This is a genomic window from Cellulomonas fengjieae (genome assembly GCF_018388465.1).
GTDB classification, from domain to species: domain Bacteria; phylum Actinomycetota; class Actinomycetes; order Actinomycetales; family Cellulomonadaceae; genus Cellulomonas; species Cellulomonas fengjieae.
Genome location: NZ_CP074404.1, coordinates 3,035,312 through 3,092,227 on the forward strand (window position 1 = coordinate 3,035,312; position 56,916 = coordinate 3,092,227).

Annotated in this window: 53 protein-coding genes (2 of these 53 only partly in view); 24 read left to right on the forward strand and 29 right to left on the reverse strand. The window is 74.3% G+C overall.

Translation table 11 applies throughout. The annotated features are described in order from the left end of the window. Positions 1 to 70, forward strand: the end of a protein-coding gene (locus KG102_RS14030; protein WP_249667330.1) for a fructosamine kinase family protein. It extends 854 nt beyond the left edge of the window; only the last 70 of its 924 coding nucleotides appear in the window; its start codon lies off the left edge, out of view; it ends in the stop codon at positions 68 to 70. Here KG102_RS14030 and KG102_RS14035 read toward each other — a convergent pair. Next, positions 23 to 1,570, reverse strand: coding sequence for a DUF7059 domain-containing protein (locus tag KG102_RS14035; protein WP_249667331.1), 1,548 nt, complete (start codon positions 1,568 to 1,570; stop codon positions 23 to 25). The genes KG102_RS14030 and KG102_RS14035 overlap by 48 nt on opposite strands. A 29-nt stretch (positions 1,571 to 1,599) precedes the next feature. Next, positions 1,600 to 2,268, reverse strand: coding sequence for an endonuclease/exonuclease/phosphatase family protein (locus KG102_RS14040; RefSeq protein WP_208212428.1), 669 nt, complete (start codon positions 2,266 to 2,268; stop codon positions 1,600 to 1,602). A 65-nt stretch (positions 2,269 to 2,333) separates the two neighbouring features. Here KG102_RS14040 and KG102_RS14045 point away from each other — a divergent pair, with 65 nt between their 5' ends. After that, positions 2,334 to 2,870, forward strand: a complete 537-nt coding sequence (locus tag KG102_RS14045) for a DUF3995 domain-containing protein (protein ID WP_208288335.1) — start codon at positions 2,334 to 2,336, stop codon at positions 2,868 to 2,870. On the opposite strand, the gene KG102_RS14050 is transcribed toward KG102_RS14045, so the two are convergent. The 3 genes from KG102_RS14050 to KG102_RS14060 are packed head-to-tail and all read right to left on the reverse strand — an operon-like array spanning position 2,807 to position 6,374. Then, positions 2,807 to 3,469 carry a ThuA domain-containing protein gene (locus KG102_RS14050; protein ID WP_208212432.1) on the reverse strand — a complete coding sequence of 221 codons (663 nt, stop codon included), beginning with the start codon at positions 3,467 to 3,469 and terminating at the stop codon, positions 2,807 to 2,809. The genes KG102_RS14045 and KG102_RS14050 overlap by 64 nt on opposite strands. Continuing rightward, positions 3,469 to 5,343 (reverse strand): DUF2264 domain-containing protein, encoded by a 1,875-nt coding sequence (locus KG102_RS14055; RefSeq protein ID WP_208288334.1) that lies wholly within the window; start codon positions 5,341 to 5,343, stop codon positions 3,469 to 3,471. Before KG102_RS14055 ends, KG102_RS14050 begins: the two co-directional genes overlap by 1 nt. Next, entirely contained in the window at positions 5,340 to 6,374 is a 1,035-nt protein-coding gene (locus KG102_RS14060; protein WP_249667332.1) for a hydroxyacid dehydrogenase, read from the reverse strand. Before KG102_RS14060 ends, KG102_RS14055 begins: the two co-directional genes overlap by 4 nt. Before the next feature lie 133 nt (positions 6,375 to 6,507). Between KG102_RS14060 and KG102_RS14065 the strand changes: the two genes are divergently transcribed. After that, positions 6,508 to 8,310 (forward strand): heparinase II/III domain-containing protein, encoded by a 1,803-nt coding sequence (locus KG102_RS14065; protein ID WP_208288333.1) that lies wholly within the window; start codon positions 6,508 to 6,510, stop codon positions 8,308 to 8,310. Further along, a complete protein-coding gene (locus KG102_RS14070) occupies positions 8,307 to 9,365 on the forward strand; it encodes a substrate-binding domain-containing protein (protein ID WP_208288332.1) in 1,059 nt (352 codons plus the stop codon). The genes KG102_RS14065 and KG102_RS14070 overlap by 4 nt, the downstream gene beginning before the upstream one ends. Positions 9,366 to 9,389: 24 nt before the next feature. Here KG102_RS14070 and KG102_RS14075 read toward each other — a convergent pair whose 3' ends face one another. Further along, positions 9,390 to 11,684: a sodium-translocating pyrophosphatase gene (locus KG102_RS14075; protein ID WP_208288331.1), complete on the reverse strand. Its 2,295-nt coding sequence runs from the start codon at positions 11,682 to 11,684 to the stop codon at positions 9,390 to 9,392. Positions 11,685 to 11,910: 226 nt separating this feature from the next. Here KG102_RS14075 and KG102_RS14080 point away from each other — a divergent pair, with 226 nt between their 5' ends. Together KG102_RS14080 and KG102_RS14085 are read left to right on the forward strand one after the other, a co-directional pair. Continuing rightward, entirely contained in the window at positions 11,911 to 12,444 is a 534-nt protein-coding gene (locus KG102_RS14080; RefSeq protein WP_208288330.1) for a sigma-70 family RNA polymerase sigma factor, read from the forward strand. Then, positions 12,441 to 13,886 (forward strand): hypothetical protein, encoded by a 1,446-nt coding sequence (locus tag KG102_RS14085; RefSeq protein ID WP_208288329.1) that lies wholly within the window; start codon positions 12,441 to 12,443, stop codon positions 13,884 to 13,886. The genes KG102_RS14080 and KG102_RS14085 overlap by 4 nt, the downstream gene beginning before the upstream one ends. 16 nt (positions 13,887 to 13,902) lie before the next feature. Here the strand turns inward: KG102_RS14085 and KG102_RS14090 are convergent, their stop codons facing one another. The 4 genes from KG102_RS14090 to pxpA form a co-directional block, all read right to left on the reverse strand. After that, complete coding sequence (locus KG102_RS14090; RefSeq protein ID WP_443623127.1) at positions 13,903 to 14,226, reverse strand: STAS domain-containing protein; 324 nt, start codon at positions 14,224 to 14,226, stop codon at positions 13,903 to 13,905. A gap of 132 nt (positions 14,227 to 14,358) precedes the next feature. Beyond that, complete coding sequence (locus KG102_RS14095) at positions 14,359 to 15,216, reverse strand: 5-oxoprolinase subunit C family protein (RefSeq protein WP_208212448.1); 858 nt, start codon at positions 15,214 to 15,216, stop codon at positions 14,359 to 14,361. Beyond that, positions 15,213 to 15,854, reverse strand: coding sequence for a 5-oxoprolinase subunit B family protein (locus KG102_RS14100; RefSeq protein WP_208288328.1), 642 nt, complete (start codon positions 15,852 to 15,854; stop codon positions 15,213 to 15,215). The genes KG102_RS14095 and KG102_RS14100 overlap by 4 nt, the downstream gene beginning before the upstream one ends. A 33-nt stretch (positions 15,855 to 15,887) precedes the next feature. Continuing rightward, entirely contained in the window at positions 15,888 to 16,646 is a 759-nt protein-coding gene (gene pxpA, locus KG102_RS14105) for a 5-oxoprolinase subunit PxpA (RefSeq protein ID WP_208288327.1), read from the reverse strand. A 113-nt stretch (positions 16,647 to 16,759) separates the two neighbouring features. Between pxpA and KG102_RS14110 the strand changes: the two genes are divergently transcribed. Beyond that, complete coding sequence (locus KG102_RS14110) at positions 16,760 to 19,273, forward strand: DEAD/DEAH box helicase (RefSeq protein WP_208288999.1); 2,514 nt, start codon at positions 16,760 to 16,762, stop codon at positions 19,271 to 19,273. Between the two features lie 73 nt (positions 19,274 to 19,346). Here the strand turns inward: KG102_RS14110 and KG102_RS14115 are convergent, their stop codons facing one another. The 7 genes from KG102_RS14115 to ssd form a co-directional block, all read right to left on the reverse strand. Beyond that, positions 19,347 to 19,694, reverse strand: a complete 348-nt coding sequence (locus KG102_RS14115) for an Rv3654c family TadE-like protein (RefSeq protein ID WP_208288326.1) — start codon at positions 19,692 to 19,694, stop codon at positions 19,347 to 19,349. A gap of 10 nt (positions 19,695 to 19,704) precedes the next feature. Beyond that, positions 19,705 to 20,049 carry a TadE family type IV pilus minor pilin gene (locus KG102_RS14120; protein WP_208288325.1) on the reverse strand — a complete coding sequence of 115 codons (345 nt, stop codon included), beginning with the start codon at positions 20,047 to 20,049 and terminating at the stop codon, positions 19,705 to 19,707. Next, entirely contained in the window at positions 20,046 to 20,267 is a 222-nt protein-coding gene (locus KG102_RS18835; protein ID WP_249667333.1) for a DUF4244 domain-containing protein, read from the reverse strand. The genes KG102_RS14120 and KG102_RS18835 overlap by 4 nt, the downstream gene beginning before the upstream one ends. A gap of 411 nt (positions 20,268 to 20,678) precedes the next feature. Continuing rightward, positions 20,679 to 21,233 carry a type II secretion system F family protein gene (locus KG102_RS14130; RefSeq protein ID WP_208288324.1) on the reverse strand — a complete coding sequence of 185 codons (555 nt, stop codon included), beginning with the start codon at positions 21,231 to 21,233 and terminating at the stop codon, positions 20,679 to 20,681. Then, positions 21,230 to 21,928: a type II secretion protein F gene (locus tag KG102_RS14135; protein ID WP_249667334.1), complete on the reverse strand. Its 699-nt coding sequence runs from the start codon at positions 21,926 to 21,928 to the stop codon at positions 21,230 to 21,232. Before KG102_RS14135 ends, KG102_RS14130 begins: the two co-directional genes overlap by 4 nt. Then, positions 21,925 to 23,124, reverse strand: coding sequence for a TadA family conjugal transfer-associated ATPase (locus KG102_RS14140; RefSeq protein ID WP_208212463.1), 1,200 nt, complete (start codon positions 23,122 to 23,124; stop codon positions 21,925 to 21,927). Before KG102_RS14140 ends, KG102_RS14135 begins: the two co-directional genes overlap by 4 nt. Beyond that, a complete protein-coding gene (ssd, locus tag KG102_RS14145) occupies positions 23,121 to 23,882 on the reverse strand; it encodes a septum site-determining protein Ssd (RefSeq protein WP_208288323.1) in 762 nt (253 codons plus the stop codon). The genes KG102_RS14140 and ssd overlap by 4 nt, the downstream gene beginning before the upstream one ends. A gap of 304 nt (positions 23,883 to 24,186) precedes the next feature. On the opposite strand from ssd, the gene KG102_RS14150 reads away from it, so the two are divergent. After that, positions 24,187 to 25,005, forward strand: coding sequence for an HAD family hydrolase (locus KG102_RS14150; RefSeq protein ID WP_208288322.1), 819 nt, complete (start codon positions 24,187 to 24,189; stop codon positions 25,003 to 25,005). A 345-nt stretch (positions 25,006 to 25,350) separates the two neighbouring features. On the opposite strand, the gene KG102_RS14155 is transcribed toward KG102_RS14150, so the two are convergent. After that, the gene (locus KG102_RS14155; RefSeq protein ID WP_249667335.1) at positions 25,351 to 26,181 is read right to left on the reverse strand and encodes a Fic family protein; all 831 of its coding nucleotides are present in this window, start codon (positions 26,179 to 26,181) and stop codon (positions 25,351 to 25,353) included. Between the two features lie 41 nt (positions 26,182 to 26,222). Between KG102_RS14155 and KG102_RS14160 the strand changes: the two genes are divergently transcribed. Then, entirely contained in the window at positions 26,223 to 27,617 is a 1,395-nt protein-coding gene (locus KG102_RS14160) for an NAD-dependent malic enzyme (RefSeq protein WP_208212469.1), read from the forward strand. Here KG102_RS14160 and KG102_RS14165 read toward each other — a convergent pair. Further along, positions 27,614 to 28,684, reverse strand: coding sequence for an NADH:flavin oxidoreductase/NADH oxidase (locus tag KG102_RS14165; protein ID WP_208212471.1), 1,071 nt, complete (start codon positions 28,682 to 28,684; stop codon positions 27,614 to 27,616). The two genes, KG102_RS14160 and KG102_RS14165, sit on opposite strands and share 4 nt — an antisense overlap. A gap of 86 nt (positions 28,685 to 28,770) precedes the next feature. Between KG102_RS14165 and KG102_RS14170 the strand changes: the two genes are divergently transcribed. The 3 genes from KG102_RS14170 (at position 28,771) to acs (ending at position 32,712) form a co-directional block, all read left to right on the forward strand. Then, positions 28,771 to 29,625 carry a formate/nitrite transporter family protein gene (locus KG102_RS14170; protein ID WP_208288321.1) on the forward strand — a complete coding sequence of 285 codons (855 nt, stop codon included), beginning with the start codon at positions 28,771 to 28,773 and terminating at the stop codon, positions 29,623 to 29,625. A 56-nt stretch (positions 29,626 to 29,681) separates the two neighbouring features. Further along, entirely contained in the window at positions 29,682 to 30,629 is a 948-nt protein-coding gene (locus KG102_RS14175) for a hypothetical protein (protein WP_208288320.1), read from the forward strand. Between the two features lie 82 nt (positions 30,630 to 30,711). Beyond that, positions 30,712 to 32,712, forward strand: a complete 2,001-nt coding sequence (gene acs / locus KG102_RS14180; protein WP_208212477.1) for an acetate--CoA ligase — start codon at positions 30,712 to 30,714, stop codon at positions 32,710 to 32,712. On the opposite strand, the gene KG102_RS14185 is transcribed toward acs, so the two are convergent. Both KG102_RS14185 and KG102_RS14190 read right to left on the reverse strand, forming a co-directional pair. Beyond that, positions 32,657 to 33,529 carry a hypothetical protein gene (locus KG102_RS14185; protein WP_208288319.1) on the reverse strand — a complete coding sequence of 291 codons (873 nt, stop codon included), beginning with the start codon at positions 33,527 to 33,529 and terminating at the stop codon, positions 32,657 to 32,659. The genes acs and KG102_RS14185 overlap by 56 nt on opposite strands. Further along, the gene (locus tag KG102_RS14190; protein WP_208288318.1) at positions 33,526 to 35,214 is read right to left on the reverse strand and encodes a bifunctional lysylphosphatidylglycerol flippase/synthetase MprF; all 1,689 of its coding nucleotides are present in this window, start codon (positions 35,212 to 35,214) and stop codon (positions 33,526 to 33,528) included. The genes KG102_RS14185 and KG102_RS14190 overlap by 4 nt, the downstream gene beginning before the upstream one ends. Before the next feature lie 212 nt (positions 35,215 to 35,426). Between KG102_RS14190 and KG102_RS14195 the strand changes: the two genes are divergently transcribed. Then, positions 35,427 to 36,821 (forward strand): cellulase family glycosylhydrolase, encoded by a 1,395-nt coding sequence (locus tag KG102_RS14195; protein ID WP_208288317.1) that lies wholly within the window; start codon positions 35,427 to 35,429, stop codon positions 36,819 to 36,821. Positions 36,822 to 36,961: 140 nt separating this feature from the next. Here the strand turns inward: KG102_RS14195 and KG102_RS14200 are convergent, their stop codons facing one another. After that, a complete protein-coding gene (locus KG102_RS14200) occupies positions 36,962 to 38,182 on the reverse strand; it encodes an NAD(P)-binding domain-containing protein (RefSeq protein WP_208212485.1) in 1,221 nt (406 codons plus the stop codon). A 69-nt stretch (positions 38,183 to 38,251) separates the two neighbouring features. Here KG102_RS14200 and mshD point away from each other — a divergent pair, with 69 nt between their 5' ends. From mshD to KG102_RS14215, 3 genes are read left to right on the forward strand one after another with little or no spacing between them, the layout of a single operon-like run. After that, entirely contained in the window at positions 38,252 to 39,223 is a 972-nt protein-coding gene (mshD, locus tag KG102_RS14205) for a mycothiol synthase (protein WP_208288316.1), read from the forward strand. Further along, positions 39,220 to 41,454 (forward strand): RNA degradosome polyphosphate kinase, encoded by a 2,235-nt coding sequence (locus tag KG102_RS14210; RefSeq protein WP_208212489.1) that lies wholly within the window; start codon positions 39,220 to 39,222, stop codon positions 41,452 to 41,454. Before mshD ends, KG102_RS14210 begins: the two co-directional genes overlap by 4 nt. After that, the gene (locus tag KG102_RS14215) at positions 41,451 to 42,428 is read left to right on the forward strand and encodes an NUDIX hydrolase (protein WP_208212491.1); all 978 of its coding nucleotides are present in this window, start codon (positions 41,451 to 41,453) and stop codon (positions 42,426 to 42,428) included. Before KG102_RS14210 ends, KG102_RS14215 begins: the two co-directional genes overlap by 4 nt. A gap of 38 nt (positions 42,429 to 42,466) precedes the next feature. Here KG102_RS14215 and KG102_RS14220 read toward each other — a convergent pair whose 3' ends face one another. From KG102_RS14220 to KG102_RS14230, 3 genes are all read right to left on the reverse strand, one after another. Next, positions 42,467 to 43,471, reverse strand: coding sequence for an inorganic phosphate transporter (locus KG102_RS14220; RefSeq protein WP_208212493.1), 1,005 nt, complete (start codon positions 43,469 to 43,471; stop codon positions 42,467 to 42,469). A gap of 5 nt (positions 43,472 to 43,476) precedes the next feature. Next, positions 43,477 to 44,097: a DUF47 domain-containing protein gene (locus tag KG102_RS14225; protein WP_208212496.1), complete on the reverse strand. Its 621-nt coding sequence runs from the start codon at positions 44,095 to 44,097 to the stop codon at positions 43,477 to 43,479. Positions 44,098 to 44,407: 310 nt separating this feature from the next. Beyond that, positions 44,408 to 45,007, reverse strand: a complete 600-nt coding sequence (locus KG102_RS14230) for a hypothetical protein (RefSeq protein ID WP_208212693.1) — start codon at positions 45,005 to 45,007, stop codon at positions 44,408 to 44,410. 151 nt (positions 45,008 to 45,158) lie between these two features. On the opposite strand from KG102_RS14230, the gene KG102_RS14235 reads away from it, so the two are divergent. The 3 genes from KG102_RS14235 to KG102_RS14245 all read left to right on the forward strand — a co-directional run bounded on the left by KG102_RS14235 (position 45,159) and on the right by KG102_RS14245 (position 48,961). Then, positions 45,159 to 46,646, forward strand: coding sequence for a sugar porter family MFS transporter (locus KG102_RS14235; RefSeq protein WP_208212498.1), 1,488 nt, complete (start codon positions 45,159 to 45,161; stop codon positions 46,644 to 46,646). Between the two features lie 130 nt (positions 46,647 to 46,776). Then, complete coding sequence (locus KG102_RS14240) at positions 46,777 to 47,244, forward strand: MarR family winged helix-turn-helix transcriptional regulator (RefSeq protein WP_208288315.1); 468 nt, start codon at positions 46,777 to 46,779, stop codon at positions 47,242 to 47,244. A 115-nt stretch (positions 47,245 to 47,359) separates the two neighbouring features. Continuing rightward, positions 47,360 to 48,961, forward strand: coding sequence for an MDR family MFS transporter (locus KG102_RS14245; protein ID WP_307802831.1), 1,602 nt, complete (start codon positions 47,360 to 47,362; stop codon positions 48,959 to 48,961). Here the strand turns inward: KG102_RS14245 and KG102_RS14250 are convergent. From KG102_RS14250 to msrB, 3 genes are all read right to left on the reverse strand, one after another. Beyond that, positions 48,936 to 49,397: a MarR family winged helix-turn-helix transcriptional regulator gene (locus tag KG102_RS14250; protein ID WP_208212504.1), complete on the reverse strand. Its 462-nt coding sequence runs from the start codon at positions 49,395 to 49,397 to the stop codon at positions 48,936 to 48,938. The genes KG102_RS14245 and KG102_RS14250 overlap by 26 nt on opposite strands. A gap of 128 nt (positions 49,398 to 49,525) precedes the next feature. Continuing rightward, positions 49,526 to 50,308: an NERD domain-containing protein gene (locus tag KG102_RS14255; protein ID WP_208212506.1), complete on the reverse strand. Its 783-nt coding sequence runs from the start codon at positions 50,306 to 50,308 to the stop codon at positions 49,526 to 49,528. 79 nt (positions 50,309 to 50,387) lie between these two features. Further along, a complete protein-coding gene (msrB, locus tag KG102_RS14260; RefSeq protein WP_208212509.1) occupies positions 50,388 to 50,789 on the reverse strand; it encodes a peptide-methionine (R)-S-oxide reductase MsrB in 402 nt (133 codons plus the stop codon). A gap of 174 nt (positions 50,790 to 50,963) precedes the next feature. Here msrB and KG102_RS14265 point away from each other — a divergent pair, with 174 nt between their 5' ends. The 4 genes from KG102_RS14265 (at position 50,964) to KG102_RS14280 (ending at position 54,777) form a co-directional block, all read left to right on the forward strand. Next, on the forward strand, positions 50,964 to 53,048 hold the full coding sequence (locus tag KG102_RS14265; protein WP_249667336.1) for a putative bifunctional diguanylate cyclase/phosphodiesterase: 2,085 nt from the start codon (positions 50,964 to 50,966) through the stop codon (positions 53,046 to 53,048). A gap of 70 nt (positions 53,049 to 53,118) precedes the next feature. After that, positions 53,119 to 53,808: a hypothetical protein gene (locus KG102_RS14270; protein WP_208212511.1), complete on the forward strand. Its 690-nt coding sequence runs from the start codon at positions 53,119 to 53,121 to the stop codon at positions 53,806 to 53,808. 5 nt (positions 53,809 to 53,813) lie between these two features. Beyond that, the gene (locus KG102_RS14275) at positions 53,814 to 54,542 is read left to right on the forward strand and encodes a signal peptidase I (RefSeq protein WP_243883892.1); all 729 of its coding nucleotides are present in this window, start codon (positions 53,814 to 53,816) and stop codon (positions 54,540 to 54,542) included. Then, positions 54,523 to 54,777 (forward strand): hypothetical protein, encoded by a 255-nt coding sequence (locus tag KG102_RS14280; RefSeq protein WP_208288313.1) that lies wholly within the window; start codon positions 54,523 to 54,525, stop codon positions 54,775 to 54,777. Before KG102_RS14275 ends, KG102_RS14280 begins: the two co-directional genes overlap by 20 nt. Before the next feature lie 9 nt (positions 54,778 to 54,786). On the opposite strand, the gene KG102_RS14285 is transcribed toward KG102_RS14280, so the two are convergent. Then, complete coding sequence (locus KG102_RS14285; protein WP_208288312.1) at positions 54,787 to 56,187, reverse strand: FAD-binding oxidoreductase; 1,401 nt, start codon at positions 56,185 to 56,187, stop codon at positions 54,787 to 54,789. 200 nt (positions 56,188 to 56,387) lie between these two features. Between KG102_RS14285 and KG102_RS14290 the strand changes: the two genes are divergently transcribed. Further along, positions 56,388 to 56,916: the beginning of an LLM class flavin-dependent oxidoreductase gene (locus tag KG102_RS14290; RefSeq protein WP_208288311.1), read on the forward strand. Its footprint extends 626 nt past the window's final position; only the first 529 of its 1,155 coding nucleotides appear in the window; the start codon lies at positions 56,388 to 56,390; its stop codon lies beyond the right edge, outside the window.

Here is a 56,916-nt window from a genome sequence, read left to right on the forward strand (position 1 = left end):
CGCGACGCTCGCGCCGTTCCGGTCAGGACGCCGGCAGCAGCAACCCGTCGCGGACCAGACCGCGGGCTGAGGGCAGCACGTCCGCGGCCACCGCGTCGGCGCCGACCTCCAGCAGGGCGCCCAGGGCGTTGACGATCTGGCCGACCGTGAGCTCGCCGTCGCACACGCCGACGAACCCGGCGAGCGCGGTCCCCGCCTGCACGGCCCGGCCGAACCCGCCGCCCTGGCGCAGCAGCACCACCTGCGGGTCGGGGTCGCCGGGGGTCAGGTACCGCTCCTCGGTGACGTCCGGCGCGACGACGAGCCGCTGGTCCGCCAGGTCGTCATCGGTCATCGCCGCGAGCCAGTCGTGCGCGGCCAACGACGCCGCGATCGCGGGACCGAGCGGCTGCCGGACCGTGCCGGTGACCTCCTCGAGCCGACGCAGCGACGGCTCACCGACGGGCCTACGCAGCGTCACGATGCCGAACCCGATGCCCTCGACGTCGCGCGAGGCGAAGTCGTCCAGCCACTGCCCGTACCGCTGCGCCCAGGCCGCGCGGTCGCGGTCCGGGGTCGTGCCGCCGTCGCGGATCCACGTCTCGGCGTACTGCGCCGGGTCCTGCAGCTCGCGCTGGACCACCCAGCCGTCCAGCCCGCTCGCGTCGAGCCACGACCCCACCCGGTCGTGCCACTGCTCGCCCCGGCGGACCTCCCAGTTGCCCAGCAGCTGCGCGACGCCACCCGGCGCCAGCACCGCGCCGACACCCTCGATCAGCTCGCGCACGATCGCGTCGCCCGCCCGGCCGCCGTCGCGGTACTCGTACGACGGCATCCCGGGGGTCCGCGGCGTGATGACGAACGGCGGGTTGCTCACGACGAGGTCGAACCGCTCCCCGGCGACGGGCTCCAGCATCGACCCCTCGCGCAGCGCGAGCCGGTCCTCGTCCAGACCGGCGAGCGCGGCGTTGAACCGCGCGAAGGCCAGCGCGCGCCGCGAGATGTCGGTGCCCACGACCCGCCGGGAGTGGCGCGACGCGTGCAGCGCCTGGATCCCACAGCCTGTGCCGAGGTCCAGGACGTGGGCCCGTTCGTCGCGCACGGTGACTTGCGCGAGCGTGGTGGAGGCCCCGCCGACGCCGAGCACGTGGTCGGTCCGCAGCGCCTGCCCGGTGGCCAGCTCGCCGAGGTCCGACGCGATCCACCAGTCGACCTCCCCGGTTCCGTCGACCGCGGTGTACGGGCGCAGGTCCACCCGAGCGCGGACCTGGTCGCCGTCGACCTCCACGAGTCCCAGCTGCTCGGCGCCGACGACCGTGAGGGTCGGCAGCGCGCGCTCCAGGGTGTGCCGCGGGGTGGTGACCCCGAGCAGGAAGGTCCGGATCAGGGCCGCGACGACGTCGTCGGCCGCGGCGGCCGTGGCCCGCAGCGCCGGCACGGGCTCCTCGCGGTGCAGCGCGTCCGCGGCGACCGCCCCGAGCACCTCCTCGACCCCGACCACCCCGTAGCCGGACGCGGACAGGTCGGTGCGGAGCGCGTCGACGAGCCGCGCATCGGTCAGGGGCGCACCGGGCGCAGGAGCAGAGGGCACGCCGCCATCATCCCCCGGCGGCTGACGCCTCACTGCGGCAGCGTCACCTCGACCAGGAGCGGGCGGTGGTCGCTCGCGTGCAGGACCTCCGGGCCGGACAGGATCGTCGCCGCGCCGGGGAGCAGGTCGGGGGTCGTCAGGACGGCGTCGATCCGGTGCTGGGGGTCGACCGCCGGGAACGTGGGGCCGCCGGCGGGGTCGGCGTCGACGAGCACGCTGGTCAATCGCGTCCAGGTGGGGCCGTCGGGCAGCTCGTTGAGGTCGCCGAGCACCACCGTGCGCGTCGCCGGCACGTGGTCGCGCAGGAGCTCGGACAGGTGGGCGGCGCGCTCGTCGCGCACGAGCGACAGGTGCACGACGACGAACCGGATGCCGTCGACGGTGGCCACCGCGACGCCGCGCTTGGTGCGGCCGGACAGGTTGGGCAGCCGCAGCGCCGAGCGCTCCGAGACGGACCGGCCGGGCGCGACCAGCAGGGCCGTCGTGCGGGCGCCACGGCCGTTGACGACCGTGCGCATGCCGACCGCACGCGCGAACCGCCACATGCGCCACCGGCCGAGCAGCCCGCGTGGGGGCTCCTGCACCCCGAGGACGTCGGGCGCGGCGGCACGGACCACCGCGATCACGTCCGGGCGGGACACGTGCAGGCCCTTGACGTTGTAGGTCATGACGCGCAGGCGGTCGAGGGGTGAGGTCACCGGGACATCCTCGCGGGGATCGGTCCCGCGGCAAGCCGGCGGCGTGGTGGCTAGCGTGGTGCACCGTGACGCGGACCGGGCAGTCGTGGGTGCCGCCGGCGTGGGTGGCGTGGGCGGCCGTCGCGGTCGCGTTCGCCTTCGCGGCGGTCAGCCTCGTGTGGGCGCTCGGGAGCACGGCCGGCCTGGACACGCTGGGCGGCACGATCGAGCGCAGGGCCCTGGACGGCGACCCCGTGCTGCGGGCCGCCAACGTGGTGGCCCTGGTGCTCAAGGTGCTCGGCGGCGTGCTGGCCCTCGCGCTCGTCCAGCCGTGGGGGCGCCGACTGCCGCGGCGCCTGCTGCTGGCCCTGGGCTGGTCCGGTGCGTCGGTCCTGGTGCTCTACGGGCTGCTGCAGACGACGGCGGTCGTGCTCGTCGCGGCGGGCGTCGTCGTCCCGGCCGAGCCGCTGTCCGACCGCGCCCTGACCTGGCGGCTGTTCCTGTGGGAGCCGTGGTTCCTGGTGTGGGGACTGCTCCTGGCGGGCGCGACGCTGCGCAGTCAGCGGCTGAGCAGCCAGCGCACCTCGCGCCGGAACAGCTCGACGCGCGACGGGGAGTCGTAGGACCGGACGTCGTGGCCGAGGGCGTCGTAGACCACCCGGCCCGGCCCGGGGGCCACCCAGACCACCGGGTGCGAGCCGCCGTCGTGGTCGGCGACGAGCAGCACGTGCGCGTCCGGGGAGACGTCCAGCGCGAGGTACCGCTCGTCCTCGGCGGTCACCTCGCCGAGCCCATCGACGAGCGGGTGCCCGGGGTCGACGACGCGGAACGACGCCGACCCGTGCGGGGGGTGCCACGACGTGCCCTCGACCCACCGGCCACCGAGCACGGAGCCCCACGACGGCGCGTCGAGGAACGTGTTGGCCGCCTGGTGCAGCGCCAGCACCGGCACGCCCCGCGCCACCAGCGATGCCAGCCGGTCGTGGAACGGCGCCCAGTCCTGGTCGGTCCCGTCGAAGTCCGGGTCCGGGCGACCCCGACCGGCGGCGACGACGACGAGGTCCGGTTCGGCGTCGTCCAGCGCGGACGGGAACGTACCGCGGACCGTGGCGTCCACGCCGTCCAGCGCGAGCAACGTCGCGAGGCGGTGCGAGACCGCGGCGGCGTCGTGCCACGGGTCCTCGTACCGGCCGTGGCCGGCGAGCACGAGCGCGTGCGACATCAGTCCTCCTGCGGGATCGGGAGTGCGGTGGTGGTGACGCGACCGTCGGCCCAGGTCACAGTGAGCTGCTCGGCAGCCGCGACGGCGACGGGCGGCGCCGACGGGTGCTGCGCGAGGCAGACGGCGCCGACCCACCAGCGGCCGACGACCGCGGGGACGCAGGCCCACGGCGTCGCGGTCCAGGGTGCGAGCGGGCCGGCGTCCTTGTCCACCCGGACCTGCGTGGTCGCGCCGTCGGCCACGAGCAACGAGGTCAGCCGGTCGCCACGCACCCCGTCGGGGAGCAGCTCGTGCTCCCCCGACAGCGGCCAGCCGGCGCTGCGCAGCGTGAGCCCCTCGTCGGCGTCGTCCACGCGCACGGCCCGCACCTCCCAGGCGCCGCGCACGACCGAGACGACCGTGAGCGTCCCGACGGGCTCCGCGGCACCCACCCGACCCGAGCCGTGCGCCTGCGCCGTCGGGTCCACCTGCAGGCGGTGCGCCACCGCGCGCGACGCCGCGACGCCGACGCCGTCGGACGCGGCGCACTCCAGGAGCGTCATCCCCGAGCGGTGCGTGGAGCGTCCGTCGGCGTCGAGCAGCACGACGGCCTGGTCGAACGGCTCGGCCCAGGCCTCGTCGTCGAGCAGCGGTGCCGTCGCGGTGGAGTACCCGAGTCGCGCGTACAGGGGCGAGTCGCCGCCCAGGGACCCCTCGAGCGCGTGGTCGGTGCCGTGGTTGACCACGCGCACGACCCCGTCGTCGTGGGTGCCGGAGACGATCCACCCGGGGGCGGCCACGGCGACCAGGTCGTCGGCCACCTCGACGGGCAGCGGCTCCTCGTCGGTGGTCCACGCCGGGTGGTCGGCCGGGAGCGCGAGCCCGAGCATGCCCTTGGCCGCCCAGTACGGGGACCCGGGCCCGGAGTAGCTCTGCACCAGCGGTCGCCACGCGCCGTGCCAGCCGAGGGTGAGCAGGCCGTCGTCGTCGGGCACGCCGTGCTGCACGAAGTGGGTGACGATGCTCGACGCGGCCCGGCGCAGCTGCCCGACAGGCGTGCTGGGCACCCCGGCGATCGCGCCGGCCCAGAACGGCGCGGCGGCGGCGAACCGGTACGTGAGGCTGCGGCCCTGGAGCAGGGGGCTGCCGTCCGCGCCGACCAGGCGGACCGCGTCCTGCAGGTAACGGTCGAGCCGGGCGACGTCCCGCGCGCGACGGTCGTCGTCGGCGAGCGTGCCCTGCATCCGGGCCCACAGCACCGGGTAGAGGTGCAGTGCCCAACCGACGTAGTGGTCGTACGAGCGCCCCTCGCCGTCGGAGAGCCAGCCGTCCGCGCGCACGAAGCTCTCGTGCAGCGCGAGGTCGTGCTCGAGGTCCTCGGCCGACCAGGGACCGCCGACCGAGCGCAGGAACGTCTCGACCACCACCCGGAACCACAGCCAGTTGGTCCGCGGGTAGCCCCGGTCACCGACGACCGAGGACAGGTAGTCCACGATGCGCTCCTGCACGCCGCCGTCGAGCGCGTCCCAGATCCACGGCCGCGTCATGTCGAGGATCAGCGCGAGGGAGGCCGCCTCGACCTTGGCCTGGCCGTGCTCCTCCGGCCGCACCCAGCGCTCGGGGGACGACGGGTCGGTGCCGGCCGCGAGACCCGCGGCGTACTGCTCCGCGAGGTTGAGCGGGTCGGCGCCGCGCTCTCCGGCCAGCCGGAACCCGGCCAGCAGGAACGTCCGCGCGAAGCCCTCGAGCCCGTCGACGGCGGTGCCGTAGCCGCCGGGCGCGCCGGGCAGCGTGATGAGGGCCTGGTGCGGCGAGGCGTACGGCCGGACCGCGACCAGCATCTCGTCGGCCAGCGCGGCCCACTGCTCCCGCGACCGGACCTCCCGCGCGCTCATGCGCCCACCACCAGGTGCTCGCGGGTGACCGGCGCCAGCACCGGCTGCCCCAGGGTCAGGCGCTCCAGCTCGTCCAGCGCGTGGTCGCTCATCCGCCGCGCCTCGGAGCCCAGCGACCCCGCGATGTGCGGCGTGATCATGACGTTCGGCAGGTCGTACAGCACGGACGTAGCCGGCAGCGGCTCGGGGTCGGTGACGTCGAGGATCGCCGACAGCCGGCCGGCGGCCGCCTCCCGCTCGAGCGCCGCGGTGTCGACGAGCGCGCCGCGCGCGGTGTTGACCAGCGTGGCGCCGTCCGGCATGAGCGCCAGCTCGGCCGCCCCGATCAGGTGGTGCGTCTCGGGCAGGGCCGGTGCGTGCAGGCTCACGATGTCGCTGCGGCGCAGGAGCTCAGCGAGGTCCACCAGCTCCGCGCCGGTGCCCGCCAGGTCCTCGGCGGTGATCGTGGGGTCGGCGACCAGGACGGCGTCGGTCTCCAGCACGTCGAGCAGCTCGACCGTGCGGCGCCCGATCCGGGACCAGCCGACGATGCCGACGGTCCGGCCCCGGTTGGTCAGGTCCTCGCGCTCGACGGCGAACGACCAGCCGCCGCGCCGGGTGCGCGCCTCGGCCGCCAGGAACGGCGCCCGCTTGCCGGCCAGGATGATCGCCGCCAGCGTGTACTCGGCGACGGGCCGCGCGTTCTCGTCGGCGGCGGACGTGACGACGATCCCGCGGTCCCAGGCCGCGTCGGGCAGCAGGCCGCGGACCGACCCGGCCGCGTGCAGCACGGCCCGCAGGCGCGGCGCGGCGTCGAGCTGTTCCAGCGTGATCGGCGGCGCTCCCCACGACGTGACCAGCACGTCCGCCTCGGCGAGCCGGGCGCGCCCCTCGTCCCCGTCCAGCGCGTCGAGCCTGACCGGGTCGCCCACCACGGCGAGCCGCCGCAGCCGGTCGAGCTGCGGCTCGCGGAACTGCAGGGCGAAGGTCGCCTCGCTCATGAGGAGCAGGACGCGGGGCCGCCCGCCCGGCGTGGTGGGGAGCTGCGTCACATCGCGTCCTTCGTCGGTGAAGAGATCAGAACCTGGGTTCGCGGGCAGTGTAGATGATCATGAACGAACATCTGCGGGCCAAGAAGCGCCGCTATACGATCACATTCGATCATCACTCCTGAGACGAGGCAGCATGCCGACGACCGTCCTGCCCGGCACCACCCGGGGCGGACTACCGCTGCGGGTCGACCGCGTGGCCTGGGCGGCCGTCGACGACCGCGGTCTCGTCGCGCGAGCGCAGGCCGAGCGCGGCACCCCGTGGCCCCAGCCGCTGGCCAGCCAGTACGCGCGCTTCCGCCGCGACGGCGACCGCGTCGAGTACGAGGACCGCGTGTTCGGCCGGGAGGACCGGCTGACGCGCGCGGTCGTCACCGCCCTGGTCACCGACGAGCCGGCCTGGCTGGACGAGGTCGCGGACGGCGTCACCCTGCTGTGCGAGCAGAGCTCGTGGTGCTGGCCCGCGCACGACGACGCGGCCCGGGCCCTGGGGGCGGTGGTCCCCGTGGTGACCGAGCCGGTGCTCGACCTGGGCGCCGGGGAGGTGGCGGCACGGCTCGCGTGGATCGACCACGCACTGGGTGACCGGCTCGACGTCCGTGTCCCCGGCGTCCGGCGCCGGCTCCGGCACGAGGTGCGGGCCCGGGTCCTGGACCCCTTCGTCGCGCGCGACGACTGGGGCTGGCTCGCCCCTCCCCTGAGCAACTGGACCGCCTGGATCCACGCGAACGTGCTGACCGCGGCGCTGGCACTCCTCGACGGGAGCGAGCGGGACGCCGTGGTCGCGCGCGCCGCCGACGGCCTCGCGGCGTACCTCGAGTCACTGCCCGCCGACGGCGCCATCGACGAGGGGTACTCCTACTGGTGGCAGGGCGCCTGCCGCGCGCTCGAGGCACTGGACCTCCTGGAGCACGCGACGGGGATCGATGCCGCCGCGCTGCCGGTCGTGCGCGCGACCGTCGGCTACCCGCACGCGATGCACCTGGGCGGCCGCTGGTACCTGGCCGTCGGGGACGGGACCGCCACGCCGCCCACCGACCTGCCGTGGCACGTGCTGCACGCGTGGGCGCTGCGCACCGGCTCGACGGCCGCCGCCGAGCACGCGGCCGCGGAGCACGTGCGGGCCGACCTGCCCGTGCGCGGCGGCATCGGGCGCACCCTGCAGGCGCTGGCCTACGACGCGTGGCCCGCGCAGACGCCGAGCGCCCCGCTGCCGGCCCGCACCTGGTTCCCGAGCACGCAGGTCGCGCTGCTGCGGCAGACCGCGGGGTCGACGCGCGGCCTGGCGGTGGCGCTCAAGGGCGGGCACAACGCCGAGTCCCACAACCACAACGACCTGGGCTCGGTCGTCGTCGCGGTCGACGGGGTGCCGGTGGTGGTCGACCCCGGCCGCCCCACGTACACCGCGCAGACGTTCGGCCCGGACCGGTACGCGCTGTGGACCATGCAGAGCTCGTGGCACTCGGTCCCGGAGGTCCGCGGCACGCCCCAGCGCGACGGCGCGCAGCACCGGGCGACCGACGCGCACGTGTCCGAGGACGGCACCCGCGCGCGGCTCGACCTCACGGCGGCGTACCCGACCGAGGAGCTGTCCCGCTGGACCCGCACCGTCACGCTGGACCGCGTCGCCTCGACGGTGCGCGTCGAGGACGACTGGGACGTCACGCCGGAGGGCTCGGGCACCGTCGTGCACTGGGTGCTCGCCGGCGAGGTGGACGCCTCGGAGCCGGGTCGCGTCGTGGTCCACCCGCTGGACGGTGCCCGGCGCACCCGCCTGACCTGGGACCCTGCCGGCGTGACCTCGTCGCTGACCGTCCGGACGCTGGACGACCCGATGCTGTCCGACGTGTGGGGCGACCACCTGACCCGGCTGGAGCTGCGGGTCGACGACGCCGCCGGGCACGGCTCGCTCACGGTCACCGTGGAGGCGGACCGATGACGACGCTGCCCGTCACCCGCCGCGACCAGCTCCTCGACATCCTCCGGCGCGAGGGCACGGTCCGGGTGAGCGACGCCGCGACCGCGCTGGGCGTCACGCCGGTGACGGTCCGCCGCGACATCACGCAGCTCGCCAACGACGGCCTGGTGCGGCGCGTGCACGGCGGCGCGACGCTGCTGGCCACCGCCGACGAGGAGCACTTCCCGACCGTCGCGACGCTCGGCATGGTGGTGCCGTCCCTCGACTACTACTGGCCCGGCGTGCTGCACGGCGCCCGCGAGGCGGCCACCCGGCTGGGCGTCCGCGTGGTCCTGCGCGGCTCGTCGTACGCGGCGCAGGACGACGTGCGGCAGGTCACCGGCCTGGTGGAGACCGTCGGCGTGGACGGCCTCCTGATCGCGCCGGCCCTGTCGGGGCCCGGCAGCGCCGAGCTGCTCGCCCTCCTGGCCGGGCTGGACATCCCGGTGGTGCTGATGGAGCGCACCGCCACCGCGCCGCCGCACCAGGCACCCCTGGAGTCCGTCGTCTCCGACCACGCGCTGGGCGCCGGCATCGCCGTGCACCACCTGGCGGGTCTCGGCCACCGCCGGCTCGGCCTCGCGTGCTCGGCGCTCAGCCCGACCGGGCCCAAGGTCCGCGCGGGGTGGCTCGCCGCGTGCGAGGAGCTCGGGCTGGAGACGGCGCTCGACCTGCAGGTGGCCAGCTACCGCGACCCGCAGTGGCGCACCGAGGTGGACCGGGTGCTGGACGCGTGCCTCGCGTCCGGGACGACCGCGCTGCTCGTGCACTCCGACCCGGAGGCGATCTCGCTGGTGGAGCGGTGCGAGGAGCGGGGCCTCCGCGTTCCCGGGCAGCTGTCCGTCGTCGCCTACGACGACGAGGTGGCCGGCCTTGCCCACCCTCCGCTGACCGCCGTCCGACCGCCCCGCCACGCGGTCGGCCGCGGCGCCGTGGAGCTCCTGGCGTCCCGGCTCGAGGAGCCCGACCGGCCCGTGCACCGCGTGACGGTCACGCCCGAGCTGATGGTCCGGGAGTCGACCGCCCCGCCGACCTGAGTCGACGGAGCGGCCGACACCGGATCAGCCCGCGAGCGCCCGCTCGGCCTCGCGGGTCAGGTCGTTGCGGTCCGCCCGCGCCGCGCGCAGCCGGGACATGACGACCGCGCCGGCCGCCACGAACGCGGCCGCGAGGGCGATCGCCAGGCGGGCCGTGTGGTCGGCGTCGGCACCCACCGAGATGGCGACGACGGCGGGAGCGATCAGCAGCGCCACGAGGTTCATGACCTTGATCAGCGGGTTGATCGCGGGACCGGCCGTGTCCTTGAACGGGTCGCCTACGGTGTCGCCGATGACCGCCGCCGCGTGGGCGTCGGACCCCTTACCACCGAAGTTGCCGTCCTCAACGATCTTCTTCGCGTTGTCCCAGGCGCCGCCGGAGTTGGCCAGGAAGACCGCCATCAGCACACCCGTGGCGATGGCGCCGCCGAGGAACCCGGCCAGCGGCCCGACGCCCAGGCCGAACCCGACCGCGATCGGCGCGAACGCGGCAAGCAGGCCGGGCGTGGCCAGCTCACGCAGCGAGTCGCGGGTGCAGATGTCGACGACCTTGCCGTACTCCGGACGCTCCTCGCCGGTCATGATCCCGGGGTGGTCCCGGAACTGGCGACGGACCTCGAACACGATGGCGCCCGCGGCCCGGGTCACGGCGTCGATCGCGAGCCCGGAGAACAGGAACACGGTCGCGCCGCCGAGGATCACCCCGACCAGCGTGATCGGGCTGATGATGTCGTAGCTCAGCATCGCCGTGGTCAGCTCGTCGCCCGCCTGGCCCGCCGTCCGCAGGGCGGACCGCACCGCCTCGGCGTACGAGCCGAACAGCGCTGTCGCCGCCAGGACGGCCGTCGCGATCGCGATGCCCTTGGTCACGGCCTTCGTCGTGTTGCCCACGGCGTCCAGGTCCGTGAGGATCTGCGCGCCCTCGGGCGTGACGTCGCCGGACATCTCCGCGATGCCCTGCGCGTTGTCGCTCACCGGGCCGAACGTGTCCATGGCGACGATGACGCCGACCGTGGTCAGCAGGCCGCAGCCGGCCAGCGCGATGAGGAACAGCGACAACGCCACCGAGCCGCCGGACAGCAGGAAGACCCCGCAGATCGCCGCCGCGATGATGCCGGCCGTGTAGACGGCGGACTCGAAGCCGACGCCGATCCCCGACAGCACCACGGTGGCCGCGCCGGTGAGCGTGGTCCGCGCGACGTGCAGGGTCGGCTTGCTCGTGGTGCCCGTGAAGTACCCGGTGACCCACAGGATGATCCCGGCCAGGACGACGCCGATGGCCACCGCGACCGACGCGATCAGCCGCGGGTCGCCGCCGTGCGTCTCCAGGCCCGCGGTGCCGCCCGTGAGGTCCGCGAACGACGACGGCAGGTAGATGAACGCGGCCACCGCGGACAGCGCGACGCCCACGAGCGCCGAGATGTAGAACCCTCGGTTGATCGCGGTCAGGCCGCTCTCCGAGCCCCGCACCCGCGTGATGAAGACGCCGAGCACCGCGACGAGCGCACCCATGGCGGTGACGACCAGCGGGAAGACCAGGCCTTCCTCACCGAACGCCGCCTTGCCCAGGATGAGCGCCGCGACGAGCGTGACGGCGTACGACTCGAACAGGTCGGCCGCCATGCCGGCGCAGTCGCCGACGTTGTCGCCGACGTTGTCCGCGATCGTCGCCGCGTTGCGCGGGTCGTCCTCCGGGATGCCCTGCTCGACCTTGCCCACCAGGTCGGCGCCCACGTCGGCCGCCTTGGTGAAGATGCCGCCGCCGACCCGCATGAACATCGCGAGCAGCGCGGCGCCGAAGCCGAAGCCCTCGAGCACCGCGGGCGCCTCGGCCCGGTAGATCAGGACCACCGACGCGGCGCCGAGCAGGCCGAGGCCCACCACGCTCATGCCGACGAACCCACCGGTCCGGAACGCAATGCGCGAACCCTCTGCACGCCCGCCCGGCTCCGACGCCGCAGCGGCCACCCGGACGTTCGCCCGCGTGGCCAGCCACATGCCCAGGTACCCGATCGCCGCCGAGAACCCGGCGCCGATCAGGAAGAAGACCGACCGGCCCACCTTGACGCCGCCGTCCCCGGGCAGCAGGAACAGCAGGGCACAGACGACGACCGCGAAGAGGGCCAGGGTGCGCAACTGCCGGCTCAGGTACGCCGACGCCCCCTCCTGGACCGCGCGCGCGATCTCGCGCATCGACTCGGTTCCCTCACCGGCCGCGAGCACCTGACGGCGCAGGACAACGGCAACGAGCAAGGACGCGACCGCAACGGCCGCGATGACACTGACGATCGTGATGCTCGTGGACCCGAGCTCGACCATGCATCCTCCTCGGACATCGGCGCGGCCCCCCTGACCGCACCTGTCCTGCAGCCCCGTTGCCGCACGACCCGGCGAGTCTAGCCAGCAGATGTGACGTGGATCGCACATCACGCCGACGGTGACGGCGCAGCCGCACGGCGGGACGATCGGATCGTCCCCAACCGTTCGGGGGGCGAGGGCGTCTGAACAGGTGAGGGCACTTCCGCACCGACCGAGAGGGACGCGCATGAGCTGGGAGGCGGATCTCGACACGCTCGTCACGGAGCGCGGCTCGGCTCTGGTCGCGTACGCGTACCTCCTCGCCGGGAACCTGGCATCGGCCGAGGACCTGGTCCAGGACGCCATCGTCCGCACCTACTCGCGCCGTCGACCCGAGGACATCACCTGGGTCGAGGCGTACGTGCGGCGCGTCATCCTGCACACCTACCTCGACGGCTACCGAGCCCGTCGCCGGTTCGCGGCGGTCACGCCCCTGCTGGCCACCGCCGACGTCGCCGACGGCGCGCAGGAGGCCGCCGGTGACCGCACCGACGTCGCGCGAGCGCTGACCTCGCTCTCGCCGCGCGAGCGAGCGTGCGTGGTCCTGCGGTTCTACGACGACCTCACCCTCCCGGAGATCGGGCTGCGGCTCGGCGTCTCCGCGGGGGCCGTGAAGCGGTACCTGTCCGACGCCCGGCGCAAGCTCGAGCCGCTGCTCGGCCCACAGCCCGGGCTCGCCACCGAGGACGTCGCGACGATCACGAAGGGAGGCTCGCGATGAATCGCGACCTCGAGTCGGCACTGGGCGAGCTCGCCTCCCACGCCGAGCAGAGCCACCGCACCGGTCGGGCACCCCTGCCCGTCGACCGCATGACGGCCGGCGCCCGCCGCCATCGCCGCACCCGTGCCGCCCTGATGCTCGGCGGCGCGGCCGCGGGTGTCGTGGTCATCGCCGGCGCGGCGTTCGCGGTGCTGCCGGACCGCTCACCCGCTCCGCCGGCGCAGACCCCGACCCCGACCGTGACGTCACCGGCACCGACTCCGACGCCCACCCCGACACCGACACCGACGCCCACACCGACCCCCACACCGACATCGGCCGCGGTCGTCCTGCCCCCCGGGGACGCCGCCCTGCCGTTCGGCACCTGCGGATCGCTCGCGGACGCGCGCCCGGCGTACCCGGTCGACGACCGGGTGCGCGCACGGCTGATGCCCGACGCGACAGCGCTGGTCGCGGGTGGCACGGTGGCGGCCGGCGGCGTGCTCGACGGCCCGCCCGACGGTGTGGCCCTCGCCCACGCGGTGCCCGACGACGGTCCGCGTGTCGCCGTGGTCAAGGACGGCGTGGTCGTCGGTACGACGGGCTTCCCCGCCACCGGCGACGTGATGGCTGCGCGCAGCGGCAACGACGGCGAGATCACGTCGTTCCGCGGTCTCCTCCAGCTCACCGTCTGCGACCCCGGCGACGGCGGACCGGTGACCTCCGGACGGCCGCTGCCTGCCGGCACCTACGAGCTCCGTCCCTGGGCGAGCGTCGTGGTGTACGACGGCCGTCAGGAGGCACCGGCCGAGCTCTACCAGGCACCGCTCACGTTCGAGCAGGCCGCCGCGCTCGGCGGCACCCGGGCGACCGCCGTCGGGGAGCCCACGACCGTCACCGTGACCGGCGAGGCCGAGAGTCAGCCGCCGCTGCCCGGGTCGGGCGTGCCGCTCGACCGCACGACGTTCGCCGCGACACCGGCCTGTGGAGGGCCGGCACCGGCCGCGCCCGTGCGCTCGGCCATGATCGACCTCCAGGTGGCACCGACGGCGACGACGTTCGCGGCGGGGTCCCCCCTGCGCGCGACGGCGAGCGTCCGCTACACCGGGCCGGGCCGGTTCCGGGCCTACGGCTACTACGCGGTCGAGTACTGGGTGGTGCGTGACGGCGTGGTCGTCGGGACGACCGTCCAGCCCAACGACGCGTTCTCCTCGATCGACCTGGGCGCCGGTGCCCCCCTCCGGTTCGCCGAGGCCGAACGGGTGCTGACGTCGTGCCGGGACGACGGCGGCTTCCCTCTGAGCAGCGACGACCCGCTGCCGGCGGGCCAGTACACCGTGTACCCGGGCTGGATCTTCAGCTCCCCGACGGTCCGGATGCCATCCGAGGTCGTCGCGCTGCAGGACCCGAGCGAGGGTTACTCCCTCACGCTCGGCACGCCGTTCGTCGTGACGCTCACCTGACCACCGACCCCTGCGCTCAGTCGCCGAGCGCGGCCTCGACCGTCTCGTGCACGGTGAACACCTGCAGCAGCGCGGTGATCCGGAACACCTTCAGCAGCCGCTCGGAGTCGATCACCAGCTGCAGCCGGCCACCGGCGAGCCGGACCTTCTTCAGGGTCCCGACGAGCAGCCCGAGACCGGTCGAGTCCATGAACCGCACCTCGCGCAGGTCGATCACGAGGTCCGTGCGGTCGCGGTCGAGCAGCTCCGTCAGCCGGTCCCGCAGGACGTCGGCCGTGGACACGTCGATCTCCCCGGCAACCTCGACGACCGTCTGCGCACCGACGTCCCGGGTGGTCACGCGCACATCCATCAGTCCGCTCCCGTCTCTGCGTGCGCATGCGGCCTGGGTACCACACGGTGCGCCTTCGACACACACTGCGCATTCAAACAGAGTGCAGTCCGTGGGCGAGCACCGGTTCACCCCACCGCGTCAGCCGCGCACGAACCGGACCGGGTCGCCGGGCCGCAGCTGCCCGAGCAGCCCGAGGGCGTGGCCCCGGACCACGGCGGCCACCGGGTAGCCGCCCGTCACCGGGTGGTCGACGCAGAACACGACGGGCTGTCCGTCCGGCGGCACCTGCACCGCGCCGACGACGAGGCCCACCGACGCGAGCTCGCGGCGGTCGAACCACGCCGCGCGGCGCAGCGGCGGCCCGGTCAGCCGGACCGCGACCCGGTTCGTCGCCGGCGTCACGTGGTACTCCTGCCCGCACAGCAGGCCCAGCGGGTCGTCGAACCACTCGGCGTGCGGACCAGGGACGACCGGCAGCACCGGGGGGACCGGTCGCACCGGCGCCACGTCGACGAGAGGCCAGTCCCGCGGGGCGGGCCCGACCGGGAGGACGTCGCCCGCCGTCAGCGGCGCCGGTCCCAGGCCGGCCAGCTGGTCCGTGCTCCGGGAGCCCAGGACCGGCGGCACGTCGATCCCGCCGCGCACGGCCACGTAGGTCCGGAGCCCCGCCGTCGCGGACCCGAGCCGCAGCTCCGCGCCGGCGGGCACCTCCAGCACCGCCGCGTGCCCCACGGGCCGACCGTCCACCCACGCGGACCCGGGCGCCCCCGTGAGCGCGACGGTCAGGTCGCCCGCCGCCCGCACGACGAGCCCGCCGAGCAGGACCTCGAGCCCGGCGGCGCCCTCGTCGTTGGCGACGAGCCGGTTGGCCAGCCGCAGCGCGCCGGGGTCGGCCGCGCCGGAACGCCCGACGCCGACGTGCGCCCAGCCGGGGCGGCCCAGGTCCTCGACGAGCGTGAGCAGGCCCGGGTCGACGACCTCCAGCGCCGCGGTCATGCGGCCGTGAACCGCACGCGGGTGCCGGGCTGCAGGAGTGCGGGCGGCTGCCGCTCGACGTCGAACAGGTCGAGGTCGCAGCGGCCCAGCAGGCGCCACCCGCCGGGCGTAGGTGCGGGATAGACCGCGGTGAACTCGTCGGCGACCGCCACCGCCCCGGCCGTCACGCGCTCCCGGGGGCTGTCCAGGCGCGGCACGTGCAGCACCGGGTCCAGGCCGGTCAGGTAGGCGAAGCCCGGCATGAACCCGCCGAACGCCACGGTGTACCGACCTGCGGTGTGCCGGGTGACCACCTCGTCGGCCGTCAGACCGGTGAGGCGCGCGACGTCGGCCAGGTCGGGGCCGTCGTACTCGACGGTCAGGACGACCTCGGCCACCGCCCGGTCGGCCGCCGGAGCGGAGCGCGCGGACCACCACCGCAGCACCGGCAGCTCCCGCGGGTCGGCACCGGCGCGCACCCGGAGCAGGAGCGTGCGCGCGGCGGGCACCTGGTCGACGATGGCCGCAGCCTGCGGGTCGGTCGCCCGTGCGGCGCGGACCGCGTCGTCGAGGGCGCGGACCTCGGTCAGCCCGGAGAGCTCCACGAGGACGGCGTCGTCGCCGAAGGGCACCACCCGGACGTCACCGCCATCCACCATGGGGCGATCCTGCCCGACGACCCGCAGCCGCCGTCAGACGAACGACCGGACGCTCACGCCCGACGCGAGGAGGGCCGCGCGGACCGCGGCCGCCAGCTGCACGGCCCCCACGGTGTCGGAGTGCACGCACACCGACTCCGCCTCGACCGCGACGTCCGTGCCGTCGACGGACCGGATCACTCCCTCGCCGGCCAACCTCACCACGCGCGCGGCCACCTCACCGGCGTCCGCGACCAGCGCCCCGGGCTCCGCGCGGGGCACGAGCGTCCCGTCGGCGCGGTAGCCGCGGTCGGCGAACGCCTCGGTGACCGCGCGCAGCCCGGCGGCGGTGGCCGCCGCGAGCACCGCGGACCGGGGCAGCCCCAGGACCGGCAGCTCCCCGACGGCCCTCACGACGGCCCCGGCGTGCCCCTCGTGGTGCACGACCGCGTTGTAGAGCGCCCCGTGCGGCTTCACGTAGGCGACCCGCGTGCCCTCGGCCGACGCGATCGCCTGCAGCGTCTCGACCTGCTTCCTCACCTGGGCGCGCAGCACGTCCGGCGGCACGTCGACGAACCGACGGCCGAAGCCCGCCCGGTCGAGGTAGGACACGTGCGCACCGACCGCGACCCCCCGCGCGGCCGCCACCCGGCACACCGCCGCCATCGTGCGCGCGTCGCCGGCGTGGAAGCCGCACGCGACGTTCGCGCTGGTCATGAGAGCGAGCAGCTGCGTGTCCACGCCGTCCACGCCGGGCTCCCAGGCGTCGAGCTCCTCGCCCAGGTCGCAGTTGAGGTCGATCCGGTCCGTCATGCCTCGATCCTGCCCGACCCGTGCCTGCTCGTCCCCGGTGGGAGGATGGGCGGGTGGTGGAACCCGGCGTGCTGCTCGACGTGCTGCTCGCCGGCGGACGCCGCTCGGACCGCATGACCCACGTCCGGCACCTCCCGTCGCGGCCGGGCGCGCAGGCGGACTGGCCCGCGTGGGCCGACCCCGACCTGGTGCAGGGATACCGCTCGCTCGGCGTGGACCGACCCTGGACGCACCAGGCCGACGCCGCCGACGCCGCCTGGTCCGGCCGGCACACGGTGCTGGCCACCTCGACCGGCTCGGGCAAGTCGCTGGCGTTCTGGCTGCCCGCGCTGTCCGCGGCCCGCGCCGCCGCCGCGGGTGGGCTGCTCGACCCCGGCCGCATCGAGAGCGTGGCCCGTCGCGCCACCACCCTGTACCTGTGCCCGACCAAGGCCCTGGCCGCCGACCAGCTGTCGGCGCTCGAACGCCTGCTCGTGGCGGCCCGCACCCGGGACGTCCGCGTGGCGACCTGCGACGGCGACACCTCCCTCGACGAACGGCGGTGGGTGCAGGAGCACGCGGACGTCGTCCTGACCAACCCCGACTTCCTGCACTTCGCCCTGCTGCCCCAGCATCGCCGCTGGGCACGGCTGCTGGCCTCCCTGCGCTACGTGGTGGTCGACGAGTGCCACGCGTTCCGGGGTGTGTTCGGCGCGCACGTGGGCCTGGTGCTGCGGCGCCTGCGCCGGCTCGCCGCCTCCTACGGCGCGACCCCGACGTTCCTGCTCGCGTCGGCCACCACCTCCGACCCGGCCGAGAGCGCCGCGAGGCTCATCGGCGTCGACGCGTCCGAGGTCACCGCCGTGACGGACGACGCCTCCCCGGCCGGCCGCAAGACGTTCGTCCTGTGGCAGCCGCCCGAGCTGCCCGGCACCGAGGCGCCGTGGTCGGCGCTGCTGCCCGAGGACGACCCGTGGGCGACGCCGCTCGCACTGCCGCGCCACGTCACCCGCGGTCCCGACGACCTCGCCCCGCCGGGCCCGGACGACGTCTGGGACGCGCCGGCGGTCCACTCCGCCGCCCTGAGCGCCCCGCCGGAGGGCTCGGGGCCGCTGGGCACCGGTGAACGCCTGGTCGCCGTGCCGTCCGACCGTCCCCGCCGGACCGCGACCGCCGAGATCGCCGACCTCTTGGCCGACCTGACGGCGGCGGGCGCCAGGTCGCTGGCGTTCACCCGGTCGCGCCGGGGCGCCGAGTCCGTCGCCGCCGCCACCCGGGCGCACCTGACGCACATCGACCCCGCCTTCGCGGCGTCGGTGTCGGCGTACCGGGGCGGCTACCTGCCCGAGGAACGGCGCGCGCTGGAGTCGGCGATCCGGTCCGGTGCGCTGCGCGCGCTCGCCACGACGAACGCGCTCGAGCTGGGCGTCGACATCTCCGGCCTGGACGCCGTCTTCATCGCCGGGTGGCCCGGGACGCGTGTGTCGCTCTGGCAGCAGGCCGGCCGCGCCGGACGGGCGGGCACCGACGGCCTGGTGGTGCTGGTCGCGCGCGAGGACCCGCTGGACACGTTCCTCGTGCACCACGCCGAGGCGATCTTCGACACCCCCGTCGAGGCGACCGTCTTCGACACCACGAACCCCTATGTCCTGGCGCCGCACCTGTGCGCCGCCGCCGCCGAGCTCCCCCTGCGGGCCGACGAGCTGGACCTGTTCGGGCCGCGGACCGCGGGGCTGCTCGGTGAGCTGGTCGAGCGCGGCACCCTGCGGCGCCGCCCGTCGGGCTGGTACTGGACGCACAACGAGTCGGCCAGCAGGCTGACCGACCTGCGCGGCTCGGGCGGGGACCCCGTGCGCGTGGTCGAGTCCGCGACCGGGCGCCTGCTCGGCACCGTCGACGCCGCGTCCGCCGACTCCACGGTGCACGACGGCGCCGTCTACGTGCACCAGGGCGCGACCTTCGTCGTCGACGAGCTGCGCCTGGAGGACGGCGTCGCCCTGGTCACCCGTCGCGACGTCGACTACGGCACCTGGGCCCGCTGGGTGACGACCACCGAGATCCGGTCGGTCGACGCCGAGGTGCCGTGGGGCCCGGTCACGTGGGGGTTCGGACAGGTCGACGTGACCACGCAGGTGCTCGGCTACCAGCGCAAACGCATCCCCGACCTGCAGCTCCTCGGCACCGAGGAGCTCGACCTGCCGGCCCGGATGCTGCGCACCACGGCCGTCTGGTGGACCGCCCCGGCCGAGGTCCTCCTGGCGGCGGGTGTCACCGTCGAGGCGACGCCCGGCGCCCTGCACGCCGCCGAGCACGCGTCGATCGGGCTGCTGCCCCTGCTGGCGACCTGCGACCGCTGGGACCTGGGCGGGTTGTCGACCGCGCTGCACGTCGACACCGAGCAGGCCACCGTGTTCGTGCACGACGCCTACCCCGGCGGCGCCGGGTTCGCCGAGCGCGGGTTCGCGCTCGGTGCGACCTGGCTGCGGGCCACCCGCGACGCCATCGCCGCGTGCCGGTGCCTGACCGGGTGCCCCGCCTGCGTGCAGTCGCCCAAGTGCGGCAACGCCAACAATCCCCTGGACAAGGCGGCCGCTGTCCGGCTCCTCGACGTGGTGCTCTCGCACGCCCCGGCGCCGACCACCGCGTAGCCCACCCAGCGCACACCCACCACCGCGCAGCCCACCCAGCGCACACCCACCACCGCGCAGCCCGACCGGCAGCTCACCGGCGCTGGGAGGCCGGCCCCGCCCGTGCCCACGCGGTGGCCGCGCCCGCCGCACCCGCCACGCTCACCCGCACGGTCAGCACCCCCTCGCCCTCGTCGACACACGACGTGAGCCGGCCCCCGTTGCGGCCGACCACCTCCCTGACCGTCGCGCAGGGATCTCCCGCACGACCGGTGAGCGCCTGTTCCGCCCCCGCGAGCGCACCGAGGTCCGCCGAGGTCTGCGCCCGCCCGCGCGCCAGCTGTGCCGACGCCAGCAGCCCGAGCAGCCCCGCCACGACCAGAGCCACGGCGACGAGTGCCAGCACCAGCACGGTCCCCGACCCGCGGTCATCCGCTCTCACGGCTCCACCCTCACGGCTCCACCCTCGCGACCGCCGTGGCCGCGGCGCGCAGCGGTCCCCAGGTGACCGAACCCACCCGCGCGGAGACCTCGACGGTCACCCAGGCGTCCGCGCGCGTCACCGCCACGGACGCGGCGTCACCGGCCAGCCGCCGTGCCGTGGCCAGGACGGCCGGGTCCGGCTCCCCGAGAGCGGCCGCACGGGCAGCCGCGCGGGCGGCGTCCGTGCAGCGCGTCTGAGTGACCGCCGTCGACGCGATCGTGAGCAGGGCGGTCAGCAGGACGACGACCACGGGCAGGCCGACCGCAAGCTCGGCGGTGACGCTCCCGCGGTCGCGCCGGCCCGCGGCGGTCACAGCGACAGTGCCTGACGGATGATGCCCAGCAGCAGGCCCTTCACCTCGTTGCCCTTGAGGATCACCAGGAGCAGGCCGGCGAACCCGACGGCGGCGAGCGTCGCGATCGCGTACTCCGCGGTCGCCATGCCGGCGTCCGCGAGCCCGACCCGCACCCGCACCCGCAGCCCGTGCCGGTGACGGCGCACGACCGCGGCCACGCCCGGCGTGGCCGACACGACCGCACGGACGACGCTCCGGCGACCCGGCTCCTCGCGCGGCTGCCCCGGATCGCGCTGCTGTGTTGGATCGTTCGGCTGCCCAAGATCGTGCGACTGCCCCGGATCGGGCTGCTGCTGTCCCGGATCGTGCGACTGTCCCGGGTCGCGTTGCCGTCCCTGGTCGCGTTGCCGTCCCTGGTCAGGCTTCTCCCCCAGTCGGCGCTGCTGCCCCGGGTCCGGCCCCAGGGTCGTCGTGTCGGACATGTCCTCTCCTCTCGTCGAACGCCGTGGAGTGTCTGGCGTCTGCCCAGCGTCGGGCGCGCCGCCGTGGCGCGGGGCGGCGGCTCCGCGATCGGTGCGGGCCGCGGCCATCGGCCGGGCTGTGGGCGTCTCGCGGGGCCGCGGACGTGACCCGAGCGCCGGCGCAGCTCACCCGAGCAGGTCGCCCGCGAGGCTCAGGAGCATCGGCACCAGGCCCAGGAGGATGAAGGCGGGCAGGAAGCACAGCCCGAGCGGGAGGACGAGCCGCACCGCGAGCGCGCCCGCCGCGGCCCGGGTGCGCGTCCGCCGGTCACGCCGCAGCTGGTCCGCCCGACCACGCAGCGCCGGCCCGGGCGCCGATCCCGTGTCCCAGGCGGGCTCCAGGGCGCCCACGACGTCGGCGACGCCCGTGCCCGCCCACGCCGACTGCCAGGTCGCGCCCAGGAGCAGCGCGGAACCTCCCCGCGCCAGCGCCTCGCCCTGTGCACCACCGACGGCCGAGCCGACCGCCGCGAGCGCCCGCGGCAGTGGCGCTCCCGTCGCGATCGCCACGTCGAGCAGGTCCAGCAGGAGCACCGTGTCCATCGGCTCGTGCACGACCACGCGAACCCGCACCGGACGCGTCGGCCGGGACCGTCGCGGACCGGCCCCTCCCCACCACCACGGGCTGCTGGCGAGCGCGGCGGACAGCGCGACCGCCACGGCCAGGGCGGCGGGCGTCACGCGCGTCCCGCTCGCGACAGCAGGGTCGCCGTCCACCACCGGCCCAGGCCCACCAGCACGATGCCCAGCACCGCCGACGCCGTCCCGATCCCCCCGGACAGCACCACGCCCACGGGGTCGGCCCCGAGCAGCGCGCCCAGCGCCACGCCGAGCACCGGCAGCCACGCGAGCACCTGGGCGGTCGACCGCGGCCCCGAGAGCGCTGCGCCGCGCTCCCCCTCCGCCTCCGCGTCGGCCGCGACCGCTGACGCGATCCGCTCGAGCACCCCCGCCAGCGGGGCGCCGAGCTCGTCGGACAGTCGCGCAGCGGCCACCACGGCACGCGCACGCTGTGCCGCGCCCGGCTCCGCACGCCTGGGCAGCCGCGTGGGGAGCCCTGTCAGGAGCCGGGTCCGGAGCCTCCGGCGGAACCGGCTCCCGCCCGGTCGGGACGTCGTGGCGAGGAGGGCGTCAACGGTCGGTGCCGGCCCCGCGAGCACCACGCCGAGCGTCCGGGACCACGCCTCGACCGGGGTCGCGCCGGCCCTCAGCTGCGCGGAGACGGCGACGAGGGCGGCGGACAGGTCACCGTCGACGCGGGCCTGCGCGGGACCCTCCACGGCTGGGTGCGCCACCTGTGGGCGGACGCGGCGGCCGCCCGGGCCGGCACCTGCCACGGCTGCCAGCAGCACCAGCGCCCCGATGGCCACGCTCACCGCACCACCTCGACGCCTGCGCGTCCGGACTCCAGCCCCAGGCGGGCGGCCAGCGGCGGCCACGCGGGCCCCGCGACGGTCACGCCCGATGCGTCTGACCGCAGGGCGCACGCCACCTCCAGGTCCCCGGAGGCGGCACGCCGGACGACCCCGACCTCGGCCACGTAGCGGCGGTCGCCTCGGCGTAGGTGCAGCACGGCGTCGAACGCGCTCGCTGCCTGCGCGGCGAGCGCGTCACGCGACATCCCGGCCAGCGCCGCGAGCGCCTCCAACCGGGCCGGCACGTCCGCGGCGGCGTTGGCGTGGACCGTGGCGCACCCGCCGTCGTGCCCGGTGTTCAACGCGGCGAGGACCTCCCGGACCTCGGCACCTCGGCACTCGCCGAGCACGATCCGGTCGGGCCGCATCCGCAGCGCGTGCCGCACCAGGTCCGTCAGGTCCACCCGGCCCGCGCCGTCCACGTTCGCGTGCCGGGCGAGCAGGCGAACCACGTGCGGGTGCGCCGGGGACAGCTCGCCCGCCTCCTCCACGACGACCAGACGCTCGTCGTGCGGGACCAGCGAGAGCAGCGCCGCCAGCAGGGTCGTCTTGCCGGACCCCGTCGCACCCGAGACCAGCAGGTTGGCGCGCGTGGCCACCAGCGCCCGGACCACGGGGACCAGCGCGGTCGCGAGCGTGCCGGAGGCCACGAGCTGCTCGATCGTGAACGGCCGCGACCGGACCACTCGGAGGCTGATCAGCGCGCAGGTGCCGGCCACCGGCGGGAGCACCGCGTGCAGACGGGTGCCGTCGGGCAGGCGGGCGTCGACCGCGGGAGAGGCGTCGTCGAGGCGCTGACCGCCCGCGGCGGCGAGCCGTACCGCGAGTGCCCGCACGTCGTCCGGCCCTCCCAGGTCCACGTCCGCACGGCCCAGCCGCCCCGCGCGCTCGACCCAGACGTCGCGAGGTCCGTTGACCAGGACGTCGGTCACCTCGGGGTCGTCGAGCAGCACCTGCAACCGACCCGCGCCGAAGAGCTCGTCGCGGACGGTCCTGCTCATCGACCGCAGCGCGGCGGAGCCGAGCACCGCGCCGGCGTCGCGCGCGGCCGCCTCGACCGCGGCATCGAGGGAGCCACCGGACGGGTCGTGCGGACCGAGGCGGGCGCGCACCGCGTCGAGGAAGTCGGGCCCGACCGTGCGCACCGGTGCGCTCATGTCAGGCCGCCCAGCGCCGACACCACGCGGGCCGCCGCCCGGGCCGTCGGACCGCCCTCCGGCACGCCGCCCCGTTCGAGCGCCGCCCCCATCCGCCGGTCGCGCGGGAGCATCGCGAGGATCGGCAGGTCGACCGTGTCGGACAGCTCGGCGGCTCCGAGACCACCCGGCGCCGGGCCGGCCACCACGAGCCACGTCGCCACGCCCGCTCGGACCAGGCACGGGCGCATCGCCAGGATCCCGGCGACAGAGCGCAGGTCCCGCGGCGCCACGACGAGCACGGCATCGCACGCACCGGCGAGCGACTCCCCCGCCACGACCGCAGCCCGATCCAGGTCGAGCACCAGGGCACCCGCCGCGGCGGTCAGGGCGTGCAGCACGTCGGCGACCACGGCGGGCTCCGGAGGCCCCGGCCGCGACCGGTCGGCGCTGAGCACGGCGCAGGGACCCCACCGGGGCAGCAGCGTGAGCACGTCGGCACCGGACACCTCCCCGCGGGCGTCCGCGAGGTCCGGCCACCGCACGCCGTCGGCGCCCTCGAGCCCTAGCAGGACGTCGATCCCCCCAGAGGCGCGGTCCAGGTCCACCAGCACCGTCGCCGTCCGGCGCGCCAGCTCGCGGGCGAGGGCCGCAGCGAGCGTGGAGGCACCGGCGCCGCCGCGAGCCGCCACCACGCCGACGACGAGTGCACGGCGGGGAGCGGGTGCGACCGACGGCCAGGTCGGCGGGCCAGGACGGGCACCGGTGAGGGGGGTCATCGGTTCCGCCTCTCTGCCCGGCCCGACCTGACCGCCGGCGCACCGGGAACACTGCCGCGCCACCCCGGGTCACCACCCGCGTCGCGAGCGCCGCTGTGGGGCCTCCGCCCCGCGACCCGGGCTGTGGGCGGCTCGTCGGCCCACGGACGCCGGCCGGCGCCGGCACCGGTCGGTGTCGGCACGAGTTGGGTGTGGGCGTGCGTCGGTGTGGGCACCAGGCGGTGTGGGCACCGGCCGCTAGGCTCGCCGCGAGCTCGACCCACCGATGACGCTCGGCCCACCGACGACGACCGCCCGGAGCAGCATGGACGAGGACCGCACCCAGCACGGCGCACCGACGCGCGGGCTGCGCGAGGCCGCGTTCTTCGACCTCGACAAGACGATCATCGCCACGTCGTCCGCCACCGCGTTCTCCCGACCGTTCCTGGCGCAGGGCCTGCTGACCCGGCGCTCGGTCGTGCGCACCGCCTACGTGCAGCTCCAGTACCTGCTCGGCGGTGCCGACGAGGGCCAGACGGAGCGGCTGCGCGCGCAGCTGTCGCGGATGGTCGTCGGCTGGGACGTCGCCCAGGTGTCGTCGATCGTCGCCGAGACGCTGCACGAGTCCATCGACCCCAAGGTCTACGCCGAGGCCGTCGCCCTCATCGAGGAGCACCACCGTGCCGGCCGGGACGTCGTCGTGGTCTCCGCGTCGGGTGCGGAGGTGGTCGAGCCGATCGCCGAGGCGCTGGGCGCGGACCATGTCATCGCCACCCGGATGGCCGTCCTCGACGGCCGGTACACCGGTGAGATCGACTTCTACGCCTACGGGGAGAACAAGGCGTCGGCCATCCGCGAGCTCGCCGAGGCCCGCGGCTACGACCTCGCCGCCAGCTACGCCTACTCGGACTCCATCACGGACGCGCCCATGCTCGAGACGGTCGGTCACGCGTTCGCGGTGAACCCGGACCGCGCGCTGCGCAGGCTCGCCGTCGAGCGCGGGTGGGGTGCCCTGCTGTTCGTCCGCCCCGTCCCGCTGTTCCCCCGCCGGGCACGCATCGCCACGGCGGGCGCCGCCGCCGTCGTGGCCGTCGGGCTCGCCGTGACCTGGATCGCCGTCCGCCGCCACCGGCAACGCACCTGAGCCGCCCGGCGCCACCGCCGACGCGCCCGAGCCACCCGGACCCGTCCGCAGTGCGGACGCCGGTCCCAGCATCCGGCGGGCCCGGACGCGTGGCCTGCGCGGTCATTCCGCCGGCTGTCGTCGGCGCCGGAGGTGCGGTATCACGGTCCTGACAGTCGGATGACCTGACGGCACCCACGCGCAGGAGAGCCCACCTATGGGCAGGTCGACCGGGCTGGTCCCGTCGCGACCGACACAAGTGCACGCCTGATCACCATCGGGTCGGCTGTTGGCGACGGCGCCCCACGGGGCGCCGTCGGTCGTCCCTCGACCGGTCCGACGCCGATCACACCGGTCACGCGCCGGTCACGACCCGCTCGGCAGCGACCCGGCCAGCACCCCGTCCGCGACCGTGCGGGCATGCGCGGCGCCGGTCACCACGGCGTCGCCGTAGCCCGCCAGCCACGCGGCCACGCCCGCCGGGGACCCGGTCGCGAACCCCGCGGCCGCGCCGAGGTACGGGTTCAGCGCCGCGGCCCACGCGGCCTCGGTGACCAGGGACCCGGTCGGGTCCAGCCCGCGCACGGTGAGCAGGAGGCGGGCCGTCGCGCGCGCCACCAGCCCGTTGCCGCCCGCGAACGGGCGCAGCGCGAGCAGCTCGCCGTGCACCACGGCAGCGAGCACGAGTGCGGGCGCGGTCGACGCCTGCACGGTCCGGCCGAGCAGCTCGATCCGGGCCGCCAGCTCGTCGCCCACGGGTGCCGGGCCGAGCCCCCGCAGGTCACCGGGCTGCTCCGTCGAGCGCAGCCGACCCACGGCCGCGTCGGGCAGCCACCCGCTCGTCGCGGCGACGTGCACCTGCGCGAGCACCTGACCCAGCGGGGGCAGCGCCACGGATCCGCGGTCGCCGAGTGCGGGCATCCACCGTTCGACCAGGGCGGTCGCCCGCAGGGCACCGACGACGACGGGCTCGTCCCCGCCGCCCGTGGCCAGGGCCCGGACCTGCGACAGGGGCACGCGCACGCCCTCGATCTCGCACGACGACCGCGTCGCTCGCAGGCCCGCCTCGGCGCGCACCTCGCGCCACCTCCGGCGGTAGGCCTCGTGCCAGCGCAGCTCCTCGCAGGCCACCCTGGCCCGGTCGACGGCCTCCGCCACCCCCGGGAGCGCGAGCAGCGGGGCGAGGGGGTCCGTCACGCCTGCCACCCTACGAGCGTCGCGCAGGTCACAATGTGCACATGGTCTCCCCGAGCGTCTCCTCCTCCATCACGGCACGCCTGGAGGTCCAGGCGCGGCCGACCGCCGTCAGCGAGCTCACCACGGCGATCGAGAAGGCCGGGGGCATCGTCACCGCCCTGGACGTGACCGCGTCGGGCCACGAGCACATGACCGTCGACGTCACGTGCGCGACGCGCGGCGAGCAGCACGCGGCCGACATCGTCGAGGCCCTCAAGGTCCTGGAGGGCGTGGTCGTCGAGCGCGTCAGCGACCGCACGTTCCTCATGCACATCGGCGGCAAGCTCTCGATCGAGTCCAAGGTCCCGCTGCGCAACCGCGACGACCTGTCCATGGCGTACACGCCGGGGGTCGCGCGGGTCTGCGAGGCGATCGCGGCGCACCCCGAGGACGCCCGCCGCCTCACCATCAAGCGCAACACGATCGCCGTGGTCACGGACGGCACGGCCGTGCTGGGCCTGGGCAACATCGGACCGTTGGCCAGCCTGCCCGTGATGGAGGGCAAGGCGGTGCTGTTCAAGCGGTTCGCGGGGATCGACGCGTTCCCCATCGCGCTGGACACCACCGACGTGGACCAGATCGTGGAGACCATCTGCGCGATCGCGCCGGTCTTCGCGGGGATCAACCTCGAGGACATCTCGGCGCCGCGGTGCTTCGAGGTCGAGCGGCGGCTGCGCGAGCGCCTGGACATCCCCGTCTTCCACGACGACCAGCACGGCACGGCGATCGTCGTCGTCGCCGCGCTGACCAACGCGCTGAAGGTGGTCAAGAAGGACCTCGCCACGGTGCGAATCGTGCTGTCCGGCGCCGGCGCCGCGGGGACCGCGGTGCTCAAGCTGCTGCTCGCCGCGGGGGCCGAGGACGTGGTCGTGGCGGACATCGGGGGCGTCGTGCGTGCCGACCGACCCGGGCTGGACGAGTCGTTGTTCTGGACGGCCTCCGTGACGAACCCGCGCGGCATCGGGGGCAGCGTCGCGGACGCCCTGCGGGACGCGGACGTCTTCATCGGCGTCTCCGCGCCCGATGTCATCACGGGCGACGACGTCGCGACGATGGCGACGGACGCCATCGTGTTCGCGCTCGCCAACCCCCGCCCCGAGGTGGACCCGGACGATGCGGCGCTGCACGCGGCCGTGGTGGGAACGGGCCGCTCGGACTTCGCCAACCAGATCAACAACGTGCTCGCGTTCCCCGGCGTGTTCCGCGGGCTGCTCGACGCGCAGTCGCACCGGATCACGAGCGCCATGCTGCTCGCGGCGGCGTACGCGCTGGCGTCCGTGGTCACGGACGACGAGCTGAACCCGACCTACATCGTGCCCAGCGTGTTCCACCCCGACGTGACCTCGGTCGTCGCCGCGGCGGTGACGAAGGCCGCCCAGACGCCGGTCGAGGTCTAGGCCCAGGTCGCCCGCGCGTACTGCGGCTGCCACGCGGCCGCGTCGGCCACGCCCAGCTCGTGCGCGGCGCGCAGCGGCCAGAACGGGTCACGCAGCCCCTCGCGCCCCAGCAGGACGGCGTCCGCCGACCCGTCGGCCAGCACGGCCTCCGCCTGCGCGGGATCGGTCAGCAGACCGACCGCTGCGACCGGCACGCCGGACGTCTCGCGCACCTCGCGGGCGGCGGGAACCTGGTAGCCGGGCCCGACGGGGATGGTCGCGGGTGCGTTGCCGCCCGTGGAGACGTCGACCAGGTCGACGCCGTGGCCGGCCAGGTCCTTGGCCACCTGGGCGACGTCCCCGACCGTGAGCCCGCCCTCGACCCAGTCCGTCGCGGAGAGCCGGACGAACAGGGGCTTGTCCTCGGGCCAGGCCCCGCGGACGGCGTCGACCGTCTCGAGCAGCAGCCGCGCCCGGTTCTCGAGCGTGCCGCCGTACTCGTCGTCGCGCGCGTTGGACAGCGGCGAGAGGAACTGGTGGAGCAGGTAGCCGTGGGCGGCGTGCACCTCGACCACGTCGAACCCGGCGTCGTCGGCCCGGCGGGCGGCAGCGGCGAACGCCGCGGGGACCTGCGCGATCTCGTCCAGGCTCAGCGCGTGGGGCGTCTCCAGCCCGGGGAACGCGACCGCCGACGGAGCCACGGTCGGCCAGCCGCCCAGCTCCGCGGGCACCGAGCCGCGCCCGTTCGCGAACGGCGAGAACGTCGAGGCCTTGCGGCCGGCGTGGGCCAGCTGCACACCGACCAGCGACCCGCGCTCGTGCACGAAGTCGGTGATCCGGCGCCACTCGGACACGTGCTGGTCGTGCCAGAGCCCGGTGTCCTCCGGCGAGATCCGGCCCTCCGGCGCCACGGCCGTGGCCTCGGCGATCAGCAGCCCGAACCCGCCGGACGCCCGCGAGCCCAGGTGCACCAGGTGCCAGTCGTTCGGGGTGCCGTCGACGGCCGAGTACTGGCACATCGGCGCCAGCCAGGCGCGGTTGGGGAACGTGGTGCCGCGCAGGGTCAGCGGCGAGAAGAGGAGGCTCACGTGCGGTGGCAACCCCGGCGGCCCCCGCGCCCATTCCCGGGCCTTTGGTCCCCCCGGCGCGTCCGGCGCTGCACGACCATGGACGGGTGCTGAGCATCTCCGACGCGGTGGACGCCCAGGCGGCCGCCGCCCGCCACAAGGTCGACCTCCTGGCGACACCCGGACTCCTCCTGGTGCGCACGATGCTGGGCGGCGCCTACATCGGTATCGGCGTGCTGATCATGGCCACCGCGGGCGGTCCGCTCGTCGTCGCCGGCTCGCCGTTCGCCCCGCTGGTGCAGGGTCTGGTGTTCGGGGTCGCCCTGACCGTCGTCCTCGTGGCGGGCGCCGAGCTGGCCACCTCAGCGATGATGATCCTCACCCAGGGTGCCTTGCGCGGCACGGTCGGCTGGAGCCGCGCGGGCCTGACGCTGCTCGCCTGCATGGCGGGGAACCTGGTGGGCGCGATGCTGTTCGCGTTCCTGGTGCACGTCTCGGGGGTCCTGGCACCCGGCACCGCGGGCGGGACGGTCCTGGCGGGGATGGTCGAGCACAAGGCGCACGAGACGTCGCTGCAGCTGCTGGTCCGCGGCATCCTGTGCAACCTGCTGGTGTGCCTCGCCGTGTGGAGCGCGGCGCGGCTGCGCAGCGAGGGTGCACGCATCGCCGTGGTGTTCGGCTGCGTCATGGTGTTCATCACATCCGGGTTCGAGCACGTCGTCGCCAACATGACCACGTTCTCGCTCGGCCTCTACGGGGGCCTGCCGGGCGCCGACCTCGCCGAGATGGCGCGAAACATCGCCCTCGTCGGCCTCGGCAACCTGATCGGCGGCGCGATCCTGGTCGGCGCCGCGTACGCGTACGGCAGCGGCGGACGCCCGGGGACCGGGCCGGTCGGGCAGCCGGACGGCGCCGACGCGGCCGCGCTGACCGGCGACCGGGAGCCGCTGGCAATACCGTGACTCGGACAGCGGTGTCGACCGGCGCCGCCCGAGTCGCCAGCTTTCGAGGAGCACGGATGAGCACCGCCGACCCGCACCGCCCCCGCGGCGCAACCGACCGTCCCGACCCCGTGCCGACGAGCGACGAGAGCCACCCCTCCATCGAGGAGACGACGCCGGCCGGCGACGACTCCCCCGCGCACGAGGTCGCACCCACGGTCGAGACGCTGGACCCGCCGAGCACGACGAGCGCAACGCCGACCACCACGCCGTCCACCGCCCAGACCTCGGCGCCGACCGCGGAGCCCGGCCTGGACACCGGCCGCCACGCCGTGGTCCGACCGGCGCCCACACCTCCCGACGAGCCCGTCGCCCCCGCGCGGTCCGTCGACGAGCCCGCCGACCCGCCCGCGGAGCCCGCCGCTCGGCAGGCCGCCCCCACCGAGACCGTCGCCCCCGCGCCGGACCCGGTCACGACGGCGTCGGAGCCGACCACCACCAAGCCGGCCGCGGAGGACGACGCCCACCTCTTCCCGGACCCGAACGCGCCCCGACGCGCCACGTTCGGCTCGCACGTGCTCGGCGTGCTCGTCGGGCTGATCCTGGCGCCGGTCGGTGCCGGTGTGCTGCTGCTGGGCGAGTCCCGGATCCTGGAGGCCCAGGTGGGTGGCTGGGACGCCTCGACCGAGGTCCTCGGCATCGTGCTGGTGACGCTCGGCCTGCTCCTGCTCGGCTGCGTCCTGCTGCTCGGGCTCTGGACGCCGGCCGTCCCGATCACCGGCGGCGGGCTGCTCACCCTGGCGGGCATCGTCTACCTCTACCTGCCGTCCGTCGCCCGCGACCAGACCCTCGACCTCCTCACATCGTCCGGCTGGCGGGTCACCGTCACGCAGGTGACGGTCGCCGGCACGTCCGGCATGGCGCTCGCCGTCGGCTTCCTGCTGCTGCTCTCCGGGATCGTCACCGCCGTGGCACGGCGTCGCGGGGTGCGGCTCGGGGAGTTCCGCGAGCGCCATCGCGCCTGAGCGAGAACCGCCGGGGGCGCTAGAGTGCGGTCCGGACCGCTGGTCCCCCTGCATCGACGTCGCTGCACAGGAGGTGGTCCCCGTGACCGACACCACGCCAGAGACCCACGAGCCCGGCCTCGAGAACCTGCTCACCGAGGACCGACGCTTCCCGCCGAGCCCCGAGTTCGCCGCCCAGGCCAATGCCCAGCAGGGCCTGTACGCCTGGGCCAACGCGGACCGGGTCAGCTTCTGGGCCGAGCAGGCACGTGAGCTGCTCAGCTGGGAGACGCCGTTCGAGGAGGTCCTCGACTGGTCGAAGGCGCCCTTCGCACGCTGGTTCGCCGACGGGACCCTGAACGCGGCGTACAACGCGGTCGACCGCCACGTCGAGGCCGGGCACGGCGACCGGGTCGCGCTGCACTTCGAGGGCGAGGGCGGTGACAGCCGGGCGTTGACGTACGCCGACCTGCAGCGCGAGGTGTCCAAGGCCGCGAACGCCTTCACCGCCCTGGGCGTCGGCGCGGGCGACCGGGTGGCCATCTACCTGCCGCTGATCCCCGAGGCGGTCGTGACCATGCTGGCGTGCGCGCGCCTCGGCGCCCCGCACTCGGTCGTGTTCGGCGGGTTCTCGGCCGAGGCACTGAGCACCCGGATCAACGACGCGCAGGCCAAGCTGGTCGTGACCGCGGACGGCGGGTACCGCCGGGGAGCGGCCAGCGCGCTCAAGCCCGCGGTCGACGACGCCCTGACCAAGGGCACGCCCTCGGTCGAGCACGTCCTCGTGGTCAAGCGGACCGGTCAGGACGTCGCCTGGAACGACGACGTGGACGTCTGGTGGTCGGACGTGGTCGACCAGGCGAGCGACCAGCACACCCCCGTCGCGTTCGAGGCCGAGCACCCGCTGTTCATCCTCTACACGTCGGGCACCACCGGGAAGCCGAAGGGCATCTTCCACACCACGGGCGGCTACCTCGCCCAGGCCGCGTTCACGCACCGCAACGTGTTCGACCTCAAGCCCGAGACCGACGTCTACTGGTGCACCGCCGACGTCGGCTGGATCACCGGTCACACCTACGTCGTGTACGGACCGCTCATCAACGGCGCCACGCAGGTGATCTACGAGGGCACCCCGGACACGCCGCACCGCGGCCGCTGGTGGGAGATCGTCGAGAAGTACAAGGTCACGATCCTCTACACGGCTCCCACGGCCATCCGGACCTGCATGAAGTGGGGGTCGGAGATCCCCGCCAAGTTCGACCTGTCCAGCCTGCGGGTGCTCGGGTCGGTGGGTGAGCCCATCAACCCGGAGGCGTGGATGTGGTACCGCCGCGTGATCGGCGGCGACCGCACCCCCGTCGTCGACACCTGGTGGCAGACGGAGACCGGCGCCATCATGATCAGCCCGCTGCCCGGCGTCACGGAGACCAAGCCGGGCTCCGCGCAGGTGCCGCTGCCCGGCATCGCGGCGGACGTCGTGGACGACGAGGCGAACCCCGTCCCCGACGGCGGCGGCGGCTACCTCGTGCTGACCGAGCCGTGGCCGTCGATGCTGCGCGGCATCTGGGGCGACCCCGACCGGTACGTCGACACGTACTGGTCCCGGTTCAAGGGCCTGTACTTCGCGGGCGACGGGGCGAAGAAGGACGCCGACGGCGACATCTGGCTGCTCGGGCGCGTGGACGACGTGATGAACGTGTCCGGCCACCGGCTGTCGACCACGGAGATCGAGTCCGCTCTCGTGTCCCACCCGTGGGTTGCGGAGGCCGCGGTGGTCGGCGCCGCCGACGACACGACCGGTCAGGCCGTGGTCGCCTTCGTCATCCTGCGCGGCGACGCGGGCGGCGGCGACCAGGAGGCCGACGCCGTGCAGACCGAGCTGCGCAACCACGTGGCCAAGGAGATCGGCGCGATCGCCAAGCCGCGGCAGATCCTCGTGGTCGCGGAGCTGCCCAAGACGCGCTCGGGCAAGATCATGCGCCGCCTGCTGCGGGACGTCGCGGAGAACCGGACGGTCGGCGACGCGACGACGCTCGCCGACTCGTCGGTCATGGACCTGATCGCCCAGGGTCTGTCGGCGCCGGGGGCGAAGCAGGAGGACTGAGCTCGTCGGCGGGCGCCGTCGCCTCGGCGGCGGCGTTCGCCGGGCTCTGCGCCAGCACGACGCAGCCCGCCAGCGCGAGCAGCGTGCCCACCACGGCGGCCAGCACCCACCCGTGCCGCACGGTGTCACCCAGGACGGCGATGCCGACGATCGCGGGCACGACGACCTCGATCACCGACTCCGCGGCGGCCGCCGAGCCCACCGGGCCCCGTTCGAGCGCCCGCAGGTACGCGACCGCGCCGACCGCGCCGGACACCACGATGACCAGGGCCAGCGGCTGCAGGACGACGTCGAGCAGGCCCCCGGCCCCGTGCGCGGCGCGGGCGGCCACGGCGGCCCCCGAGTAGCCGAGCCCCGCGATCGCCGCGAGCAGGAGGGGGTGCCCGCGCCGGTAGGCCGCCGCGAGGGCGACCACGAGCACGCCCGCGGCGACCAGCATCGCCGGCGTGAACCCGGCGGGCGCCGCCACGGCCGGCTGGTCACCGCCGGCGAGCGCCAGGACGACGAGCGAGCCGACCACCACCGCCACGGCGACCGCGTCGACGGGTCGGATCCGCGTGCCCAGCACGAACCGGGCGAGGACCACCACCACGACGAGTGACGAGGCGATCAGCGCCTGCACGACGAACAGCGGCAGCCGGTGCAGGGCCACCAGGGAGAGCAGCCACGCCAGCCCGTCGATCACGAGCGCCGCGACCACCAGCGGCTGCCGGACGACCGCCAGACCGGCCGCCCGGCGCGCGGCCACGGCCTGCATGATCGTGCTCACGCCGTACGCCACCGAGGAGACGGCCGCCGCGCAGAGGGCGAGGATCATGTGGGTGCCCCGAGCGCGCCGAGGAACCGGCCGATGACCGGGAACTCCGTCACGCCCTCCGCGCCGGCCATGACGAGCGCCTGCGTCGCGACGAACTCGGCCGAGTCGACCACCACGTACCGCGGCACCCAGCCCGGGTCGAACTTCCCGTTGAAGGTGCTCAGCGACTCCATCTGCAGGTCTTGCGACAGCCGTTGCACGAGGGGTCGGCTCAGCTGCTCCAGCCGCGACACGTGCTCCGACTCGCCCTCGAGCACCTCGCGCAGCACGGCGAAGTTGAGCCCCAGCCCTCGCTCGCCGCGCTCGGCCAGGTGCCGGATGGTCGCCACGATCGTCGCGTCGATGAGGCCGTTGGGCAGGCCCTCGATATCGGTCCGGCGGCGCATGACGTCCAGCGACCAGCCCTCGATCGCCGCCGCGGGCACCCACTGGCAGAACGCGTCGACCCGGCCGTCACCGTCGCGGGTGACCGACAGCAGCAGGCCGGTGTCCGCGGGGTCGAACAGCCGGGACAGGGTCATCGAGAACCCACGCTCGGCCGGTCCGCGGCGCGACTCGTCGCTCATCGCTGTGATGGCGGCCCGCAGCTCCGGCTCGAGCCGGGTCGGGTCGTGGAACGTGGTCACGTACCCGGTGCGCTCCACCCGGTTGACCGCCTGCCGGAGCGCCTTGTGCGAGTGGCCGGCAAGGGTGAACGACGGGCAGTCGACGATCGCCTCGTCACCGAGGTAGAGGCTGCGCAGGCCGCTCGACTCGTAGTGCGGCACCCAGTCGGCGGCGGCGCCGACCACGGCGACCGACCAGCCGAAGTCGTCGGCGTGGTCCAGGAACTCGGCCCACGTCTGCGCCCGTTCCTCGACCGGGCCGACCGGGTCGGGCGAGACCAGGCAGACGCCGCCGCGCACGGAGTGCGCCACGACCGACGAGCCGCAGAAGAACCAGTCCTTGTCGTCGCGCAGCGCGAAGTAGTCGAGCGTGCCGTCGCCGTGCCGCCGGACCACCTGCCGCGCCCGCTCGCGCTCGTCACGGTGGTCGGCGGGACCGAGGCGCACCGGCCGATGGGGCGAGAACAACGACCAGAGCAGGGCGACGACCGACACCACCGCGAGCGCGTAGGTCAGGGGGGCGAGCAGGCGTCCGAGCCGGTCGACCTGCTCGTCGGAGGGCGTGGTCACCAGCACCCAGAGACCCACGCCGACGGCGAGGACGACGAAGAACACGGTGGCCGCGACCACGGCGACGACCGCCCGCCGCACCGCGACCCGCGTCGGGATCACCGGGAACGCCGACGACTGCGCCGCGAGCCAGACGAGCGCCGCCGCCACGGCGAGCGCTGCGACGAGGTCGAGCCCCTTGGCCAGGTGGGTCACCAGCGCCGCCGCCAGGGCGACGATCGTGGCGACCCAGGCGAGCCGCTGGCCGCGCCGGAGCCCACGGGCGGTCAGCAGCAGGACCAGGGACGTGAGCACGAGCGTCGGCCGGGAGGCGTGCGCGACGAGCTCGGGGACCACACCCGTGACGAGCCCGATCCGCTGCCGGAGCGGGTCGACCAGCGCCGAGAGCAGACCGACGACCGCCAGGACGAGGACGACCCGGGAGGCGAGCCCCCGGACGCGCGCACGCCGACGTTGCTCCTCCACGGGCGTCCGGGCGGCCCGCGGCGACCGGACGCGGCTGGCCGTCATCCAGCCAGTGTGCTGGATCGGCCCCGCCCGGGCACGGCAGGGGGCGGGGGCGGTGTGAAGCGTTTCGGCGCGTGGAGAGCGCGTACCCGACCTGGTTGTGTGACCACGCACCCGCCCGTCGACCGGCCGGCGGAACGGCGGGTGGGTGCACTCCACACACGTCGCCCGCGCCCTGCGCGGTCTTCTCCATGCCCACGGAACGAGGAAGTCCCATGAGGTCTCGCAGGTCCCTGCTGTCCGGCGCCGTCCTGGCCGCCGCCGTCGTCGCGCTCGGTGCGACGTCGCTGATCTCCACGGCCGCTCAGGCCGCCACGCCCCCCGGTCTGCACGTGTCCGGCACGCAGCTGGTCGAGAAGGACGGCACCCCGTTCGTCGCCCGCGGTGTCAGCCACGCGCACACCTGGTACACGTCGCAGACCGCGACCGCCATCCCCGCGATCCGCGCGGCCGGTGCCAACGCCCTGCGCGTCGTGCTGTCGGGCGGTGACCGGTGGACCAAGAACGACGCCGCGGACGTCGCCTCCGTCATCGCCCTGTGCAAGGCGAACAAGCTCATCTGCATGCTCGAGAACCACGACACCACGGGCTACGGGGAGCAGAGCGGGGCCGTCACGCTCGACACGGCCGCCAACTACTGGGTGAGCATCGCGTCGGTGCTCAAGGGCCAGGAGGACTACGTCCAGATCAACATCGGCAACGAGCCGTTCGGCAACAACGCGACGACGAACGCCACCTGGGCCTCCGCCAGCTCTGCCGCGATCGCCAAGCTCCGCGCGGCCGGTCTGCACCACAACATCGTGATCGACGCGCCGTCCTGGGGTCAGGACTGGGCCGGCATCATGCGCGACAACGCCGCCACCGTCGCCGCCTCCGACCCGGACAAGAACATCCTGTTCTCGGTGCACATGTACGGCGTCTACAACAACGCCTCGACGATCAACGCCTACCTCGACGCCTTCGCCTCGAAGGGCCTGCCGCTCGTCATCGGCGAGTTCGGCAACATGCACTCCGACGGCGACCCCGACGAGGACACGATCATGGCCGAGGCCGTCGAGCGCGGCATCGGCTACTACGGCTGGTCCTGGTCCGGCAACGGTGGCGGCGTCGAGTACCTCGACATGGTCACCGGCTTCAACCCGGCGCAGCTGTCGCCCTGGGGCACCCGGATCTTCAACGGCCCGAACGGGATCAGGGCCACGGCGGTCACGGCGAAGATCTACGGCGGTGTCCAGCCGACGACGCCGGCGCCGACCACCCCGGTGCCGACCACGCCCGCGCCCACGACCCCCGCGCCGACCACGCCGCCGCCCACCGGCGGGTGCACCGCGTCCCTGCAGGTGAGCAACACCTGGCCCGGTGGGTACCAGGCGTCCGTCACCGTGCGGGCCGGCGCCACCATGATCAGCGGCTGGAAGACCGCGCTGACCCTGCCCGCGGGTGGCACCGTGCAGAGCGGCTGGTCCGGCACCTACACGCAGTCCGGCACCGCGCTCACGGTGTCCAACGCCGCCTGGAACGGGCTGCTCGGGGCCGGCGCCAGCACCACCTACGGCTGGGTGGGCGCCGGCGCGCCGCCGACCTCGTCGGTGAGCTGCACGGTCGGCTGACCGCCCGGGGCGGCGCAGCTCTCAGCGCGGGCTGCGCCGCCCCGGCGGGAACCGCCTCGCGGGCACGGACCGCGCGGCTGCGGGCGGTGTCCACCCGCCCGTGCACCAAGTGGCACAGCGAAGCCGGACGAGCCGCTCTCTCAGAAGGCCCCGAGGGCGCGCAGGTTGCGGACCGCCTCGCGGCCGGCGCGGTTCGCCCCGACCGTGGACGCGCTCGGCCCGTAGCCGACCAGCTGGATCCGCGGGTCCGCCACGACCCGGGTGCCGTCCATCACGATCCCGCCGCCGGGGGCGCGCAGGCCGAGCGGCGCCAGATGGTCGAGCGAGGCCCGGAAGCCGGTGCACCACAGCAGGGTGCGCGCCCCGACCTGCGCGGGTCCCCCGACCCAGCCGTCGCCGGGGTCGTCGGGCGAGTCCCACTCGACGCCGTCGGCCGTGATCCGGTCGAACATCGGGCGCGCTCGCAGCACGCCGGCGTCGATCCCGGCCCGGTACGCGGGCGTCAGCGGCAGGCCGGTCACGCTCACGATGCTCTGCGGCGGCAGCCCGGCGCGCGTGCGCTGGTCCACCTGGGCGACGGCGTCCCTGCCCACCTCGGGTGTGAACTCCTCGTCGCGCCACTGCGGGGGGCGGCGGGTGACCCACGTGGTCGTCGTGACGCGCGCCAGCAGGAGGGCCAGCTGCACCGCCGAGGTGCCGCCGCCGATGACCACGACGTGGCCGTCGGCGAGCTCCTCCGGCGTCCGGAAGTCGTGCGAGTGCAGCTGCCGGCCCCGGAACCCGCCGCGCCCCGGGTAGGCGGGCCAGAACGGCTTCTGCCAGGTGCCGGACGCGTTGATCAGCCCACGCGCCCGCCAGTCGAGCACCTCGTCGGGCCGCTCGACGCTCCGCGACCGGACCAGGAGCCGGTCCTGCGACGACTCCACGCGCTCGACGCGGACGGGCCGCTGCACGTGCAGCTCGAAGGCCTCCTCGTACTGCGCGAAGTAGTACGGCACCGCGCGGGCGGCCGGCTCCGCGGGGTCGGCCGCCACGAGCGGCATGCCGGGCAGGTCGTGCACGCCGTGCGCGTCCGCCATGGTGAGCGCGGGCCACCGGTGCTGCCACGCGCCGCCGGCCTGAGGCGCATCGTCCAGCACGACGAAGGTCGCCGGTGCGTCCTGCCAGCCGCGCTCGCCCACCGCCACGAGCCCCGCACGGCGCAGGTGGTAGGCCGCCGCGAGGCCCGCCTGACCGGCACCGATCACTGCGACGGTGACGTCCACCGGCGCCGCTCCCCCGGCGGACGGCGTCGCGCGCCTCGACCGGCGGGTGTCCGGCGGCTGGTCGTCGAGCGTCGGGGCGGTTCGGGAGTCGTCCATCGCCCGACAAGGTACCCCGGCGACCGCCGGGGAACGTCGAACCGGGCTGCGTCGTGGTGGGATGGGCCCATGCTCGACGACGCGTCCGCGCAGGTCACCATCCGCACCACCCGCGGTCCCCTCGATGCCGCCGACGCCGCTGCGGTCCGCGCGCTGGCGGACCGGGCCGCGGCGGCGGACGGTGTCGCACCGCTGTCGGAGCAGCCGCTGCTGTGGTTGAGCGAGCCCGAGGCGCCCGTCGTGCACCTGTCAGCGATCCGCGACGACGCCCTGGTGGGGTACGCCCAGCTGGACGTCGGCTCGCAGGCGGCCACGAGGGCGGAGCTGGTGGTCGACCCCGGCCACCGCCGGCTGGGGGTCGGCCGGGCCCTGCTGGCCGGGGCCTTCACGGAGACGGCGACCGTCCCCGGGCGCGCGCTGCGGGTCTGGGCGCACGGTGACCTGCCGGCGGCACGGCGGTTCGCGCAGGACAGGGGCATGCCCGTGGTGCGCGAGCTGCTGCAGATGCGGCTGGACCTGGCGGCCCGACCGACGACTGCGCCGACCCTGCCCGCGGGGGTGCAGGTGCGGCAGTTCGAGCCGGGCCGCGACGAGGACGCGTGGCGCCGGGTGAACTCGCGCGCGTTCGCCCACCACCCCGAGCAGGGCCGGATGACGTCGGCGGACCTGCGCGCGCGGGAGTCGGAGCCGTGGTTCGACCCGGCGGGCTTCCTGCTGGCCGAGCGGGACGGGATCCTGCTCGGTTCGGTGTGGACCAAGGTGCACCCCGCGGGCGAGCACGGTCCCGAGCCGGTCGGCGAGATCTACGTCGTGGGCGTCGATCCCGACGCCCAGGGCCTCGGTCTGGGGCGCGCGCTGACCGCGCTCGGCCTCGACCACCTGGCCGCGCGAGGGCTGAGCGCGGCCATCCTCTACACCGACGCGGACAACACGGTCGCGGTGCACACCTACGAGAGCGCCGGCTTCGTGCGCTCCGCCGTCGACGTCATGTTCGGTTCGAATACCCCGAGCTCCGCTGCGGGTGTCACGATGGGAGCATGACGGACGCCACCGCCCTCGACCCGTCCCTGGCAGCGCACATCGCGGAGCACATCGCCCAGAGCGACCTCGTCGCGCCCGTCGAGGTCACGGTGCCGCTGCCGGCCGACCGTTTCCTCGACCGCGAGCTCTCCTGGCTCGCGTTCAACCAGCGCGTGCTGGAGCTGGCCGAGGACACCGACATGCCCCTGCTGGAGCGGGTCCGGTTCCTGGCCATCTTCGCGTCGAACCTCGACGAGTTCTTCATGGTGCGGGTGGCCGGGCTCAAGCGACGCATCGCCACCGGGATCGCCGTCACGGCCGCCTCCGGCCGGTCGCCGCGGCAGGTCCTCGAGGCCATCAGCGACGAGGCGCACCGGCTCATGGCCCGCCACGCCACGGTCTTCGCCGAGCAGGTGCAGCCCGCGCTCGCCCACGAGGGCATCACGCTCGTCCGCTGGGACGAGCTGGGCGAGAGCGAGCAGGACCGGCTGCGCAAGTTCTTCCGCCGGCAGATCTTCCCGGTGCTCACGCCGCTCGCCGTGGATCCGGCGCACCCCTTCCCGTACATCTCCGGGCTCTCGCTCAACCTGGCGGTCGTGGTCACCAACCCCACCACCGGCAAGGAGCACTTCGCCCGCGTCAAGGTGCCACCGCTGCTGCCCCGGTTCATCGCCGTGGACGCGTCGGGCCGCCCGAGCGCTCCCGACATGCAGGCCGCGTCGCCCGACAAGGGGCCCATGTCCTTCGTGCCGGTCGAGGACGTGATCTCCGAGCACCTGGAGCAGCTCTTCCCCGGCATGGTCGTCCAGGAGCACCACACGTTCCGGGTGACCCGCAACGAGGACGTGGAGGTCGAGGAGGACGACGCCGAGAACCTCCTCAAGGCGATGGAGAAGGAGCTGCTGCGCCGTCGTTTCGGTCCGCCGGTCCGCCTGGAGATCGCGGACGGCATCAGCCCGCGGATCCGCAGCCTGCTCATCCGCGAGCTCGACGTCGCAGAGGACGAGGTCTACCAGCTGCCGGCGCCGCTGGACGCGACCGGGCTCAACCTCATCGCGGACCTGGACCGGCCGTCCCTGCAGTTCCCGCGGTTCATCGCCTCGACGCCCCGCCAGCTGGCGGAGGTGGAGAGCGCGACGCCGGCCGACATGTTCGCCAAGATCCGCGAGCGGGACATCCTGCTGCACCACCCGTACGACTCGTTCTCGACCTCGGTGCAGACGTTCCTGCAGCAGGCGGCGGCCGACCCTCAGGTGCTGGCCATCAAGCAGACGCTGTACCGCACGTCCGGCGACTCGCCCATCGTCGACGCGCTGATCGACGCCGCCGAGGCGGGCAAGCAGGTGCTGGCCCTCGTCGAGATCAAGGCGCGGTTCGACGAGCAGAACAACATCTCCTGGGCACGCAAGCTCGAGCAGGCCGGTGTGCACGTCGTCTACGGCATCGTCGGCCTCAAGACGCACTGCAAGCTGTCGCTGGTGGTCCGCCAGGAGTCCGACGGGCTGCGCCGCTACTGCCACATCGGCACGGGCAACTACAACCCCAAGACCGCCCGGCTGTACACCGACCACGGGCTGCTCACCAGCGACCCCGAGGTGGGGCAGGACCTCACGCGCCTGTTCAACCAGCTGTCGGGGTACGCCCCCAAGTCGCGCTTCCACCGGCTGCTCGTCGCCCCCCGCTCGGTGCGCACAGGGCTCATCGAGCGCATCGACCGCGAGGCGGACGCCGCCCGCACCGGCCAGCCGGCGTGGATCAAGATCAAGGTCAACTCGATGGTCGACGAGGCCACCATCGACGCGCTCTACCGCGCGTCGCGGGCCGGCGTCCCGATCGACATGGTGGTGCGGGGCATCTGCGCGCTGCGGCCCGGGGTGCCGGGCCTGTCCGAGACCATCCGGGTGCGCTCCATCCTCGGCAGGTTCCTCGAGCACTCACGCATCTTCGCCTTCGCCAACTCGACGCCGCCGAGCGACGCCGGCTTCGAGGGCCCCGAGGTCTACATCGGCTCCGCGGACCTCATGCACCGCAACCTCGACCGACGCGTCGAGGCGCTGGTCCGGATCGCCGACCCCGACCAGGTCAAGGAGCTCATCGAGCTGCTCGACGAGTCGACGGACGACGGCACGGCGTCGTGGCACCTCGACCAGGACGGGCTGTGGCACCGGCATCACGTCGGCCCCGACGGCCCCCTCGTCGACCTCCAGGCCACGCTGATCGCCCGGCAGCGTCGCCGGCCGGGCCCCCGGTGACCCCTGCCCACGAACCGGTCGTCGTGGAGGCGGCCGGGGCCCTCGTGTGGCGCGTCCGGCTCGACCGGCTGCAGGTCGTGCTCGTGCACCGACCCCGCTACGACGACTGGTCCTGGCCCAAGGGCAAGGTCGACCCGGGCGAGACGATCCTCGCCGCGGCCACGCGCGAGGTGGCCGAGGAGACCGGTCACGACGTGGTGCTCGGCATACCCCTGCCCGGGCTGGAGTACGCGTTGTCCGACGGCCGGCGCAAACGTGTGCACTACTGGGCCGCCCAGGTGGCCGGCCGCCCCGACGCGGCCGCGCTGCGCGCTCGTCCGCCCGTCCCCCCGGCGTCGACGAAGGAGATCGACCGGCTCCGGTGGTTCGACGTCGGGACGGCCGCCAAGCGGCTGACCCGCGACGACGACCGCGGGCCCCTGGCCGAGCTGGTCGAGGCCTACGAGAAGGGCCGGCTGGACACGCGGGCGCTCCTGGTCGCCCGGCACGGCACCGCGCGCCGCCGCGCGGACTGGAAGGGCAGCGAGCTGGACCGCCCCCTGACGGCGCAGGGCGAGCGGCAGGCCCGGGCGCTCGTGTCGGTGCTGTCCACGTTCGGCGTCGCCCGCGTGGTCACGAGCGCCTGGGCGCGCTGCGTGAGCACGGTGGCGCCGTACGCGAACGCCGCCCAGATCACGCCCGAGGTCCTGCCGGTGCTGACCGAGGCGGAGCACTCCTCGTCACCCGCGCGGGTGGCCGCCGAGGTGCTGACGCTGCTCGAGCAGACGGGCGACGCGGTGCTGTGCACCCACCGGCCGGTGCTGCCCACCGTGGTCGACGTGCTCGCCCAGCACGCGCGGCGCCCGATCGCGGACGCACTGCCGTCGACGGACCCGTTCCTGCACCCTGCCCAGGTGCTGGTGGCGCACGTCGCTCAGACGGCGAAGGGCCCGCGCGTGGTGGCCGTCGAGACGCACCGCCCCGCAGAGAGCTGACGGTCGCGCAGAGGGCTGGCCGTCGCGCGGACCTGCACCTAGGCGAGGATCGGGTTGAGGATCCAGTAGACGCAGGCCGCCACCAGGGCGGCCATCGGGATCGTCAGCACCCACGCCACACCGATGTTCCCGGCGACGCCCCAGCGCACCGCGGACAGGCGCTTGGTGGCGCCCACGCCCATGATCGCGGACGTGATGGTGTGCGTGGTCGAGATGGGCGCGTGCAGCAGGTACGCGCTGGCGTAGAGCACCGACGCGGCGACCGACTCGGCGACGAAGCCGCGGGCCGGGTCGAGCTCGATGATCTTGCGCCCGAGCGTGCGCATGATGCGCCAGCCGCCCGCGTACGTGCCGGCCGAGATCGCGCCGGCCGCGGCGAGCTTGACCCACAGCGGGATGCCGTCGCCCTGCGTGTAGAAGCCGCCCGCGACGAGGGCGAGCATGATGACGCCCATCGTCTTCTGCGCGTCCTGCAGGCCGTGGCCGAGCGCCATCGCGGCCGCGGAGGCGGTCTGCGCGAGGCGGAAGCGCCGCATGGTCCGCGCGGGGGCGCTGTTACGGACCAGCCAGAGCACGCCGACCATCAGGGCGAACGCGAGCGAGAACCCGACGAGGGGCGACAGGATCATCGGGATGACGACCTTGTCCAGGATCGCGTCCCAGTGCACGGTGACGCCGGAGGCGATGCCGACACCGGTCAGGCCGCCGATGAGTGCGTGCGTCGAGGACGAGGGCAGGCCGAGCCACCAGGTGATCAGGTTCCACGTGATTGCCCCGATCAACCCGGAGAGCACGATGACCAGGGCCTCCTGGGAGCCCACCGACCCGATGCTGACGATGTCCTCGGCGATGGTGGTCGCCACCTGGGTGCCCAGCAGGGCGCCGACCAGGTTGAAGACCGCCGCCATGATGAGCGCGGCACGGGGCGTCAGCGCGCGGGTCGAGACCGAGGTCGCGATCGCGTTGGCCGCGTCGTGGAAACCGTTGGTGTAGTCGAACCCGAGCGCGAAGGCGACGACGATGATGACGAGCGCGAGTTCCACCGCGCTCAGGACTCCTTGAGCGCGATGGTCTCGACGGTGTTCGCCACCTTCTCGAAGGCGTCAGCGGCATCCTCGAGCTTCTCGACGATCTCCTTGACCTTCATCAGCTGGATCGGGTCGGTGACCTCGTCGAACAGCTGCGCCAAGAGCTTGCGGTGGATCTTGTCGGCCTGGTTCTCCAGGCGGTTGATCTCGACCCAGTACTCGGACAGCGAGTCCATGGAGCGCAGCCGCGGCATGGCCTCGGCGGTCAGCTCGGCGGCGCGCTGCAGCACCTGGACCTGGTCCGACACCCGCGGCGGGAGCGCGTCGACCTTGTACAGGACGATGAGGTCCGCGGCCTCCTCCATGAAGTCCATGCAGTCGTCCAGGCCCGAGGCCAGCGTGTAGATGTCGTCCCGGTCGAACGGGGTGACGAACGTCTGGTTGAGGCGCCGCATGATCGAGTGCGTCGCGTCGTCGGCGGCGTGCTCGGCGTCGGCGATCCGCTTGCCGATCTCCTTGCGGGTGGAGCGGTCGGCCCCGAGCATCTCGCCGAGCAGGTTCGCGCCGGTGACGAGATGGATCGCCTGAGCGGCGAAGAGGTCGAAGAACGTGGTGTCGCGCGGGGTGAGGCGCAGGCGCACAGCGGGCTCCGGAGAAGGGGGGGAAGGGCGGGATCAGGCTAGGACACCGTCGGTCGAATGCCTAACGCGTGGAGTCGCGCCGACGCCACCATGGTGCCACCCCGGTGAACGACGCCGGACCGCGGAGCGCCTCTCGGCGCGGGGCCGCTCGAAGCGGCTTGAGATGGAGCCCGGGGCTACCGCGGCCCGACGTCGCCGCTCATCGTACGCCGCCCGCACGCACGGACGCAGCCACCACCATCGTGCGGCGTGAGCACGTTCCCCCGACGTGCGCGTTCACCGCGCAGGGCCCGGGTGGGCGTGGGCGACGTCACTCCAGGCGACCGGCCCGCCACAGGGCCGCGGCGTGCTCCAGCTCCTCCGCAGTGCGCACGAGCGACGACGCCGCCCGGGTCAGCTTGACGGCGCCACCGGGGTCGGCGTCGTCCAGGTGGTCCGCGTCGAAGGCGGCACCCACGGCGAGCACCCGGCTGAACGCCGCCGCACGCTCGAGGGCGACGTCCAGGTCCCCCGTGTAGACCCCCGACAGGACCGCGTCGGCCACCGCCAGGACGTCCGCCGGTCCGGGTGCGTCCGCGACGCCCGCGACGACGTCGTGCACGGGGGCGGCGGCGACGCCGAGCCGGTACCGGTCGGCCACGGTCGTCGGGTCGCGCCGCACCCACTCGCGCAGCACGTACAGCCGCCACAGCGCCCCGGGGAGGCTGTCGGCCGGGCTCTCCGACCACAGCGCCGCGACGACGTCGAGGCCCTCGCGCTCGACCAGGGACACCAGTCGGGCCACGACCTCCGGGTCCGTGTTCGCCCTCCCCTGGTGCACCAGGGCGGCTGCGGTCGTGTGCGCGGCCTCGTTGCGCATCGCCGGGTCGTAGCCGCCCGGGATCTCGTCCGCCTGCGCGGGATCCATCATGGCGGGCCGCCGCGGCCTCCTCGGCTCGCTGCCTCTCGCGTCCATCGGACGATCGTGCCAGGGACGTCTCCGACATGCGCGGTCACCCGGTCGGGGCCAAGGTGGGATGACCGCCCCGGGAACGGCCCGGGGCCCCACGGAGGTGCAGGCCATGTCCCACGCGTCAGGGTCGCCGCAGGGGGCGACGGGAGGGTCGGCCGCCCCGCCGAGCCCGTACAAGAACAAGGCGATCGGCCTCGCGGTCGCCGCCGCCGTCGGTGGCTTCCTGTTCGGGTTCGACAGCTCGGTCATCAACGGCGCCGTCGACGCCGTCCAGGGCAACTTCGACATCGGCGCCACGCTGACCGGCTTCGTCGTCGCCGTCGCCCTGCTCGGGTGCGCCTTCGGTGCGTGGCTGGGCGGCAAGCTCGCGGACCGCTGGGGCCGCACCCGGGTGATGTTCCTCGGCTCGGTCCTCTTCTTCGTCTCCTCCATCCTGTCGGGTCTCGCGTTCAGCGCCTGGGACCTGGCGCTGTGGCGGGTGCTCGCCGGCGTGGGCATCGGCATCGCGTCGGTCATCGCACCCGCGTACATCGCGGAGATCGCGCCCGCGGCGATGCGTGGGCGGCTGGGGTCGCTCCAGCAGCTCGCGATCACGCTCGGTATCTTCGCGGCGCTCCTGTCGGACCAGATCCTGGCGACGGTCGCGGGTGGTGCGGCCCAGGAGCTGTGGCTCGGGCTCGAGGCCTGGCGGTGGATGTTCATCGTCGCCGTGGTGCCCGCCGCCGTGTACGGCATCCTCGCGCTGCGCATCCCGGAGTCGCCCCGCTACCTCATCGCCGCGGGCAAGCGCGAGGCCGCGAAGAAGGTCCTGGCCACGACGCTCCCCCAGGGGGATGACGTCGAGGCGTACATCGTGCAGATCGAGCGGACGATCGAGACCGACAAGAAGCTCGAGTCGCAGGCGAGCCTCAAGGGTCCGCGGTTCGGCCTGCTCCCGGTGGTGTGGATCGGGATCCTGCTGTCCGTCTTCCAGCAGTTCGTCGGGATCAACGTGATCTTCTACTACTCGACGACGCTGTGGCAGGCCGTCGGGTTCGAGGAGAGCCAGTCGTTCATGGTCTCCACCATCACGTCCGTCACCAACGTGCTGGTGACGTTCATCGCGATCGCCCTGATCGACAAGGTCGGGCGCCGGCCGCTGCTGCTCACCGGTTCCGCGGGCATGGCGGTCACGCTCGGCATCATGGCCGTCGCGTTCACGCAGTCGTCTGGCACAGGTGAGGACCTGCGGCTCGACGGGTCGTGGGGCGTGATCGCCCTGGTCGCGGCCAACCTGTTCGTCGTGTTCTTCGGCGCCACGTGGGGTCCGCTGGTCTGGGTGCTGCTGGGTGAGATGTTCCCCAACCGCATCCGCGCGGCGGCCCTCGGTGTGGCCGCGGCCGCGCAGTGGATCGCGAACTTCCTCATCACGATCTCGTTCCCGCCCATGCTCGAGGCGTTCGGCGCGTCCATCCCGTACCTGATGTACGCGATCTTCGCCGCACTCTCCTTCTTCTTCACGCTCTGGAAGGTTCCCGAGACCCGGGGCGTCGAGCTCGAGGACATGGAGGGTGTCAAGGTGGACCGCCACCGACGCGGCACCGCCGACGCCACCTGACACGACCCTCCGTACGCGGCCGGGCACCCACGTGCCCGGCCGCGTCGCTGTCCCGGGAACAATCCAGGACGTAAGTTGCTTGCAGCAAGCACAGACTTTATGCTTGCACTCGGCAACAAAAGGAGTCCCCATGTCGTCCGAGGCACCCGCCCTCGCCCTGCTGCGCGCCGTCGAGGAGTTCAGCCGCACGCTGCGCGAGACCTCCGGTGTCGTGGCCCGTGACGTCGGGCGCTCGCGGGGTGCCGTCTCGATCGTCCGCATCCTCGAGCGCCACGGATCGCTCCAGGTGAGCGACATCGCGCACGCCCTGCGCGTCGACATCTCCGTGGCCAGCCGTCAGGTCAGCCAGCTGGTCGATGACGGGCTGGTCGAGCGTGCGGTCGACGACGCGGACCGGCGAGCCCGCTCCATCCGGCTCTCCCCCGCGGGCCGTGACCTGGCGCTCGAGATCGCCGCGGCGTACGCCCGGCGCGCCACCGAGGTGTTCGCCGACTGGTCGGCCGACGACCTGCTCCACGCGACCGCGACGCTGCAGCGGATCTCCGCGACCGTCGCCCCGCTGGCACCCGCCGCCACCGACGTGCTCACCCCCGCCTGACCAGAACCTGAACCTGCCCGACCTGCCGACGACGCCGGGTCTCCCCCGCCAGCACCACGAGAGCGAGACCATGTCCACGCCAGTTCCCACCAGCACCGCCGAGCCCAGGACGGGCATGACCCACCGCGAGGTCCTCGAGGCCCTCTCGGGCATCCTGCTCGGGATGTTCGTCTCGATCCTCGCGACGAGCGTCGTGTCGTCGTCGCTGCCGCGCATCATCGCCGACCTCGGCGGCACGCAGTCCGCCTTCACCTGGGTCGTCACGGCGACCCTGCTCACCACCACCATCTCGACACCGATCTGGGGCAAGCTCTCCGACCTCGTCGACCGCAAGCTGCTCATCCAGCTCGCGCTCGCCATCTCCGTGGTCTCCTCCGCGCTGGCCGGTCTGGCGCACGACAGCGGCATGCTCATCGGCATGCGCGCCCTGCAGGGCATCGGCGCCGGCGGTCTGACCGCGCTCGGCACGGTCCTCATCGCCGACATCATCAGCCCGCGCGAGCGCGGCAAGTACATGGGCCTCATGGGGGCCGTCATGGGCGTCGCCATGGTCGGCGGCCCGCTGCTCGGCGGGGTCATCACTGACAGCGTGGGCTGGCGGTGGAACTTCTTCGTCGGGCTGCCGATCGCGGTGGCGGCGATCATCGTCCTGCAGCGCACGCTGCGCCTGCCCGCCCGGAAGTCGCGCAAGGTGAAGATCGACTACGCGGGCGCCACGCTGCTCTCCGTCGGGATCGCGACCCTGCTGCTGTGGATCACGTTCGCCGGCACCTCGTTCCCGTGGGCGTCCTGGCAGACGGCCGCCATGGTCGGTGGCTCGGCCCTGGCCCTGGCCGTCGCGGTCTGGGTCGAGAGCCGCGCGAGCGAGCCGATGATCCCCCTGCACCTGTTCAAGAACCGCACGCTGGTGCTCTCGGTCGTCGCGAGCATCGCCGTCGGCATCGCGCTGTTCGGCACCTCGGTGTTCCTCAGCCAGTACATGCAGCTGGCGCGCGGCAAGACGCCGACGGAGTCCGGGCTGCTGACGATCCCGCAGATCGTGGGCATGCTGGTGGCCTCGACCGTCTCCGGACGCATCATCAGCCGCACCGGCAAGTACCGCCGGTTCATGATAGTCGGTGCCGTCCTGCTCACCGCGGGACTGGGCCTCATGGGCACCATCCACTTCGACACCTCGTTCCTCCTGATCTCCCTCTACATGGTGATCATCGGCTCGGGCGTCGGGATGCTCATGCAGAACCTCGTGCTCGCCGTGCAGAACACGCTGGACGTGCGGGAGGTGGGGTCCGGGACGTCCACCGTCGCGTTCTTCCGCACCCTGGGCGGTGCGCTCGGGGTGTCGGCGCTCGGCGTCGTCCTCTCGCACCAGGTCACCGACCTGGTGGCGCGCGGCCTCGGCTCGCTGGGCATCGACCCGTCCGTGGTCGGCGCCAGCGGGGCGATCCCCGACCTGGCGACGCTCCCCCCGGAGGTGCGGGTCGTCGTCGAGCAGGCCTTCGGCAACACCGTCGCGGACCTCTTCCTGCTCGCCGCGCCGGTCGCGCTCATCTCGCTGATCGCCGTGCTGTTCCTCAAGGAGGTGCCGCTCGGCACCCGCTCGGGGATCGAGCAGCTGCTGGAGCGCGAGGCCGAGATGCTCGCCCCCGCAACCGCCGACGACTCCAACGCGGCGGACGCTGCGGACGCGCCCGTCAGTGAGCGGGGTGCGCGAGGGTGAAGGCGGCGAGGTCGTCGTTGAGCCGCCCCAGCTGGGTGGCCAGCGCCGACACCTCGCCCTCGCTCCACGCCCCCAGCGCACGGTTCAGGTACGCCCGGCGCGCCTGCTGGGCCGCCTCGAAGCGGCGCTTCCCCTCGTCGGTGAGCTCGAGCAGCTGACCGCGGTAGTCGTCGGGGTCCGGCTGCCGCGCCACCAGCCCGGTGGTGCCCAGCCTGGCGAGCTGGCGCGACATCGTGCCGCGCCCGACGCCGATCGTGGCCGCGAGGTCGCTGGCTCGCACGCCCGGTGTGACGGCGATCAGCGCCAGCAGCGCATACGCGGAGGGCTCGAGGTCCGGGTGCACGTCCTTGGCGATGGACGTCGACGACGCCTGAGCGCGCCGGAGAAGGAGGCCGAGCTCGCGCTCGAGCTGTCGGAACAAGTCATCATCGACCACGTGCGCACGTCCTGACGGAAGCCGTAGAGATCGCCCCGCACGGTCCGAACGGGTGGGGGCTTGTCAGCAGACCACCGGCGACGCGGAGGTGTCAACACCCTGGGCGCCAGTGGGTCATCAGTGGGACATCAGTGGGACCAGGTGGCCCGCTGGCGGGCGACGTGGGCGACGGCGGCGATGCGCGCAGGGTCCAACCGCACCGGCATCGCGCGGAAGACGGACTGGACGTCCTGCCGGGTGATGGCGAACGCGTCGTGCTCCGGGACCACCGTGCGGACCTCGAGATCGCCGTGCACCACCACCACACCGCGGACGGTGATGGCCGCGCAGGCCGCCGCGAGCAGGGCGCCCTGGACCCGGGTGGCCTCGAGCCGCGCGTCGCGCAGGTAGGACATCGACCGCCCGTCGACCTCGAGGGTGCGCCCCTCGACGACGACGCGCTGCCCGGGGTGGCGGTGCTCGGAGAGCGTGAAGATGCCGGCCGGGCCGACCAGCAGGTGCTCGACCAGGCTGCCCTGGCGGCCGAGCGGCACGTCGTGCACCACCTGCCACCCCTCGTCGCACAGCCGCTCGAGCCGCGTCCGCACCGAGCTGCCGCGCTCGCGGCGGAGGGCGTCCAGGTCGATCGTGTCCCAGTCCTCCCCGCCGAGCCACGCCTGCAGCGCCGCCTCGTCGCGGGGGTCGAGGGCACCGACGCCGGGCTCCGGCAGGCTCAGCGCCAGCTCGGGGACGTCCGCGCGCAGGTACGCCTGGGCCGCCCGGCGCAGACCGCCCTCGAGGAGCGGGTCGTCGACGTCGATCTCACCGGACTGGAGGTCCACGGACCCCACGCGCGCGCCGGTCTCCTGCGTGACATACAGGCGATCGGCGCCGTACCGCCGCCACCGCCGCACCGTCAGGAGACCTTCCACGGGTGCATTATCGGCACGCGGACCCCCCGACTTCACTCCTGTCGACCATGTGGACGTCACTCGGTCGTGCGAGGTCCGTTCAGGCGTCGGGCTCGAAGGTCAGACTCACCGAGTTCATGCAGAACCGGTCGCCCGTCGGGGTCTGCGGGGCGTCGTCGAACACGTGCCCGAGGTGCGAGCCGCACCGTGCGCAGCGGACCTCGGTGCGGACCATGCCGAGGCTGCGGTCGGTGATCAGCTCCACGCGGTCACCCGCGAGCGGGGAGAAGAAGCTGGGCCAGCCGCAGTGCGAGTCGAACTTGGTGTCGGACCGGAACAGCTCGTTGCGGCACGCCCGGCAGCGGTACACGCCGGCGCGCGTCTCGTCGAGCAGCTCACCGGTCCACGGCCGCTCGGTGCCGGCGCGGCGCAGCACGGCGAACTCCTGGGGCTCCAGCTCCAGGGCCCACTGCTCGTCGGACTTGGTCACGTCGTAGGTCATTCGGATCCTCCTGGATGTGCGATGGCGTCCGGTGCAACCGCCGCGGGGCCGGGGACGTTCCCGACGCGCCAGAACCGCCGCGCCCGGAATGTCGCTCCGGGACGGGCGTTCGCCCTAGTCTCGGCTCAGCGCCGGCCCCTCCTGGCCGGCGCTCGCCGAGCCCGTGAGGTCCGCGTGCCCAGAGCCACCCGACGCCGCTGGCCGCTGACCCGGTCGTTCGCCGTCATCAGCGTCGCCGCCATGGCGGTGCTCGGGTGTGCGCTCGTCGCCGTGACCTGGAGCGTCATGGGGCAGCAGTCGGAGCGCGACGGGACCGCATCCGCGCAGACGGTCACGGCCTACGCGACGGCCGTCGTCCCCACCGAGTCGTTCCTCCTGCCCGACGCGCTCGACCCGGAGCAGAAGGACGCCGTGCGCGCCGCCACCGCCGGCTTCGGGCCGCAGCTGGTCGAGCTGCGCCTGTGGGCCCTCGACGGCTCCATGATCTACAGCTCGGCCGAGCGCACCGAGACGGGGTTCCCCGACGGGGACCGACTGGACCTGGTGACCACCGGCGGCGACCCGAGCGCGCGCGTGCAGACCGACGTGCGCGGCTCGGCGGACGGCTCCGAGGGTGGGACCGAGCGGCGCGTGCTCGACGTCTACGTCCCCGTGGCGGTGGACGGCCAGATCGTCGGCGCGGCCGAGGTCATGCTCGACCACACCGCCGCGGGTGCCGCGCTCGCGCAGGGGGTGCGCACGGTGTCCCTGGTGGTGGCGCTCGGGATGTTCCTGCTGTGGCTGGTGCTGTTCCGGACGGTGTGGACGGCGTCCCGCAGGCTGCAGGCGACCGCGCTCGAGAACGCCAGGCTTGCGCTGCTCGACTCGCTCACCGGCCTGCCGAACCGCCGGATGCTGGCCGAGCGGATGCGCCGCACGATCCTCGAGGCGCAGGAGACCGGCTCCCGCGTCGGCCTCATGCTGCTGGACATCGACCGGTTCAAGGACATCAACGACTCGCTCGGTCACGACCGTGGGGACGAGCTGCTCGAGCAGGTCGCGGAGCGGCTGCGGGGCGCGCTGCGCGGCGAGGACATCGTCGCGCGGCTGGGCGGCGACGAGTTCGCGATCCTGCTGCCCGACGTGCGCTCGGTGGCCAACGCCGAGCGGCTCGCGCGGCGGGTGCGCGCGCTGTTCGTGCCGCCCTTCCTGCTCGGCGAGCTGCCCCTGCACGTGGACACGTCGGTCGGCGTCGCGTGCCTGCCCGACCATGCCGCCGACCCGTCGTCCCTCATGCGCACCGCGGACGTGGCGATGTACGCGGCCAAGCACCACCGCACCGGCGTCTCGGTGTACTCGGCGGACGAGGACGACTCGTCGCCCGCCCGTCTGGTGCTCCTGGGTGACCTGCACCGCGCACTGACGCCCGCAGCCGGGGCGGCGCGCGAGCTGCGGATGCACTACCAGCCCAAGATCGAGCTCGCGACGGGGCAGACCGTGGGGCTCGAGGCGCTCATGCGCTGGGTGCACCCCACGCGCGGGGTCCTGCCGCCCGCCACCTTCATCCCGCTGGCCGAGCAGTCGGGCCTCATCCACGACGTCACGCGGTACGCCCTCAGCGAGTGCGTCACGCAGCTGGCCGCCTGGCGGGTCGAGGGCCGGGCGACGCCCGTGGCCGTCAACCTCTCCGCGCACGACGTCACGACCCTCGCCGTGGTGGACCTCATCGAGGCGCTGCTCGAGGAGCACGGGGTGCCCGCCGACCTGCTCGAGGTCGAGATCACGGAGACCGCGCTGGTGGCCGACCCGTCGCGGGTGGTGCCCGTGCTGGAGCGGCTGGGTGCGCTGGGCATCCGGGTGGCCATCGACGACTTCGGGATCGGCAACACGTCGATCTCGCAGCTGCGCGACCTGCCCGTGGACGAGCTGAAGATCGACCGCCTGTTCGTCGCCGACCTGGGCGCGCAGGAGCGCGAGGGGTCCGAGGTGGTGGTCCAGGCGATGGTCGACCTCGCGCACTCCTTCGACCTGCGCGTGGTCGCCGAGGGCGTCGAGGACGAGCCGACCGCCGCGATCCTGCGGCGGCTCGGCGTCGACCAGGCCCAGGGCTTCCTGTACTCGCAGGCCGTGCCGGCGCACGACCTGGGGCTCACGCAGTCGGTGCCCCGGCCCCGGCGGCGCGGCGCGCGGGTCGGCGTCGCGGTCGCCCGGCCCCGGACGAGCACGACACGCCACACGCGTCCACCCAGGTCACCAGGCACAGAACGCCCGAACGGATGAGTATCGTGCGTTTCGCTCAAGTCCGGCGCCCCGGTGCCGATAGAAGAGTTTCGACTCTAGGGGTTTCGCGATGATGGATGACCTGCTGCACGAGATGATCGACCCCGCCCCGGTGCACCGCGACGCACCGCGCCGGCGGCGGCTGTGGACCACCGTCGCCATCGTCGGGCTGGCGGTCGTAGGCGCCACGACGCTGACGACGTCGGCCATCTTCACCGACAACGACGCGGTGTCGGCCGAGATCCACAGCGGCACCGTCGACCTCGTCATCGGCTCGACGGCCGGGTTCGCGTTCGCGCCGCAGAACCTGAGTCCCGGCACCAGCACGTACGCACCGCTGCGGGTGGCCAGCGCCGGCTCTCTCGAGCTGCGGTACTCGATCTCGTTCGCGGCGACGCAGACGACCAACCCGCTGCCCGACCCCACGCTCGACCCCGCCCCGGCGGCCGGTGACCTGCGCGACGTCCTCGACCTGTTCGTCTACGCGGTCCCGGAGGCAGGCTGCAACGCGGCCGGCGTGGCCGCGCTGCAGCCGCTCGACCCGTCGGGGGCCGAGAAGCCGTGGCCCGGGACGGCCCGACCGCTCGTGGGCAGCAGCGCCCAGGGGTCCCAGGAGGGCGACCGGGTGCTCGCGGTGGGCACGCCGGAGGAGTGGCTGTGCTTCCGGGTCGACTTCCCGGCCTCCGCCGGCAACGAGTACCAGGACGCCGCGGTGCGGCTGGACCTGACCTTCAACGCCGAGCAGACGGCCAACAACTGAGACCCATGACCTCCTGGTCGGACGGACGCGCGAGCCCCACCGTCGACCGGCGCGCGCCACGCACGACCGGTCGGCGGCGAGCCCGCGCCCCCAAGCCGGTGTGGCGGCGCGTGCTCGACGTCGCCCTCTGGACGGTCGTGGTGGTCTGCGGCCTCGCCTACGCCACGTCCCTGGCCGTGCCCCTCTGGTTCCAGCTCCACCAGCAGCGCCTGCTCATCGTGACGTCCGGCTCGATGGCGCCCAAGTTCGACGCGGGCGACGCCGTCGTGCTGCGCGCGATCTCCGAGGAGTCGGACCTGAAGGTCGGCCAGATCATCTCGTTCTGGCCGATCGGCTCCGACGACCTGGTCACCCACCGGATCGTCGCGCTGCGCAAGCTGCCCGACCTGCGTCAGGACGAGACGACCGGGAGGATGGTCGCCCAGCTCGACGCGAACGGGGAGCAGCGGACGAAGTCGTACGTGGTGACCAAGGGCGACGCCAACGCCGAGGCGGACGTGAACGCCACCCCGGTCGGCCGGGTGCGCGGTGTGCAGCTCGCGGTGCACAAGGGCTGGGGCTGGGTGCTGCAGTGGGCGGGATCCGCGCAGGGACGCGCGGTGATGCTCGTCCCTCCGCTGCTGGCACTCGCTACGCTCGAGCTGCTCTCGATCGGTGACGCCAGGCGTGCCCGCCGAGCCCGCCCCGCAGCCGAGACAGCCGACAGGAGGATGGATGAGCTCCTCCTCGACTGAGCCCGGCGCCGAGGTCGTCGCACAGGCGCCTCGCGGCTTCCTGTCCGTCGACCGGGGCGGCCTCGTGCGGCTCGCCGTCGCGCTGGCGTTCGGCGTCGCCGCGTTGCTGAGCCCGTCGATCGGGTCGACGTCCGCGCACTTCACGGACAACCCGCAGGTCGCGATCACGTTCGTGGTGACACCGACGCCGACACCGACCGTCACGCCTGCTCCCGCACCGAGCCAGCCCTCGTAGCCCTCCGGGTCAGGACCGGACGCCCCGGGCGCCGAGCAGGACGCCGGCGGGGTCGTGGGCCAGCGAGAGCGCCCGCAGTCGCTGCGCCACGTCGGCGGTGAACACGCGCCCGGCCCACTGGGGCCCGGCCGAGTCGGTGAAGTTGGGCAGGCCGCCGTCGCGCGCCCACGGGGCGAGCCCGTCGTGCACGCGCACCGTGTCCTGCGCGACGAGCTCGGCGAGCTCGGGCAGCAGCAGGGCCGCGGAGAAGACCGAGAACGCGGCGTCGCGGTGCGCGAAGGCGCTCGGCACGCCGCGGTCGTCACGGACGCGGCCGCCCAGCTGGCGCACCTCCACCACGGCCTGGGCGCACTGCGCGTCCGGGCCGACCAGCTCGAGCAGCCGGTCGGCCGCCTCGCCCGGGAACGAGTCGAGCAGGCTGTGGTGCTCGTGCAGCGGCATCGGGTCGGTGGGGTCGGTGTGCACGTCGCCGAGCTCGGCGTACGCCATGACCCGCACGGTGTCGATGATCGGTGTCGCGACCGAGCGGATCGCGCGGATCATCTCCTCCCCCGTCGCCGGGTCACCCGTCCACGCGAACCGCACCGTGACCGACGTCGTGCCGCGCAGCGGCGCGGGGAACATCGGCAGGTCGGGCAGGCGCATGACGGCGATCGACGTGGTGCCCTCCTGCGGCAGCAGCTCGCACCACCGGCTCCAGGTGCGGACCACCGCGGCGGCGTCGGCACCCGCGAACCAGACGGCGCCGGCGTAGAGCTCGGCCTGCTCCCCCAGGTCGATCTCGACGGCGGTGACGATGCCGAGCGTGCCCTTACCGCCGCGCAGCCCCCAGAACAGGTCGGGGTCGCTCGTCGCGGTCACGCGGTGGGCCACGCCGTCGCCGGTGACGACGTCGAACGCGCGGACCGTGTCCGATGCGAGCCCGTGCGTGCGGGCGACGGGGCCGAGCCCGCCGCCCGTGAGGTAGCCCACGACGCCCACGTGCGGCGACGAGCCGGCCAGGGCGGCCAGCCCGTACGGAGCACAGGCCTCCAGGACCGCGGCCCACCGCACGCCCGCGCCGATCCGTGCCCAGCGCGCGTCGGCGTGCACCGTCAGCTCGTCGAGGGCAGCCGTGCTCACCAGGATCGCGTCCTGCATGGTCTCGGTCGCGCCGTGTCCCGTGCCCTGCACGGCGACCTGCAGCCCGGTGGCGGCCGCGACGCGCAGCGTGTGCGAGACGTCCGCGGAGCCCCGGGCGGCGACGACGGCCACCGGCCGGATCGCCTTGGTGAGGTTGCTCGTGGCGGTGAGCGCCGTGTACGGGTCGGTGCCCGGCAGGTGCACGGGGATGCCGGAGCCGGTGAGCGCCCGCACGGCGGCGTCGGTCGCCGGGCGGTGGTCGCTGAGCTGCGAGCTGATGAGGGTCATGGCGTTCCTTCGTCGTCCGGCACGGGGTCCCGTGCGCTGTCCTGGCGCGGCACCGTCGTGGGCGCACGGGCAGAAAGGGACGGGTCGCGTGCGCGTGATACATCCCGTGCGGCTCGTCGGAGGGAATAGGAACCGGGCGCGCCCTGTTGAGCGGCAGGTACATGCAAACGCATGGACCTCTTCACTTAGCGAGGCGCGAGATGCAGTTCGGGATCTTCACCGTCGGTGACGTCACCACCGATCCGACCACCGGCCGGACGCCGGACGACACCGAGCGGGTGCGCAACATGCTCACCATCGCCCAGCACGCCGACCAGGCGGGACTGGACGTCTTCGCGACGGGCGAGCACCACAACCCGCCGTTCGTGCCGTCGTCGCCCACCACCATGCTGGGCTACCTCGCGGGCACGACGAAGGACATCATCCTGTCGACCGCCACCACGCTGATCACCACCAACGACCCCGTCCGGCTGGCCGAGGAGTACGCGATGCTCCAGGTCATCTCCGACGGGCGGATGGACCTGATGATGGGCCGCGGCAACACCGGCCCCGTCTACCCGTGGTTCGGCCAGGACATCCGCCAGGGCATCCCGCTCGCGATCGAGAACTACGCGCTGCTGCGCCGCCTCTGGGACGAGGAGGTCGTGGACTGGCAGGGCAAGTTCCGCACGCCCCTGCAGGGGTTCACCTCGACCCCCCGCCCGCTCGACGGCGTCCCGCCGTTCGTCT

Coding starts and splice junctions, on each gene's coding strand:
- msrB (WP_208212509.1), bottom strand. CDS start 50,789: ATGACCTACGACGTGACCAAGTCCGACGAGCAGTGGGCCCTGGAGCTG.
- KG102_RS14110 (WP_208288999.1), top strand. CDS start 16,760: ATGACCCACGTCCGGCACCTCCCGTCGCGGCCGGGCGCGCAGGCGGAC.
- KG102_RS14095 (WP_208212448.1), bottom strand. CDS start 15,216: ATGACCGCGGCGCTGGAGGTCGTCGACCCGGGCCTGCTCACGCTCGTC.
- KG102_RS14240 (WP_208288315.1), top strand. CDS start 46,777: ATGTCGTCCGAGGCACCCGCCCTCGCCCTGCTGCGCGCCGTCGAGGAG.
- pxpA (WP_208288327.1), bottom strand. CDS start 16,646: ATGACGGACCGGATCGACCTCAACTGCGACCTGGGCGAGGAGCTCGAC.
- KG102_RS14200 (WP_208212485.1), bottom strand. CDS start 38,182: ATGGACGACTCCCGAACCGCCCCGACGCTCGACGACCAGCCGCCGGAC.
- KG102_RS14055 (WP_208288334.1), bottom strand. CDS start 5,343: ATGAGCGCGCGGGAGGTCCGGTCGCGGGAGCAGTGGGCCGCGCTGGCC.
- KG102_RS14075 (WP_208288331.1), bottom strand. CDS start 11,684: ATGGTCGAGCTCGGGTCCACGAGCATCACGATCGTCAGTGTCATCGCG.
- KG102_RS14185 (WP_208288319.1), bottom strand. CDS start 33,529: ATGATCCTCGCCCTCTGCGCGGCGGCCGTCTCCTCGGTGGCGTACGGC.
- KG102_RS14285 (WP_208288312.1), bottom strand. CDS start 56,187: ATGACCCTCATCAGCTCGCAGCTCAGCGACCACCGCCCGGCGACCGAC.
- KG102_RS14280 (WP_208288313.1), top strand. CDS start 54,523: ATGAGCTCCTCCTCGACTGAGCCCGGCGCCGAGGTCGTCGCACAGGCG.
- KG102_RS14195 (WP_208288317.1), top strand. CDS start 35,427: ATGAGGTCTCGCAGGTCCCTGCTGTCCGGCGCCGTCCTGGCCGCCGCC.
- KG102_RS14100 (WP_208288328.1), bottom strand. CDS start 15,854: ATGGTGGATGGCGGTGACGTCCGGGTGGTGCCCTTCGGCGACGACGCC.
- KG102_RS14140 (WP_208212463.1), bottom strand. CDS start 23,124: ATGAGCGCACCGGTGCGCACGGTCGGGCCCGACTTCCTCGACGCGGTG.
- KG102_RS14050 (WP_208212432.1), bottom strand. CDS start 3,469: ATGTCGCACGCGCTCGTGCTCGCCGGCCACGGCCGGTACGAGGACCCG.
- KG102_RS14065 (WP_208288333.1), top strand. CDS start 6,508: ATGCCGACGACCGTCCTGCCCGGCACCACCCGGGGCGGACTACCGCTG.
- KG102_RS14275 (WP_243883892.1), top strand. CDS start 53,814: ATGACCTCCTGGTCGGACGGACGCGCGAGCCCCACCGTCGACCGGCGC.
- KG102_RS14190 (WP_208288318.1), bottom strand. CDS start 35,214: ATGACGGCCAGCCGCGTCCGGTCGCCGCGGGCCGCCCGGACGCCCGTG.
- KG102_RS14235 (WP_208212498.1), top strand. CDS start 45,159: ATGTCCCACGCGTCAGGGTCGCCGCAGGGGGCGACGGGAGGGTCGGCC.
- KG102_RS14210 (WP_208212489.1), top strand. CDS start 39,220: ATGACGGACGCCACCGCCCTCGACCCGTCCCTGGCAGCGCACATCGCG.
- KG102_RS14160 (WP_208212469.1), top strand. CDS start 26,223: ATGGTCTCCCCGAGCGTCTCCTCCTCCATCACGGCACGCCTGGAGGTC.
- KG102_RS14245 (WP_307802831.1), top strand. CDS start 47,360: ATGACCCACCGCGAGGTCCTCGAGGCCCTCTCGGGCATCCTGCTCGGG.
- KG102_RS14080 (WP_208288330.1), top strand. CDS start 11,911: ATGAGCTGGGAGGCGGATCTCGACACGCTCGTCACGGAGCGCGGCTCG.
- mshD (WP_208288316.1), top strand. CDS start 38,252: ATGCTCGACGACGCGTCCGCGCAGGTCACCATCCGCACCACCCGCGGT.
- KG102_RS14070 (WP_208288332.1), top strand. CDS start 8,307: ATGACGACGCTGCCCGTCACCCGCCGCGACCAGCTCCTCGACATCCTC.
- KG102_RS14230 (WP_208212693.1), bottom strand. CDS start 45,007: ATGATGGATCCCGCGCAGGCGGACGAGATCCCGGGCGGCTACGACCCG.
- KG102_RS14175 (WP_208288320.1), top strand. CDS start 29,682: ATGAGCACCGCCGACCCGCACCGCCCCCGCGGCGCAACCGACCGTCCC.
- KG102_RS14085 (WP_208288329.1), top strand. CDS start 12,441: ATGAATCGCGACCTCGAGTCGGCACTGGGCGAGCTCGCCTCCCACGCC.
- KG102_RS14150 (WP_208288322.1), top strand. CDS start 24,187: ATGGACGAGGACCGCACCCAGCACGGCGCACCGACGCGCGGGCTGCGC.
- ssd (WP_208288323.1), bottom strand. CDS start 23,882: ATGACCCCCCTCACCGGTGCCCGTCCTGGCCCGCCGACCTGGCCGTCG.
- KG102_RS14270 (WP_208212511.1), top strand. CDS start 53,119: ATGATGGATGACCTGCTGCACGAGATGATCGACCCCGCCCCGGTGCAC.